Genomic DNA, 51,268 nt, shown 5'->3' with positions numbered 1-51,268 from the left:
GCTCCTGGAGCCCATCGGCAACATCCCGCCGGCCGAAGCCGAGCAACGCTACTACGCCATGCTGGAACAACCGGCCATGGCGGCATAACTTAAACCAAATGGCCTCCGGCAAACCCGGGGCAGTTCAGGTCCGCTGGAACAGAAAGCGTTTGCGGCCACCGGTTGAGGTGCATAGGCGTGCTTGGTGTGACAGGCTTCGCGTCGAGCCAAGCGCAGAGACTCTGATGTGACCTGAACCAAGCGGCAGGACCGCTCGCTCCTATGCATAGGTGAAGTTCGCTCAACCACAGCGACGACGAAGATTTGAGCGTTCCGTCGATGACGCGGAAGGTTATCGGCATGGTGTAGTCCGCACGTTACTGCAGGCGAAGGCGCAGACCGGATGAACAAGGCGGTCAGGCGAAGAACAGAGCGAATGCATGCAACCGCCGGCAACCGTCACGTTTGCGCCGGGATCCTTCTAGTTTGTCTGCTGCAAATCAACCTCTACAAACTTGCTCTCAGAGGCAGCATCATCAGATGAATGGCACCGCAATGCATAACGAACGACAACCCTCTTCCCGACACTGCCCATTCACAGTGTTCGCAAGCAAGTAAGCGACAGTCATAGGTCCGACACCTCCTAGCACCGGCGTTATGTAGCTCGCGCGCTCGCTTCGGCAAGCGCCACATCTCCGACGAGTTTGGCAGTGCTGGTCGAATCGATTGTACGATTGATGCCGACGCCGATGACAATCGGGCCTGGCTTGAGCCATTCTCCACGGACCAGCCCCGCGCAACTGGGCGCAGCGACTACAATGTCGGCGTCTCGACAGAGGTCCGGCAGGTCTCGCGTCTGAAGCTGCGCACCTGTCACGGTACATCGGGCATCGCCGAGCAGAAGTGCCACAGGTTTTCCGACGACGTTTGAAGGACCAATGTCAACAATGTCTGGCCCATTCAAGTCGCTCACAACAGTCTTGAGATGGCCCCCCAGCGGAGTACAAGGGGCAAGAGCTGGTCGACCAGCTGCCAATCTTCCAACATTGTAGGGGTGAAACCCGTCCACAATCCTTAGCCGGATTGATGGCCTCCAGCACACGCCAACGGTTGATGTGCCCGGGCAGCAGAAGGTGAACGAGGATTCCATCGATCGAATGGTCAATCTTAAGCTCCTCGATCAGCCTTAGCAACTCGGCTTGACTAACATTGTCCGGCAACAGGAATTGTCGAGATATGAATCCCACGGCCTGCGCATGTCTGGCTTTAGTCTTCACGTAAGACGAGCTGGCCGGATCCTCGCCGGCTAACACCATGGCTAGGCCAGGGGTAACATTGTATTTGGCTTGGAGCAGCGCCCCGTCGCGCGCGATGCGAGTGCGCAAAGCCTCGGCGATTGCTTCCCACCAATTCGAATAGCATTTATGATTAACTTTTCGGCGCGTCTTCATCTCGGTCGGGAGCACGGGCCCTCCACTGCGTCGCCTTGATGAGCTTGAGTGTCTGGCGCGAGAGCGAGTACAAGCACTATACCTAGGCACCCGCGTCGAATGCGTTGCTAAGACAAGGGCCGACCAGTTCGCGCTCTCGACCACTGCAAACTGCTTCCAGCTTTAAGAGATCGCCGATTCTTTCGCGAGTTCGTCCATTACTTGCTTGGTCGCGCGGTACGCCAGATCAATAATCTGATCTATCTCGGCTTCGGAGACAATGAGGGGCGGGGCAAAACCAAGAATGTCTCCATGCGGCATTGCTCGTACGATAAGTCCCCGATCACGGGCAGCTTTCGAGATGCGGGCGCCCACTTTGAGTTGCGATTCGAATCGTCGCTTCGTGTGGCGATCCGCAACGAACTCAATAGCGCCGAGTAACCCGACTCCTCGCACTTCGCCGACAATCTCCAGCTGCGCAAACTGTTCCTTAAGCCGTCGATTGAAGATCGAGCCGAGAATTCTGGCGCGCTCGCTTAATTGCTCCTGCTCGAAGATATCGAGAACTGCGTTGGCTGCAGCGGCTGCAATCGGGTGCCCGGAATAGGTATATCCGTGCGAAAATGCCCCGACTCGATCGGCTGCTTCTTCCATAACCGCGTAAACCCTCTCGCCGATGATGGCAGCCGATAGCGGCACGTAGCCTGACGTCAAGCCTTTGGCGACGGTCACCAGGTCAGGCTCAATCCCGTAAAGCATACTTCCGAAGTCAGCTCCGGTTCGACCGAATCCACAGATCACCTCATCGGCGATAAGAAGAACGTCGTACCGCCTGAGCACGGCTTGAATTTCACGCCAGTAGCCAGCAGGAGGGGGTGTAATACCCCCCGTACCCAACACCGGTTCAGCAATGAAGGCACCGATTGTCTCGGGCCCCTCTCGTACGATTAACTGTTCAAGTTCGGCCGCACGGCGGCAAGAAAAGGCCTCTTCCGTTTCACCTGGCTCAGCGCCCCAATAGTGATGTGGTGCACCTGTATGCAGAATGCCCGGGAAGGGAAGATCCATGTGATCGTGGTAAAACGACATACCGGTCATCGAACCGGAAACTACGGAACAGCCGTGATAGCCGCGCTCACGCGAGATAATCTTCTTCTTCTTAGGCTGGCCACGGAGATTGTTATAGTACCAGACGAGCTTTGCTTGGGTTTCGTTGGCGTCCGATCCGGACAGTCCGAAGAACACTTTGCTTGGCCTGCCGGGCGCCATCCGTATCAGACGATCCGAGAGGGTCGCCAGTTCCTCGGTCGTGTGGGCCGCATAAGTGTGGTAGTATGCGAGCTTGAAAGCCTGTCGCGCAATGGCCTCGGCCACCTCGGTGCGACCGTAGCCGATATTTACACAATAGAGACCAGCAAAGCCGTCGATGTAGCTGCGCCCCTCCGCGTCATTGATACAAATGCCTTTGCCTCCAGTAATGATTGTGGGATCACCGATCTTACCACTGGCAAAATCCTTGAGCTGAGTAAAGGGATGCAGAACGCTCGCGCGATCTCGTTCCGCGATAGCCTTGGTATTAATCATGCCTGTTCTCCTACGCCCCCAAATCGCCGAAGCAGACGTACTTCAATTCCATGTATTCCGCTAAGCCGTGTCGCGAGCCCTCGCGACCAAGGCCGGATTGCTTCCAGCCCCCGAATGGAATAGGGGGTCCTGTGAATGATGCTGTATTGATACCAAGCATGCCGCAGTCGATTTGCTCAGACAGTCGGAGCGCTCTACTTAGGTTCTCCGTGTAGATATATCCCGCTAGTCCCATCTCGTTAGCATTGGCTCTTGCGACAACTTCTTCTTCAGAATCAAACGGAAGGACGGCAGCCACCGGCCCAAACGTTTCCTCACGCGCAATTAGCATATCTTCAGTGACATCACTGAGCAGCGTCGGAGGAACGAAGTTTGGACAAAATCTGGCGGCGTGATTGGTACAAAAAGCTCGAGCTCCCTTTTTCAACGCATCATCGATGTGGGCCCTGCACTTGTTGGCGACGGACAACTTCGTCATTGGGCCAATATCCGTTTCAGGTTGCAGACCGTGACCAACCTTCAGTCGGGCCGTTGCCGCAGCAAATGCTTCGACAAAGGAGCTATAGACGCCTCTTTGCACGTAGATCCGGTTGGCGGCCAAGCAATCCTGGCCCGAGGTAGCAAACTTTGCGGCCATCGCCCCTTTCACTGCCTTACCAAGGTCCACATCATCAAAGACGAGGAAAGGGGCGTGTCCTCCGAGTTCGAGCGACACCTTCTTTACTGTGGCGGCCGCCCCTTCCAAAAGCAGACGCCCTACTTCGGTAGAACCGGTAAACGAAAGAGCTCGTACTTCTGAGTCGCGCAACATAGGCGCCGAAAGCTCGACAGAGTCCCCAACCACCACCTGAAACACGCCGCGCGGAATGCCAGCTTCTTCAGCCAATCTAGCCAAGGCAAGAGCAGAGAGTGGCGTCTCGGGAGCAGGCTTCACAATTATCGGGCAACCAGCTGCAAGAGCCGCTCCCGCCTTCCGCGTAATCATAGCGACAGGAAAATTCCAAGGAGTAATTGCAGCCGTGACACCAACTGGCTGCATTCGGACTTGAAGCAGACTACCAAGTCTGTGGCTGGGAATCGTCTCTCCGTACGCGCGCTCCCCCTCCGCAGCGAACCAATCGAGAAATGCTGCACCATACGCAATTTCATGCCGCGCCTCAGCGACCGGCTTGCCCTGCTCGCTGGTCACTAGGATGGCGAGCTCCTCCGAATGCTTGAGCATCAATGATGCCCAAGACCTAAGAATTGTGCCGCGCCTCGCCGGCAATAGTTCTCGCCATGCAGCAAACGATTGTTTAGCCGCTGAGATCGCTAGATCCATATGCGCAGCACGGCAACGCGCAACGTTGGCAATCTCTTCCCCAGTAGCTGGATCGACAACCGCGTCTCGTTCCTCGCTCGCAATCCACAGACCGTCGATGAATGCGCTCCCTTCCATAAAGTCGCGACGGCGCAGCTTTTGCAAATGCTTGACAGCAAGACCAGTCAAGGGCGGACTCTTGTGCCGTGTTTGAAGGGCCATTTGAAAGTCTCGAGCGCTCATTTGTTGAAATTCCTAAGCAACTACGATACTGACATTGCAAACATATTTGCGTCGCGTTTTTCGGCCTTCGGACGATTTCCTGCAAGCCACGGGTATTCTGCGACGAAATACGCCTCGAGGTTGGAGTTCGCTATGCAATACGACCGAATAGACGCGCGTATCCTTGAAATCGTGCAAAAGAACAACCGCCTGACTTCGGAGATGGTCGGCGAGTTGGCGGGGCTTTCTGCTACCGCGTGCCAACGGCGCCTAAAGAGGCTTCGTTCGAAAGGCATCGTCGAGGCCGATGTCTCGATCGTTTCGGCGAAGGCGGTAGGACGACCTATTCAAATGCTTGTGCTAGTGAGTCTCGAGCGGGAGCGCTCAGACATAATTGACAGGTTCAAAAAGGCGATCAAGGCGTCAGCCGAAATCGTCAATGGATTTTACGTCACGGGGGACGCCGACTTTGTCCTGTACATTACGGCGCGTACGATGGAAGATTATGAGCACTTCACCCGGCGCTTCTTCTATGAGAACTCTGTTATTAAGGGCTTTACGACGATGGTCATAATGGACCGCGTAAAGGCCGGCTTTGCCGTTCCAATCGAAGATCCCTCTGAGGATTGATCCGGGTCTCGCCCCCGGGGATCTATGCGTTTCTGGTATTTTCACGCTTACTCGCATTTGCCAAACCAACATCATAACTTCCTCTGTTCTTCGCTGCTTTCGACGTGCGTGGATTAATGACTTCGGTCTATAGCTGGACGTCCTAGATCGAGCACCGTAAACAAGCGGGCTCATTGCGGGCTGCGGACAGCACTTGTCTCGACCAAGATGTCGCCGTAGTCTAGAAATAGCCAACTGGGGCGAGCGGCCGACCGTCGATAAGGCGCATATGTCTGTACGCAACCGGATTGACTAGGGTTGCGTCGCCCGTCACGATGTCTGCTGCAAGCATGCCAGCAGCGGGACCAATGCCGAAGCCGTGGCCGCTGAAACCTGTCGCCAGAAAGAAGCCCGGCAGAGCGTCCACGGAAGAGATCACCGGAATAGTGTCGGGCGTGCAATCGATCGTACCGCCCCAGGCTTCCGCGATCTCGATGTCCTTCAACTCGGGATTCGATTTGATCAGGGAAGCGAGTGCCGATTTGACGAGCGACATGTCCGGCGCCGGGTCACGTATGCGTTCAGCTTCGAATGGCGAAGGTCGATCGAAGCTCCAGCTCGTTCCACGCATGGATTGAGCGAAGAACGACCGTCCGAACGACAGCTTCACCTCCTTCCGACGGCGCTGGTAGGTCGGCCAGAACGCCCACGCATAACGAAAGAGATCGGGTGACAGGTCTACCGTGCCGCGGTTGCGCAGCGCGAGTGTGAATCCGCCATCGAGGCGGCGGCGAATGCAATATGACTCCGTACCGAGGGCACCAGACGAGATTTCCGGTGCTGGTGTTGTGCGACATGCAGTTGCGTTGACGAGATCGATTGGCAGCTCGATGCCGTGGCGCCGACAGAACAGTGATGACCACATCCCCCCCGGCGAGCAGCACGGATTGCGCGTGAATGGTGCCCTTCTCGGTCACTACAGCACTCACCCGTCCTCCTTGGGTCTCGAGCCCGCGCGCGGCGCATCCTTGATGGATGGTCACGCCGTGCTTACGCGCAGCCGCTGCAAGCGCCGGCACGGCCATTGAAGGCTAGGCGTGTCCGTCGCTCGGCGTGTGCAGGCCGCCGACCCAGCCGCCAACGTTACCGGGCGCGCGCGTGGCGATCTCGGCGGGCGTCAAAACCGACAAGTGGACCTGCTGTTCGCGCGCAATCTCAGTCCATTTCTCCCAGCTAGCCAATTCGTCCGGATTCTTGGTCAGAAACAAGACTCCCGTACGTCGAAAGCCGGTGTCGACACCGGCGTCCACCTGCATGTCCTCCCAAAGGCGCAAAGCCTCGCGGGCAAGCGGAATTTGGTCGCGTGCGCGACCTTTTTGTCGGCACCAGCCCAGTTGCGGCTCGACTGCTCCGCTCCGACATGGCCTTTCTCGACCAGTGCGACAGAATGCCCCCTCTTTGCCAAATGATAGGCTGCCGAGATACCGCTGACGCCGCCGCCGATGATAGCAATATCAACCTGCACTGGCAGGCGCTCGTCGCTTGTATGCTGTTGAGCGGCGGGGACATGAGGCACTCCTGGCCAATAAAGTATCCGAGCGTCGCGCAGCACGTGGCCGAGGACGCTGTAAACGTCGGTTATTGCCTTAGTCGAGGATCAAGCGCGTCTCGAAGGCCGTCACCGATGAAATTGACCGACAAAACGGTCAGCGAGATCGCCAGACCCGGCCAGACCACCCGCGATGGGCTGATTGTCATGAAATTGGCGCCGTCGTAAAGCAGCCGTCCCCAGGTCGGGAAATCCGGCGGGAAGCCTAGACCGAGGAACGATAGCGCCGACTCCGTCATGATCGCCGAGGCGACGCCGAGCGTCGCCGAAACCATGATGGGCGAGAGCACATTAGGCAGGATATGGCGGAGCATGATGCGGTAATCGCGCGTCCCGAAGCTCTTGGCAGCCACGACGAACTCGCGCCCCTTGATCGCCAAGACCTCTCCACGGACCACGCGGGCGGTCTGCATCCAGCTGGTGATGCCGATGACGCAGACGATCAGAAGAAAGATACCCATCGAGGGGCCGAAGAGGCCGCGCAACGCGTCGCGAAACAGCATGATGGCGACGAGCAAGAGAGGCAGGAGCGGCAGGGCCAAAAACAGGTCGGTGAAGCGCATCAGCGGCCCGTCGAGACGACGAAAATAGCCGGCGAGCAAGCCGATCGTAGTGCCGAGCACGATTGAGATCAGCATGGCAACAACGCCGACTGACAGCGACACCCGTCCGCCCGCTATAACTTGGGCGAGCGTGTCGCGCCCGAGATTGTCGGTGCCGAGCGGATGCAAGAGGCTCATGGCTTTGTTGGCGTTACGGATATCGAGCAGCTGCGGACTTACGGTCCAGATATACGGCCCGACTAACACGATCACCACAAGCGCGGCAAGAACGCCGACACCGGCCAGCGCGCCCAGGTGGCGGCAGAACTGGTGCCAAACGTCTGCCCATAGAGATATGGGGGCGCGGTCGGCTTCTGCTGAGAGAGAATTCGTCAGCGGCTTAGTGGCGAAGTCTAGTTCAGTCATACCGAATCCGCGGATCGAGAAGGCCGTAAAGCAAGTCGGCGATCAGGTTGAAGAGAACGATCAGCACGGCGAAGATGAAGTTCAGGGTCTGCACCAGCGGCATGTCTGCGCTCTGAATACCGTTGATCAGCAATTGGCCGAGGCCGTTGACGCGAAAGATCTGCTCGGTGATGATCGCACCGGCAAAAATCTGGGGCACGCCAAGCGCGATCACTGTCACCACCGGAATGAGGCTGTTTCTGAAGACGTGGACGAACACGACGACGCTCTCCTTCATGCCCTTTGCCCTGGCGGTTCGCACGTAGTCCTGCTGCAGGTTGTCTAGCATCGAGGCGCGCATGAAGCGGCTGATCTGGGCGGCGTTGTAGAGGCCGAGCACCGCCACGGGCATGGCCATCTGCTTGAGCTGCTGGACGAAGCTGGCCCAATTCGTCACCTGCAGCGAAGTGTCATAGACTGATGGAAACCAATGCAGGTTTACGGAGAAGATTATGATAAACAGCAGGCCCGTGAAGAAGGTTGGCACAGAAAAACCAATCATCGAGATGAGTGTACCGATCTGATCGAACCAGGAGTATTTCTTGTAGGCAGAGATAATGCCGATGGGCAGCGCGATGACGACGCCGACAAGATAGGAGAAGCCGACGACCTTCAGAGTCTGCGGCAGCCGTTCGGCGATGAGGTCGACGATGGGGCTACGGGTTGACCACGAGGTGATCCGCAGACGGGTTGAAGGATCACCCACATCAATTCCGAATGACGCATGCAGGATGTTGAGCGGCTCGTTGACGAAGAATTGGAAAAGCCACTTCATGTAGCGGATTGGGAACGGCTCGCCGAGACCGAGTGACAGCTTGATTTGTTCGCGGACTTCGGGCGGGATGGTCAGCGGCAGTTGGCTGGTCGGATCGTTTGGCGCGAGCGTCAGAAGCGAGAAAATGACGAAGCTGATAACTAGCAGCGTCGGTATCGCGATCAGTATGCGCCGGATGGTGTAGTTAAACATGCTTGCGCCTTTGATAGTCCCGATCCGCAGGGTCCCCTCGGGGGCTCGTATGCCCCGAAGGGATGATACCGAAGCCCCTATTTGGTACGGTACCAATCGGCAATGTTCCACATTTCGGAATCCCAGGCGTTCATCTTGTCGCCACCGATGCTGTTGGCGATGCCTGAAGCCTTGCCGACGTGGACCAATGGGATGATGACGCCGTCTGCGATCAGCATGTCGTTCATCATTTTAGCTATGTTAGCGCGCTTGTCGGGTTCAGCGGCCTGACCGAGTTCTCCGGCGAGAGCGTCGTAGTTCTTGTTGCAGTATCGCGAGCCGTTGGGGCCGATCCAATTGTTGCTGGGCTGCGGAATTTTTCCACAAGTCCAGCTGGCCAAATAGACCTCTGGATCGATGCCACTCATGCTGTTGGCTAGCATCTCCAGGTCGGCCATGAACTTTTGATAAGTATCCGGACTCGACGGATCGCTGCCGAAGAACACCGACGCGTTAATATTGCGGAGTTCGACAGAGACGCCGATTTGCTGCCACATCTGCTTCAAAAGTGCTTGGGTACCCTGGCGCACCGAGTTGGTTGTGGTCTGGAAAAGAATTTGGGCCCTGACACCCTCCCTCACGCGTACGCCGTCAGCTCCTTTCATCCAACCCGCGTCGTCCAAGATTTTGTTGGCCTTGTCGATGTTCGGCGTTTTGCACCAGTCATTGGTAGTCGAGGCGATGGCTTCTGGTGCGGGAACCACATTGCAGGTCACCTTGCCTGTACTGCCGTAGCCGGCATCGACGATGACCTGACGATCGGTCGCCAACGACAGGGCCGTTCGCATCGCCGAGTCGGAAAGGACGGGGTTGGGATTCTTGCCGTCCATGTAGACCGAGCGCTTGTCGGCACCAAGCGACGGGTCGGCATTGGTGAAGTTGGTCTCAATGCGCTCGACGCCGGTGCCAAAAGCGACGTTGAGCTTACCCTTTCCCGCCGCTTGCATCTGCTTTAGGATATCGGGCTCGACCTGGAGGTTCCAGCCATAGTCGAATTCCCCGGTCTCAAGCACCGCACGCGCCGCTGAGGCTGCGTCGCCGCCGCCCTTGAAAAGGGCGCTGGCGAAGGCTGGCTTGTTGGGCTCGCGATAATAGCCGTTGGCGACGAACCGGATCCGGTCGTTGGCTTTAAAATCGACGACCTTGAACGGCCCGGTGCCAATAGGACCAAAATTCGCGGTCGTGCAATGTGGGGCTTTGGCGCCCGTGCAATCCTTGAACTGGGCCTTCTGAAGCACTGGCACCTGCGAGCCAACAAACGGCCCATAAGGCGAGGCCTTTGCAACCTTGAAGCTGATCTTCACGGTCAGGGGATCGAGGGCCTCGACCGTTGTGACGTCCTGAAAATTTTTCAAGAAGTTGCAGCCGCTAGCGAGGTTCATGCAGTAGTCGGCGGTGAAGACCACATCGTCGGCAGTAAACGGCGAACCGTCTGAAAACATGATGCCGGGCTTCAACTTCCAGGTGATCGACATCAGATCCTTCGAAATACCATTGTTGCCCAATGTCGGCACTTCGGCCGCTAGAGTCGGCACGATCTTGCCGTTCTCATCGTAGTGGGCCAGAGGCTCGATCACGAGGGAAGAGGCGTCGACATCCTTGATGCCGCCCGAAAGGTACGGGTTGAGGATCGAAGGGGCCTGCCAGTAAAGAAGCTTTAGTTCGCCATCGCTTCCGCGACCGGCAATTGCAGGCGATATGGTCAGCGCGACCAAAGTCGCGGCGCCCAATATGGCTTTTTGACTTAGCATGTCATTCTTAGTCAGCATTGTCATTTGCTCCCCTCGGTTGAACTTCCATCGCACTGGTTTTCCCCCTTTGCTTGCCTCCGGAACCGTCGCCGCGGAAAGCGCCCGCCGCCAATTTGGCCTGCCCCGCGGAGCATGACGACGACTGGTCCTGTGCCTCCCACGCTCCGCCCCGCGTTGCTCCTTAGCTGAAGCGTAGCGGATTGAACGGGTATCGCGCCCATTGAGCGTCATTCGATACGATGACAGGCGACATACCGGTCGCCGGCCACTTTGCGCCAATCGGGCGGCTCCACCGTGCAGCGCTCCATGGCGATCGGACAGCGCGTGCAGAAGCGGCAACCAGGAGGTGGATTGGCGGGACTCGGCACATCGCCAACTAGAATCACTCGCTCGCGCTGGCGCTCGATCTGTGGATTGGCAATGGGCACCGCGGAAAGAAGGGCTTGTGTATACGGGTGGAGCGGCTGCTGGTAGAGCGCTGGGCGCGGCGCCATCTCGACCATCTTGCCGAGGTACATCACAGCGACATGGTCCGCCAGATGAGCAACCATCGCCAAATCATGGCTAATGAAAAGATAGGTGAGGCCCAGCCGATCCTGGAGATCTTCGAGAAGGTTGACGACCTGAGCTTGGATCGAGACGTCGAGCGCAGCGATCGGTTCATCGCAGACGATGAAATCGGGATTGAGCGCGAGGGCGCGCGCGATGCCGATACGCTGGCGCTGGCCGCCGGAGAATTCGTGCGGATAGCGGTCGGCGAATCCCGGGTTGAGGCCAACGGCATTGAGCAGTTCCCGCACGCGTTCGTGCTTCTCCTTCCCCCTTATCGTGCCCTGTTCGTCCAGCGGCTCGGCGACTATTGCCCCCACCGTCATGCGAGGGTTGAGGCAAGCCTGCGGATCTTGGAAAATCATCTGCATGCGCGGCCGCATACGCCGCAGCTCCTCACCTTTCACGCGCGTGATGTCGATCCCGTCGAACACCACGCGCCCAGCCGTCGGCTCGCAAAGCCGGAGAATGGAGCGTCCAGCCGTCGACTTGCCGCAGCCCGATTCCCCGACCAGACCGAGCGTCTTGCCCCTCGCAACATCGAAGCTGAGATTGTCGACCGCCGAGATGGTGCCGACCTGGCGGCGCAGGATCCCCTTGAAGATCGGAAAACGCACCGAAAGAGCATCAACCTTCAGGAGCGTGTCCGTGCGCTTGGAGGGGACCGCGGCATCAGTAGCGGAAGCTTCACGCATCATGGCGCGGCTGCCCCTTCTCAATGTCCCACCAGCACGCGACGTCGTGCCCAGCTTCGATCGCGACCAAGGCAGGGTTTTCCGCATGGCAGCGGGGAAAAGCGTTGGGGCAGCGAGGCGCGAACGGGCAAGCGGACGGATAAGCAGTTAGGAGTGCCGGCTGACCACCAATGCTGCGCAGCCGCTCCTCGCCGTCACGGCCGAGCGCCGGCAGTGTGCCAAGGAGAGCCTTGCTGTAAGGGTGCAGAGGACGCTCGAACAGGACCTGGACCGGAGCATGCTCGACGACGAAGCCGCCGTACATCACCAGGACGCGGTCGGCGATGCCGGCGACAACGCCGAGGTCGTGGGTGATCCAGATGGTCGCCATGCCAATTTCGTTGCGCAGCCTGCGAATGAGATCGAGAATCTGAGCCTGGATGGTAACGTCGAGCGCTGTGGTCGGCTCGTCCGCTATCAGCACCTTGGGGTCGCAGCCGAGCGCCATGGCGATCATGACGCGCTGACGCATGCCGCCGGAAAACTGGTGCGGAAAGTCATTCATTCGCAGAGCCGGCGACGGGATGCCGACTATTCGCAAGAGCTCGACAGAGCGGTCGAACGCCTGCTTCTTTGATAGGCCGAGATGGGCGCGCAGCGGCTCGATGAGCTGGAACCCTATAGTAAATACCGGGTTCAGCGAGGTCATAGGATCCTGGAAGATGAAACCGACCTCGCGGCCGCGAACCTTGCGCATCTCGCCGTCGTCAAGCGTCAGGAGATTGCGACCGGCGAGACGGACCGTACCGGAAACAATTTCCGCGGGGGGACTCGGCATGAGCTTCATCAACGACATCATGGTGACACTCTTGCCAGAGCCGCTTTCGCCGACCACGCCGAGCAGTTCGCCGGGCCGAAGTTCGAAGCTAACACCGTTCACGGCGTGGACCGTCGCTCCGCGTGTCCTGAAAACAGTCCGCAGGTCGGACACCTGCAGGACCGGGCTGTCATTGGTTGCGCGCAATCTCGGCTCCACAAAAACTCTCCTTTCCGTCGGCCCGATCTGCAGGCTGTATGCGCCAAGCCCATCCGATTGCGCGATATTTGCGGCACATCAAGATCAACTGGCTGTAAAAAACGAATTTTCGGACTTACTCGGGTGGCATGGCCCGCTCGGCGATCTTCGCCCAGTAGGAGCAGCCGAAGGGGATTGCTTCATCGTTGAAATCGAATTCTGGATGGTGCGCGCCCGCCGTGTCGCCATTCCCGAGAAAGATGAAAGCGCCGGGTCGGGCGTTCAGCATGTATGAGAAGTCCTCGCTACCGAGCAGCTGCCGAAAGTTGCGATTAACGCGATCTGGGCCTACCACCTCGGCAGCAACATTCGCAGCGAATGAGGTCTCAGCTTCCGTGTTACGTGTGATCGGATAGCCACGCTGATAGTTGAGAACTGCCCTCGCGCCAAACGCCTTGGCCGTATGATCCACAATGCGGTTCATCTGCTCCTCGATCAAGTCCTGTACCCCAGCATCAAGCGTGCGTACGGTGCCCTTCATTTGGAGTGTCTGGGGGATGACGTTGAACGCATCGCCGTCGGTATGAAACGAGGTCACTGAGACGACAGCCGATTGGATTGGAGCGACGGCGCGCGACACGATTAACTGGAGCGCGTTAACTATTTGTGTTCCGATGAGCGTGGTGTCGATGCAAGTGTGGGGCAGCGCGGCATGCCCCCCGAGTCCTTCGATGTCGATAGTGAACGGGTCAGACGCCGCCATAAACGAACCGGGACGGATGACGAACTCGCCGATCGGCACGCCGGGATAGTTGTGCATGCCGTAGACCTGCTGGATGCCGAAGCGCTCCATCATGCCGTCGTTGACCATTTCGCGCCCGCCTCCGCCAAGCTCCTCAGCCGGCTGGAAGATGACGATCGCCGTGCCATTGAAGTTGCGCGTCTCAGACAAATATTTGGCAGCGCCAAGGAGCATTGCGGTATGGCCATCGTGGCCGCAGGCATGCATTCTTCCTTCGATCTTGGAAGCATACGGCAAGCCGGTCGCCTCCACTATGGGGAGCGCATCCATGTCGGCGCGCATGGCGACAACGCGCCCCGAGTGCGTCTGCCTGCCCTTGATGACGCCAACCACGCCTGTCTTGCCGATGCCGGTAACGACCTCGTCAACGCCGAACCGCCTCAGCTTCTCGGCCACTATCTCAGCGGTCCGGTGAACGTCGAATTCGAGCTCGGGATTAGCGTGGAAATCGCGGCGCCATTCTGTTATGTCGGCGTGGAGGTCTGCAAACCTATTCACGATGGGCATATTCGTCTTCTTCCCCTCTTTGCTTGCGGCAAGCCCTGATGCCGTCATCGTGCTTTAGCAAGGCGCTTTGTGATGGCTGAGGATGCGGCAGCGACAAACATCCTCACCAGTGTTGCGTTGGTAATTTTCAATCTGCCGCAACAATGTCCCTATTCCGAAAACTCACCTCGGTACAGCTAGAGGGTCAGCTGCCTTCGCGCATCGGCGCCGCGCACCAGGACTCTCACCTTGTCCGACCTGCTCGCGCCACACCACCAGCGGCGATAGATCCAACGCGCGATTAGGGTTGGGCGCGCACTTGCCTGCATAAGGCGTCTGCGGTTTACCGAATGGCTTATTGTTGCCCCCTGCGTTTTTGATGCGTTGCCTTGGTCAGCCGAAAGTTCGATCTCGGCAAACACTATCAGCTCCTACAGCTGAATTTCCCCAATCTATGCCCCCTTAGGGCCGCATTTCTGCGCGCGATTGGAGAACGTGAAGCTTTCATGTTGTTCGACTTCGAGACAGCAAGGCACGCGGCGATGTGAGCTTTGGAAACATTGAGTGGCGTGCAAAATGAACGTTTCGGCACGATTCCAGTTCTTCGCAAACGAGCAAGCATCGTTTTCACTTAGCAGACGGTGATCGGCGCTATTGGACCAGAGCGATCCCATCGGCTCCTCTGTCGGGCGCAACGACTCCGTTCTGCAATGGCTTTACCTACGAGATACTGGAGCCAATATGAGGGACGGTCCTCGAGTTTGAACAACGGGTCTCGTATCATGATGCACGCATCATGCGCCGTCCGGCGACGCGGCCGGCTACCAAACATTTGATAACTTCACGAACTGCTGCCGTTTCAACCGATGATTGTCGCGGTCGCGTCAGGATTGGTCACCAGCAGAAATTATTGGCAACGTGAAGCCTACCTTCACTCGATTCAAAACGACCATAGTTTCAAAGCGCTTTATGTCGGGATTTTCGTGTGCAAGGCGGCGGGTAAAGCGATCGTATTCTTCCATATTATTTGCTGTGACCAATAGGACGAAGTCGGTCTGGCCGGTAACATAAAATCCGCTCATCACCTCAGTCATTTTGCAAATTGCCCGCTTGAAGCGATCTACGACGTCAGCCCGATCGCTCTCGAAGGAAATGAGGATTAGCACGGTCACGTTTCGCCCGACCGATTTGGGACAAATGATTGAAACGTCTGCTTCTATCACTCCTTCCGATCGTAGGCGCTTCAATCGACGCTGCACTCCGGACGCAGACAAACCGACCTTCGCGCCGAGTTCCTCACTGCTTAGGCGATTGTTGCGTTGAACGAGATCAAGAAGGCGAACATCGATTCTGTCGAGTGCCATGGCTGCGCTGCCGTCAATAGGAGAGGTCAAGAATTCGATAATCGCATGAGTAGCCCACAATGGGCGCGTTCGCACGGTGCCCTTGTGAAAAACGTACGAAGCGGCGAGGACTGCAACCCGAATGAACCGCAAACCTGTCCTGCCGGGACCTTGATGACGGCGCGACTACCAAAATGCGCGAGCTGCGGCACACGAGAAACTGAGGTGCTCCTGCCTAGCATGCGATCGCGCCATAAGTGGACCTAGGATTTCCAAAATTCCTGCTGCTATCCTGAACGCAGGTACGGCTTCACCCAACAGGCATCGGCATGCACTCGGTTGTACCTGAACAAGGCCTAGATCTCAGCGGGTTCCCACCGACTCTTAAATGGACCCGATCGCACACCGCCCGAGAGATAGCTCAGTCGACGCTTTGTTGTGATGAGCTTAAGACGCCTGCTACCAAGCTTAGTCGATCCAGCCAGTATAGGTAGCAAGCCCTCGTTTCCTGATTTGGCTGCCGATCACCACTCGCTGGATTTCCGACGACCCCTCCCAAATCCTGTCAACGCGAACATCGCGATAGAGCCGCTCGACCGGGTTCTCTCGCATGTAACCGCGGCCGCCTAGGATTTGCAGCGCTTTATCGATGACGCGTCCTGCCATCTCGCTCGCCTGTAGCTTGACTGCGCTTGCGTGGGCGTGAGCTAGCTTTCGGTCAGACCGTTGCGATGCCTGCCATGCTACGCGATAGACCAACGATTTTGCTGACATGATTTCTACCGCCATGTCCGCGAGCATGAACTCGATCGCCTGAAAGTCGCGAATCAATCTACCAAATTGGACGCGTTCCGCCGCATAGGCGTTCGCGATCTCGGTAGCTCTTGTTGCCGCGCCGACACAATGGGCTGCGATCTTGAGACGGGTCTCGACAAACCAATCCTTCGTTAGGTCGAGACCGCCGCCGATAGTACCAAGAATGTCCTCATCCCCCAGCTCCACCTCCTCAAACACGAACTCAGGATGCTCTGAAATGTAGGTATGCATGAACTTCGGCACGCGTTTGATACGAACTCCCGGCCGATCCTTGTCGACAAGAAACACTGTGGGCTTTGCAGGATCTCCATCGACATGGGCGTGCACCATGATGAAGTCGGCGATATCCCCGTGAGTAACGAACCATTTCTCGCCGGAAAGATAGTACCGGTTTCCACGTCGGACCGCCGTCGTTTTCACCTGCCGAGGGTCGGATCCCGCGTTTGCCTCTGAAATTGCAAAGCAATAGGTGCGCTCGCCGCGGCAACATGGCTCCAGGTAGCGCCGACGCTGCTCGGCGTTACCTTCCTTCAGAGGGATTGCGGGTTGGTATGCCACGCCCCAGATTCCGCCCGTTGCCATCCCGAACTGTTCGTTAACGAGCGCCTGCTCGAACAACGACAAGCCTTGGCCCCCGTGCTCGGACGTATGGTTGATCGCATTGAAGCCCGCCGCGAGCACCTCCCCCTTGAGCCGCGAGAAAATGTCGCTCGGCAACGTGTTATGCTCCTCGATCGACATTTCGTTGGGAAAAAGGTGCTCCCTAGCAAAACAGCCGGCTCTTTCCTGCAGATCGCGCTCGCGAGGTGAAAGTGTCAGATCCATGGTCTCAATCCTCTCCTAGTTTTGCCGTGCGCGAGCTCAAATTGCTGCGCGCCAGATGCTTACCGCCATCAACAAAGAGCACCGTGCCTGTGATGTAATCTCCCGCGGGGGATGCGAGATAAGCGACCGCCTCGGCCACCTCTTCCGGTTCGCCCATGCGCCGAATGGGCAGGCCGTCAATGCCGGCTTCGATCTGCGTCGGATCGTATTGCGCGAGACCGTTGGTCCGGACCGTACCTGGTGCAATTGCATTGACGGTTATGTTGTACGGCGCCCACTCGCGAGCGAGCGTCTCGGTGAGGCTGATGACTCCAGCTCTCGCGGCGGCGCTATGTGCGTAGCCCGGCAAGCCGCCTGAGATAGAAAGCACAATGTTGATAATTCGACCGCGACCACCCACAGCGATAATGTGCCCCGCGAATGCCCGCGAGACGTGCCATGTTCCTGTGAGATTGAGATCGACGACCGCTCGAAATCCGTTCGCCGATATGCGCAGTGCGGCGGCTTCGAACTGCCCGCCAGCGTTGTTCACGAGAATGTCGGGCATGAGCCCGCGCTCAGATAAGCTGTCGAAAGCCGCCTCGACTTTATGCTCCTTGCGGATGTCGACCGTTTGCACATCAACAGCAATCCCTTTCGCGCGGAGACGGTGTGCTGCCGCAGCAAGGCGCTCGGCGCTTCGGGAGAGAATGACCACGGTGGCGCCGAGCTCGCCCAGCTGTTCTGCAATCGCGAATCCAATGCCGCTGCCACCTCCGGTTACTAGGGCAACTCGGCCGGCGAAAAGTTTTGACGCAAATATCTGTCTCATGCTGTATGTCCCCGGCAAACAACGAGAGGACAATCGAAATGATGAACGTGCAAACACGGCGCAACGGTGCTGTTTTTGAGATCGTATTGGATCGACCGAGCGCAAACACGATCGACGGAGCAACTAGCCGAGCGCTTAGCGAAGCGTTCGTTATATTGCGCGACGATCCTTCGTTGCGTGTGGGCATAGTTACCGGTGCCGGCGAGCGCTTCTTCTCGGCTGGCTGGGATCTCAAGTCCGGCGCTGAGGAATCGCCGGACCGCGATTGGGGTCAGGGGGGCTTCGCTGGGCTTACGGAGCTGTTCGATATTGCCAAGCCAGTGATCGCCGCGGTGAATGGCCTCGCCGCCGGCGGCGGTTTCGAACTCATGCTCGCTTGCGATCTCGTCGTAGCAGCTGAGCATGCCGAGTTTCTTCTCCCGGAGGCACGCGTCGGAGTCATCGCCGATGCGGGTGGCGTACTCCGCTTGCCGCGCCGCTTGCCACACGCAATCGCGATGGAGATGTTTCTCACCGGTCGGCGCATGAGCGCGGATGAAGCGCTCGAACGTGGGCTGGTCAACGCCGTCACGCCCGGAGCCGAGGTTCTCACGCATGCCCGTCAACTTGCGGGCATCATCTGCACCTCGGCGCCTCTTGCGATTGCAGCCTACAAGGAGGTGATGCTGAAGACTGAGAACCTGCCTGTGCCCGAAGCGTACCGCGTTATGCGGAGCGACGCGTGCCCGGCCTACCATAGGCTGCGTGCTTCCGAGGATTTCAGGGAGGGACCACGCGCTTTCGCCGAAAAACGGCCGCCGCGCTGGCGGGGACGTTGAGTGACTATGCAAGTTCACCAAGGGGGGCGGCACCGCGCTGCAATGGGCGAAGAGATCCAAGGGAATGGAATACAATGGAATGCAGCCGCGCACGCGTACACGCCTCTCGAACGGCCGGAGAACGCGACTGTGTTCCTTGCACATCATCGCTCTCAATCTGCCATGGCGAGGCCGCCGGCCCCCAACAACCGCTTCCGCCTGGCCACAGCGCCTTCAAGCCAGCCGGCCTGAAGTTGCGGGACCGAGGCGACCAGAATTTTCGTGTAGGCATGCTGGGGCCGGTTCAGCACCTCGTCTGTTGGGCCGCGCTCGACAATTTCGCCACGATGCATAACGGCAATCTCATCCGCGAAACTCGCGGCCGTAGAGATGTCATGCGTAATGAACATGAACGCCAATCCGCGCTCAGTTCTTAAGCGACGTAACAATTCGATGATCGAGGCAGCGACTATCGTATCCAAAGCTGACGTGATCTCATCGCAAAGGATAAGTTCGGGGTCTGCGGCAAGCGCTCGAGCGAGATTGACTCGTTGCTTCTGGCCACCAGAGAGTTGGTCAGGCTTGCGCCGCTCAAATTCGGGCGGCAACTGCACCATTTCCAAGAGATCTCTCACTAGCTCGCCGCGCTCGCGGGCAGCCTTGCCTCGGAAGAGGGTCAGCGGTCGACCCAGAATTTGCCCAACGGTATGCGCAGGATTGAGAGCGACATCGGGGGACTGGAAGACCATTTGGATGCGGCGCAACGCGTCTTTTGATCGTTTCTGGACAGAATCCGGCAGCCGCTCTCCGGCAAGTTGAATGGTTCCGCGGGCAGGAGGAAGCAGGCCGGCGACAACCCGCGCCAAGGTGCTTTTACCCGACCCGGATTCACCGATTATGGCGAGTACCGAAGATCGGCGCACAACAAGATCGACTGACTTCACGGCTACTACGACGGGATTTTGGTCTCTATTTCTTCCGTAACCAGCGGTGACGTTCGAAATGTTAAGGAGCGGCGGCCCGGCGATTGCGGTGGGCGCAGCAACGGCACCCGGCGTCCATTTTTTGCAAGCCGCAAGCAGAGTACGAGTGTACGGCGCCTTGGGTGCAGTAATGACCGCTTCGGAGCTGCCCTCCTCTTGGACGACCCCGTTATGAATCACCAATATCCTGTCAGCGATCTGGGACACGAGCGCGAGATCATGGCTGATGTAGAGCGCCGCTGCCCCTTGATGCCGGATCGCGCGTTTGAATGCCTCAAGAACCCCGATTTGGGTTGTGACGTCCAGGGCGGTTGTCGGTTCATCCAAAATGAGAAGCTTCGGCCCGCAACAAATCGCCATGGCGGCCATGAGGCGTTGCAGTTGGCCACCTGAGACTTGATGAGGGTAGCGTGCTCCGATGTGAACGGGATCGGGCAGAGCCAACTCGCCATAGAGTTCAAGTGATCGGGCGCGGGCCTGATTGGCGGGCATAATTCGGTGAACTAACGCCGGCTCGATGACCTGTTCTCCAATCATGAGCGACGGATTAAAGCTGGCTGCGGCACTCTGCGCGACGTACGCGACGTGGCTACCGCGGATTTTACAAAGCATGGCAGGGTCAAGCGTAAGGACATCAGCTCCATCAAGCAGCACGCGTCCTGAGGTAGCCTTCAATCCCGGCCGGATATGCCCGAGTGCGGTAAGACCAAGAGTAGTCTTTCCCGAACCGGACTCGCCAATGATGGCAAGCACTTCCCCAGGCGCGATAGCAAGATTGACGCCGCGCACAACAGGCGCTCGCGTCGCGACGCTTTCGATAGTGAGGTTTTCAACCTCAAGGACGCGGCGGTTCATTCGCGCGCCCCGCTGTAGTCTCGGCCGGAACGCAATGACAGTTCATCGACAAGAAGATTCAAGGCAACGGTGATGCTCGCGATTGCCGCTGCCGGAATGATGGGCGCCAGCGAACCCGATCCCAATCCCTCGATATTTTCCCGGACCATGCTGCCCCAATCGGCCACCGGCGGTTGCACGCCCAATCCGAGAAAGCTCAGACTGCTCATGAACAAGATGATGAAAGAAAGTCGCAACGCAAAATCGGTGAGCAGCGGCAACGCAGCGTTCGGCAACATCTCCCGATAGAGCACCCACCAGACGCCCTCGCCTCGCGCACGCGCGGCCTCGATAAACTCCATCTCTCGTAACTCCATGGCAAGCGCTCGCGCGATCCTGAACACCGCCGAGGCGTAAATGAATCCGCTCGTGGCGATGAGCACCGGGATCGATGAGCCAAGTGCCGCAATGACGACCAGGCCCATCATAATGTGCGGGAACGAAAGGAGTGCATCATTTAGCCGGCTCATCAGGGTGTCGACTAAGCCGCCGCGAATCGCAGCGAACAAACCCAGATACACTCCAACGAACTCGGCGATCAGGGTTGCGGTTAGCCCCATTCCGAGCGTCGTCCGGGCTCCAGCCATCAAGCGAGAGAGAATGTCACGCCCGATATAGTCCGTGCCCAGGAAGAATGCGGCAGCAGGTCGGGCCAAGTTGTGATCGGAGATGATGTCTGCCTCGTTATACGGCGCAAGCAATGGACCGAACACAGCTACGAAGGACCAAAAAAGGAGAATCGCTACGGCGATTAGCGCGCCAATGCTCAGCTGAACTCGTCGAGGCGTCAGCGACGTGGCGGTCGAATTATTTGTGAAGGCGTTCATTTTTTCACCGCCGCGTGTCGTAGCCGTGGGTTGCCGAGGATTGCCGCGATGTCGGCAACCAGCATCAAACCGATATAGGCCACACAAAAAATAAGCACACAGGCCTGGATCACCGGATAGTCGCGTGAGGAAACAGCATCGACGAGCAGGCGCGCCAAACCTGGGTATGCGAAGATCGTCTCAACAACCACGACTCCGCTCACCAAGTACGCAAGATTGAGCGCGACGACGTTGGCGATTGGGCCGATTGCGTTACGTAGGGCGTGTACCAGGATCACACGGCGGTACGGCACGCCTTTAAGTACCGCCATCTCGATATAGGGCAACGAGAGAACGTTCACTACTGTTGCACGAATCATACGAACCATCTGTGAGATGATGACGGCGGCGAGGGTCGCGACCGGCATCGCCAGCGAGGTTACAAACTGATTGATCGACCGGTATTCAGTGACGTACGCGATCGCCGGCAACCAGCGGAGATTCACCGCGAAGATGAGCACCAAGACAGTTGCAAGGAAGAACTCCGGTAAGGCAGCAACGCACAGAACCGCGATAGAGCTGACACGGTCGAACTTGCTGGCCGGCCGGGTCGCGGCGGTCAGTCCGATGGCGAATGACAACGGAACCGCCACGGCCGCGGACAGAGCCGCCAAGACGAGCGTGTGTCCGAGCCTGTCACCAATGAGCACACTCACCGGTGTCTGATTTGCGAGTGACATACCGAAATCGAGATGCAGGATGCCAAAAAGCCAGCTGAGGTACCGCAGAGGCGCTGGCCGATCCAAACCCATTTGAGCTCGCAACTCCGAAACGCTTTCGGGAGTGGCGCTCTGCCCAAGCACAGCTTGCGCTACGTCGCCAGGCAGCAGCTCAGTTCCGACGAAGACTAGAAGAGAAACCAGGAGCAACGTCAGCCCCCCCTGCAGCACACGACGAGCGATCAATTGGACCATAGGCAAACTCTCGAAGAGGGAGATGATCTTCACACCGTCCAAGCAAGTGATCAGTTAGTTCTCGAGCCAAACGCTGTCGGCGAAGTTGAAGCCGCCAAGGTTGCCCGTTGGGATCGGACTCAGCCCCTTCACCTTGCTCGAGATAGCATCGATATAGCTGACGAAAGCTGGGATCGCGTTCCCGCCCTGCTCGTAGATGATCTTCTCGATTTCCCAAAAGAGCTCCTTGCGCTTGGCTAGGTCGACGGTACCGCGCGCAGTATCGATGAGCTGATCTAGGCGCGTATCCTTGAATTGAGTGTCATTCCATTTGGCGCCTGACTTCCAAACCAGCGTCGCCATGATACTTTCCGTCGGCCGCGGATTCCATTGAACAGCGTGGAAGGGGCGCTTGATCCAAATGTTCGACCAGTAGCCATCGGATGGCTCGCGCTTCAGGTTGATCGTAAGTCCGGCACGAGCAGCCTCGCGCTGCAGCACAAGCCCCATTTCAATACTGTTCTGAACGGCTTCCGAGACGTGGAGCTCAACATTGGCGTTCTCCATGCCCGCTTTTTTCAAGTGGAACTTTGCCTTGTCGATGTCGACCCCGCGCTGCGGCAGAGAGCTGTTGTAGACCGGGCTCTGCGGCATCACGAAGTGATCATTCGCGACGACGCCGTAGCCCTTCAAGATTTGATTCACAATCCGTTCGCGATCGAGCAGGTTTTTGACCGCGAGGCGGAAATCCGGATTGTTCGTTGGCGCCCGATCACACATCATTGCGAACTCAACGAAGCGCGGGCACCGCGTCGAGAACACCTCAATTCCCGACGCTCTTTTTGCTTCGTCGATCGCATTCGGTCGCAGATCCGACATCATGTGAATATCGCCGGCGATGAGGGCATTCAGCCGCGCGACTGGATCTGCGATACCGAAATACTCGATCTCGTCGAGATAGGGTCGCCCCGACTTGAAATAGTTCTCGTTGCGGGTGACAACGGTGCGGACGCCCGGCTTGAACTCTTTGAGCCGGAAGGGGCCAGTCCCGACCGGCGTCGAGAAGTCAGTCGTCCCATTCTTTACGATCAGAAAGCCGAACGTACCGAGCAGGACAGGGATGTCGGCATTCGGCGCGCTGAGCTTGATCCGAAGGCCGTCCTTTCCATCTGCCGTCACGTCGACAATGTCTTCGACCAGGCCCTTGGAAGCAGAGGCAACCTTCGGGTCCTTATGACGCATGATCGAGTACACGGCGTCCTCAGCATCGAACGTCTTCCCATCCTGGAACGTCACGCCCTTCCGGAGCTTGAAGTACCACTCGGTTAAGTCGCCATTTGACTCGAATGACTCCGCAAGCTCAGGCACAGCTTCCCCAGCCTCATCAATACGGGTGAGCCCGTTGTAGAGCATGAAGCCGCGCGCATATTCCGAAGTTTGCGCGAATTTCGCAGGATCGAGCGTGTCCTGCGCACTTTGCACGTGAAGCGCGACGCGCAGCCGCCCGCCACGGGCAGGTCGCGCGAAGGCTTCACGTAGCGGGGACGCGCCGGCTGCGAGTGTCGCGCCTGTAGCGAGCAGCGATTTGTTGAAATCGCGACGATTCGGAATTTGGTTGGCCATCTTGGTCGCTCTCCCGGGATCGTTACTGTTCATCTTCATGTACCGCGTGACATGGCGGTACCGGCGTCTTTATTGACATTTCGTCAAACGCTGCCATTCTGTCAACAGAAATCATTCAGGCCGCGACGCCGCGAGAAAGGCAGTTCGTTCGACATGCTGACGCGGAATGCCCATATCCAACTTCAGTGCGGCGTCATCTGGCGGCCGATCGGGGCAATGGCCGAAGATATGACTTTCGGAATTGCCAGCCGGGTTATCGGCCACGCCGTTCACGAGCAGTGGTTCGTGCCCCGTGCAATAAAATGCCTTACCTGCGAACGCGCACGGGACGACAAAACGTAACTTAATGACCGCTGGCAACGCTAGTCAGTAAGCGCTGGCCCCGCTTGGGCCCCAGATCGCACGCAGCATATAGTAGAAATTACGAGGCAGTTGGTGCACGAGAGTCACCGCCGCCCAAGGCTCAGGAGAAAAAGAGCAATGCCACTGTCCAATGATCCGCTCGTCCAATTCGTCGCAGTTCGCACCTCGCCGGCGAAATCAAGAAGATGGGGAGCGGACCTCGCGCCCATGCCCGGGATCACGTGGCTTAGACCCTCTATCGATATGAGCGCGGATCACGTTGATGAAGTCTATTGTGCCAGAAGCGGTCAAACGCCGCGCGCTCTCAAGACCCTCGTCGCGCGAAATACCGTTCTTCAGACGCTCCCTAATTTAAAATGCCAAAAGAAAGCGTCCCGTTCTTCAGAGGCCTGTGAATTTCGGTGGGCGCGAACCGGCCGAGAATGTCTCGGCAGCCTTGCTACCCCTCACGAAACGAGCGAGTCGGCGGCACGCCTCGGCGAGCTGCTCGTCACTCAACGTGAAGGAGAGCCGCACATGTCCTTCGGCACTCTTACCGAAAGCCGATGCGTCGAGCACCGATACTCCCTCCTCTCGAAACAGGCTCCAGGAGAAGTCGTGCGCTGACAGTCCGGTAGCTCTCACGTCGACGAGCATGAACATACCGGCTTCGGGCTTGGCGCACCGCAGACCCGGCACGTCGCTTAGTAGATCGAAGACCAAGTCGCGACGTCGGCGATAAACGGCGCGCATCTCCGCCGTGACCGTGTCGCTCTCGGCGATCGCTTTGAGCGCACCCTGCATCACGAAACCAGGCAGGCCATAAAGCATGCAAAGCGAGAGATTGCTCATGTGTTCGATCAGGGCAGTGGGCGCTATGGTCCAGCCCATGCGCCATCCCGTCATCGCATGCGACTTCGACAGAGAGCCGATCGTGACGCAACGCTCCGCCATGCCCGGTAGGGCCCCGATCGAGACATGGGGCGCCTCAAAGGTGAGCTCGGCATAGACCTCATCAGCAACGATCCAAAGATCGTGCCGCCGAGCGAGATCGGCGATAGCCTCGAGTTCTTCGTGCGTCATCACGACGCCCGTCGGGTTGTTAGGATTGGCGAAGTAAAAGGCTCGCGTCTTCGGCGTTATAGCCGCGGCCAGCGATTGCGTGTCGAGACGCATTCCTTTTTCGACGGATAGCGGCACCGGGATGAGAGTGGCACCGCTCGCGCCGACGCTCGCATGATAGGTAAGGTAGGTCGGCTCTAGAGTGACGACCTCGTCGTCTTTCTCGAAAAGGCACTGCGCGACGGAGAAGAGGCTGTTCTGCGCGCCACCAAGGACGATGACGTTTTCGGCCGACACCTCCTGGCCAGACAAGCGTGAATGACGCTCGGCGATCGACGTCCGTAACTCGTACCGGCCGAGAATCTCCGTGTAATGCGTATCGCCGGCGCGCAAAGCCGAGACCGCAGCCTCGACGATGGGTGCAGGCGTCGAAAAATCCGCATCGCCGACAGACAGCAGAATCACGTTGTCGCCCCGCAACTTGGCTTTTCGTGCGGCGATATGAATGTCCCAGGCACTGACGCTGCTGCCGCTGATCCGGTCCACTCGGGACGAATAACGCATTTAGATCCCCCAGGCTCTTGCCCTTGGGCGGCCATTTTCGTTGGTCGCCGCCTGATTTCAACTAACCGAGTGCTCCCTCCCGGCCGCTTTGACAAAATGCCATATGTTGACATAGTGTCAAGACTTTGTTCCCCTGATTGGGCACGGCACGGAAAGGTCAATAAGAAAACATCGGCAAGCGGAAGTGACGTGGGCGACCTCGTCGAAGAAAATATGGTGAGAGATTGGTTGGGCGGGAACCTTACCGCGACCAGTTCGCGTGGCTTTAGGCGTTGAAATAGCGGGAAAGCCCCATGGGGGTGGGCTCAGGTGGAATCGCCACGGTCAACCGCTGGCCCCATCGCTTCGGCCAAGGCGCGGTCGGAATACCCCCAGCCGTCGCTGCCCATCTTCGGACCGCAAGGCCCTCCTGGCAGCCCTTCGATCTGCCCATCGTTGTACTGACCAAATGATGCCGGCGCGGCGTTCTCAGCTTGAGGAGACGCGAAACCGATTCCATGGTCCAAAGATACAGGTGTCGCTCAGCTGTTGGCTGATCTGTTCGCTGCGGATCGGGATTCCGGGCGAGTGCGGATTTGCAGCGTCTTGAGTTGCTGCACCGAGCGAGCCCGATCGCGCGAATGTCAATCATCGAATGATCAAAGATCAACCGTCAGCCTATACGCCTCTAGTATTGCGGCATGAATGCTGCGTGAGGTTACGGCATCACCGAGCCGGTGCAGAACGAACCCGAGCCCGGGCCATGTCGGCTGGGGCGCCCATTGCCCCATTGCGTCAATGTCAGCTACTCCTTCATTGCTTGATTGCTTCCGCAGAGCGTCGAACAAATCTGCCGCGGGCTCCGTTCCTGCCTCCAAAACAACCTGGTGGGTCGTAACTTCGGTCCGAGCCTTTGATAGCTGATGGATCAGCGTTGCGACGAGCCGGTTGCCATCGCGCCTGATTGCGGCCAGCTTATGATAGGGCAGCGTTTTTACACGCTGCTCTGCAAGTCGTTTGTGAAAAATGACACGGTCGGCGTAACCCATCTCTTGCGCGGCATACGCGTCCGTGGTGACCAAGGTGACATCATGCCCAATGCGCGACAAATGATCCGCTGTTGCAACCGCTTCGTGGCGGCCGATCTGATCGCAGATGAGTATATCCTTTTCGGCACGCAAGTCCCCTGACAGCAAGTCCCAGCTTGAGGCAGCAAGTTCCGCCCCCGGAAAATCGCGTCCCGTGGGGATACCGCCAGTCGCGATGAAAACATAGTCGGGCTCTTCAGCCAGAACGTCGGCGCTTTCTACGTAGGAATTCAAACGAACATCCACCCCAAGCCGGTCCAATTCGCTGGAGCGCCAGTCGACGATTGCGATAAGATCCTTTCTCCAGGATGTCTTCGCTGCCAGCTGGACCTGCCCGCCTAAGCGTGTTGCAGCCTCGAAAAGTATGACCTTGTGGCCGCGCTCCGCAGCTACCCGCGCAGCCTCCAGTCCTGCCGGCCCTCCCCCTACCACGACCACTTTTTTCCCCGGCCTCGGGCTAGTTGCAACGGTCATGGGAAGTACCGTTTCGCGGCCGGATGCCGGGTTGTGAATGCAATGGGGCTTCTTATAAAGGCAATGCGATGCTCCGATGCATGGACGGATCCGATCCTCTTGGCCCCGTGCAAGCTTGTTGACGATCTCAGGGTCAGCGATATGGGCGCGGGTCATCCCGACCATGTCGAGCATCCCCTCGCGGACCGCAAAGCGTGCAGTCGCCAAGTCTGTAATACGAGCGGCGTGAAAAAGCGGTAAGCCGATCTCCCGTCGAAAGCGCCCAGCGTGGTCCAGATGAGGGGCTAGCGGGCGGCTCATTCCCGGCATGTTTTCTTCAACCAAAGTCAGCTCGGTATCCATGCGACCCGCCATGCAATTGAAGAAATCTACCGCCCCTTCGCGTTTGAGGATGTGGGCTATCTGCAGGACATCTTCAAAACGCAGACCGCCCTCCCCTTCGTCGAGCGAGAGGCGCATACCAACGATGAAATCGTCCCCGACTTGGCGGCGTATCTCCTCATGCACCATGAGCGCAAACCGAACGCGATTCTCGATGTGACCACCAAAATGATCCGTTCTTCGGTTCGTAAGTGGCGAGAGAAATTGGCCGATCAGGTGTCCGCCCGCCAATGTTTCCAGGCCGTCGAGCCCGCCCTCCCGGCATCGCCGAGCCGCCTGGCCGAATGCCCTAACAACACGGTCGATGTCCTGGCGAACCATCTCGCGAGGAAAATTCCTGTGCAGCTCTTCACGCACCGCCGACGGTGCGATCGTAGGCAGCCACGCAGCCGCTTGCGCGTCGCCTCGTCGGCCCAGGTGTGTGATCTGGCACATGAGCGCAGCGCCATGCTGGTGAATCCTGTTGGAAAATTGCTGGAAGTAAGGAATGATCCTGTCGCTTCCGACGTCCAGTTGCCGAAACACGGAAGGTGAATCCGGTGCGATATTGGAGCTACCTCCGAACATTGTGAGCGCCAGCCCACCCTTGGCTTTTTCTTCGTGATACCGCTGATAGCGCAGGGCTGGCATGTTGTCGTCGTCCATGCCCGAGGCATGCGAGGTGCTCATCACACGATTCTTGAGGCGCAACCTCCGTATTGTAATCGGCTGCAGGAGAGGGTCTTTCGTAGCTTTCCGAGTTTCTTCCATCACATCACTCCTAACCGCTGGGCAGACGCAGCGGGCGTTACTCAATGAAACCCGCGAGAGCTTCGTCGAGCGTCGCTCTATCTGGGGGGATTTACATATTCGCGAAGCGTCTGACGCGTGCCTGCCCTGAAGGTGCACCGAACGTCACGAGACCTTGGCAGACGCCTCGATCAATCTGTCTCTCTTCCTACACTTGACTCGGTGTCCCTCAACAGCCTGAGACTGGCCAGTTGCGAACAACAATTCCGAGTTCATGAAAAATACTTTCATTTACTTTCCTGTAGACGCGACCTGTTATTCATTCAGGATAGGTCGGCACGACCGGCGTCGGATAGGCTGTCTGCTCTCGGCCTTGAAAGGCAAGGCCCTATTTGGATAACAGCACTGGCGGCGCTCTGACATGTCGTTTCTTAATTGGAAGCGTGACAACCTCATTAGGGAAACAGACCATAAGAATTGGCTTCTATGAATGCACATCCGCTTCATAAGGGTATAACTCAGCATTATGAGCTTGCGAACCAAACTACCCTCTGCCTCCGCACTCTTCACCTTCGAAGCAGCTGCCAAAACAATGAGCTTCTCCGAGGCCGGCAGACTTCTGAATGTCACGCAGCCGGCGGTCAGCAAAGGCATTGCGGCCCTAGAAGATCATCTCGGAGTGAAGCTGTTTAAAAGAGAGAAAGCAAAGCTGGCTCTTACGGCGGAAGGCGAGTCCCTGCACCAGGCGATTCAGCTAACCTTTATGGCTCTGGAAACGGCGATCGATCGAATTTCATCCAAACCCAGGCGGCCTGACGCGCTGACACTGTCGCTGTCAACTGCCTTTGCAGCTCACTGGCTAATTCCTCAAATGGACGAGTTCCGTCACGCGTTCCCCGATACAACTCTCAACTTCCAACTGACCTGCGGGGAGGCTATGGGGCCGATGGGTTCATGTGACCTGGGCCTGCGCCTCGACAGCAAGGTTGCCACCGGGGATCGCGCTATATCCTTCGCGCCCGAGTGGCTAATTGCAGTTGCGTCACCGGATTACATCGCACGAAATGGAATGTTAGACCGCCCAGCAAACGCGGGCGCTCACACCCTTGTCACGCTTGTGACACCTCGCATAGCCTGGCAGGAGTTTCTTGAGCTGACCAACCAGGCCATTGATGCGCCCACGCGGGAAATCAGGGTACCGGATTATTCCGTCGTTATCCAAACAGCCTTGAATGGCCGCGGCGTCGCGTTGGGATACGTGACATCCTGCGGTTATCTGATTCGTGAGGGCCTACTTGTACCCGCGCTGCCACGGACGCTTAGGACAGGCAGAAGCTATTGTCTGGTTTATCCCGGCTACGGTCCTTCACGACGCCTCGCCGAAGATGTTGGAGATTGGATCATCTCGACATCACAAGCCATTTTGGCCTCTATTTCAGGGCGCATGGCCTGAAGCGCGACCATCATCGTAGCCTGAGCAGCGTCCAGTGCTGCCGCTGACACGGGCGCGCGGGAGCATTGGCACCGAGCTGTAAACGCCCTAACCACACGGCCTTCCTCCACTGACCGAGGGGCGGTTTTGGAGCGATAGCAAGCAAGACGGAGCTACGTGCTCCGACACCTGGAAGCACGCGCCGGCCAGACTCTCTATCTTTATCCATGTTGAAAGATTGCCAGGAATGGACGAAGGTAAGCGTAGCTCTGAGGCCCATTTGATTGGCGCTTGACGTCTATTTTTGAGCGCGTGGTGCGCCGGCGCGGCTTCCATATGTCGGACAACGCATTGACAGCGGCCTCAAGCGCCTTCCGGTCGACGACGTTGGGATCGAACTGCTCCGGGCCCCAGAGGCGCATATGTTCGTGCTCCGGATGGGTGGGGTCGCTGATGGCGTCGAGGTATTCGGCATAGCCTGGCGCACCGCCGACATCTTCCGGAGGACAACGGCCGGCGGCCTCGAGCAAGAACGGAAGTCCCTCCGTTGTCGTGTTGTCGAACCACTTTTCAAGCTTGATCAGATGGTCCCAGCTGTCGCCGAAGTCGTAGAGATAATGGATCGTCTTGGCGCCACTCTCTTGAACGATATCGCAGAGCCGCGCCTTGCGGGCATCGATGGGCTGGGGGCCAAAATCACCATCGGGATCAGGGATACCCCAACGTCCTTCGCCGGCCAGGAACTCGAAGAGATGGCTGTTCGTCCAGCCAAACGCCGCCTGAAGCGTCAGATGCAGCCGATCAAGGCGCAGCGTGAGCGGCACGACAAGGCATCGCATCACCTCCGGTTTCACGTCCTTGAGGGTCACCTTGATCCGGACCGCGGTCGTGTTCAGGCTCATGCCGCCAGCCTCGGATCGTGTGCATGCATCGTGTAGATCGACGCCCAAGGGAGCAGTTCGTCCAGTCGCGCCGCAGGCCAACCATTGACGAGCTTCGCGAGAACATCAGCGAGCCAGTGCTCGGCACTGACGCCATTGAGCTTACAGGTCTCGATTAACGATGCCAGAACTGCCCAATTCTCGGCGCCCTCGTCGCAACCGGCAAAAAGGGAGTTCTTGGCGTTGAGCTTGATGGGCCGCATCGCACGCTCGACAGCATTCGTGTCCATCTCGATGCGCCCGTCATCAAGGTAGAGCGTGAGGCCGTCCCAATGACGCAACGCGTAACGCAAGGCCTTCGCCGTGTCGCTCTTTTGTGCAAGGTAATCAAGCTTGGCCTCAAACCACTGCTTCAAGGCTGTAGCCAGAGGTCGGGCATGCGCCTGCCTGCCAGCACGGCGCTCGGCATCCGATCGGCCGCGGAGCGCTTCTCGACCGCGTAAAGTTGGGCGATGCGCTCAAGAGCCTCGCGGGCAACCGGAGCTGGCGCCGGAGCAGCCTCGCGCTCGATCTTCACAAACTGGCGCCTCAGATGCGACCAGCAGAAGGCGAGCGTTCCGGACAAGGCGTCCGCACGCGTCTCTCGGGTCATGGTCTTGTAAGCCTGATAGCCGTCGCAGTGGATGATGCCGCGATAGCCCTCGAGCAGCCTCAAGCCATGAACGGCCCCACGGCCCGGTGCATAGGCGTAAACCACGCCAGGTGGGTCAGGTCCGGCCCAGGGCCTGTCATCGCGTGACAGCGCCCAGAAGTAGCCGGTTTTGGTCCTGCCGCGCCCCGGATCCAGCACCGGCGCCGGGGTCTCATCGACACAGAGCTTCGAAGAGGCGAGCAGAAGCTGGCGCAGACGATGCCACAAGGGCTTCAATTCCTGGGCGGCGTAGCCGACCCAGAAGGCGAGCGTGGAACGGTCGATGGCGATACCGTGGGTCGCCAGCATCTGCGCCTGACGATAGAGCGGCAAATGCCAATGATACTTGGCGTCAATTACATGCGCGACGAGACGCTCGGTGGGCAGTCCCCCCTTGATCAATCGCTCGGGCGCAGCGTGCTGGAGGACGACGCCATGACAGGCGCGGCAGGCCAGCTTGGGCCGGCGGGTGACGATCACCCTGTATTGCACCGGAACGACGTCGAGCCTCTGGCTCTCATCGTGACCAATCTCAACGAGATCGCCTTTGCAGCACGGGCAGCAGGTTGCAGCCGGCATCAGGGTTTCGACGATGCGCGGCAAATGCTCCGGAAGCTGACCACGGTTGGCTCTGCGCTTGGTAGCTCTCCTCTCACATGTTTTGTGATTGGCGCGATCCTCAGCTGCTTCGAGAGCCGCGACGGCCTCTTCGATGTCCTCCAGAACAAGCTGTAGCTGATCAGCGTCCAGCTTTTCCGAGGATCGACCGAACTGCGCATCTTTCGCAAGCTTGAGCAACCGCTCGAGCCCGGCGCAACGATCCAGCAGAGCCGCGGCAAAGACACGCAGCTCGGTTGGATCGCTCGGCAGCTCATCAGGCAAATCACTCATTGGCCCGAGTCTGCCATGCTTCGCGCCCCGATGCAGCGAAGACTTTATCTCCTACGCAAGTGCTTTCGGCTGCGGGATTCGAGGCGCGTGCATCCGCGTCCAATCCATGCCGGCCAGAAGCGCGGACAGCTGGGCGGCATTCATCCGCATCACGCCGGCCACGATGGGAGGCCATTTGAAGCCGCTGCCATCGAGCCGCTTCCAATACATCACAAGCCCGCTGCCATCCCAGACGACAATCTTCACCCGATCGGCGCGCTTCGCACGGAACACCACCGCCACGCCCTTCATCGGGTCATGGCCCAGCGTCTCCTTCGCCAACAGCGCCAAGCCCTCCGCACCTTTTCTGAAGTCCACAGGTTGCGTCGCCACGTAAATCATGAGGCTCGCGGGCGCCGTCAGCATGAACGTGTCCGTCGAAGCGCCAAGAACACATCACTCAACACAGCAAGGCCAGGCGTCCCTCGCACCTCCACGCGTGCCCCCTGGAGTTCAACCGTTACAACGGCTGCTTCCGGCGACCCGGTGGGCTCTGCGGCCGCCGGTCGCGCCGATTCCGATACCACCGGCACGAACGACAGCGTGTCCGCCGAAGCCGGCAGCACCAACTGGCCCAAACGCGCCCGGCGCCGCCAGTCGTGCACCTGCTGGGGCCGGCACCCATGGCGACCCGCGACATCTGTGACAATCGCCCCCGGCTCAAGGCTTTCCGCGGCAATGTGTGCCTTCAAATCGTCCGGCCAGCGCTTTCGACCTGCGCCTGCGTACACTTCGATACGCGGTGACAACGGTCGTCTTATGTCGTCCGAATGGTCGTCCATTATGAGCACCCTTGCAGAAGATGACTCTTCTAGCGGTGCTCTCAGGATTGAGTACAACAATTCTCAAGGGCCTCAACGCCACGCTTACGGACGAAGTGTCACCTCTGAAACCGGCCCTGGCTTCTGCAGCGCGCTTGCATCTCTCAGGACGACGCTGGCCGCATACAGAACGGTTGGTTTTACTGGCGGCATGAGAGCCGTGTCCTTCGGAGAGGAGTAACTGGCAACGCAACCAGGTAGCCGAGCGCTGACGAGCCGCGCTTGGCGCCACGAAAGCTCGCACGGCAGCCAGCAAGACATGCTGGGTTCGGTGCATTGGAAATGAATGCACCTCACCAGTTCAATGCGCCGAGAGCTATCGCCAAATTTCGGTGACGGCCGGGTCGGTCAGGCGGCGGCGGTTTCGGGCTGACGGTCGGTCGGCTTGGCGATGACCTCGATCCCGTTGTTGAATGTCACACCGAGAATGAGTTTTGGCAACTGCTTATGACCGTCGAGACGGCGCCAGCTTCTCAGCGCGCCCTCGACCAGTTTGAAGACCATCGCGAGCGCGGTCTTGTTGGATAGGCAGCCCTTCGATCGGATCGTGCGGTGGCGCACGGTAGCGAAGGTGCTTTCGATGGGGCTGGCCGTGCGCAGGTGTTTCCAATGCTCGGTCGGGAAGTCGTAGAAAGCCAGCAGCGTGTCTCGATCCTAGCGCAGGCAGTCGGCGGCCTTCTCGTATTTCAGCGTGTAGCTCTCGATGAAGGCATCGAACGCCAGCTTGGCTGTGGCCTTGGTCTCGGCCATCCAGATCTCCTGCAACGCGCGTTTGGCTCTCGGGTGCTGGCTCTTCGGCAGCTTGGCAAGTACGTTGGCGGTCTTGTGCACCCAGCAGCGCTGCTCGCGCGTTTTCGGCCAGACCTCACCGGCCGCCTTCCAGAACCCGAGTGCGCCATCGGCGATGACGAGCTGCGGGGCCACGTCGAGCCCGCGCCGCTTCATATCGAGCAGCAGATCGCGCCAATCGTGCGCGCTCTCGCGAGCGCCATCGATGAAGCCGACCAGTTCCTTGCGGCCTTCCGGCGTCGCGCCGATCAGCACGAGGATGCATTGCTTTTGGGCTTCGAGGCGGGCTTCGAGATGGATGCCATCAGCCCAGATGTAGACGTAGCGCTTGGCCGACAGATCGCGCTTCTGCCACGCGGCATGCTCGTCCAGCCAGCCGTCCTTCAAGCGGCCGATCGCGGAGGCCGACAACCCGGCAGCATGCTTGCCAAGCAGCGCCGCCAGCGCCTCGGAGAAGTCGCCGGTCGAAATCCCCTTCAGATAAAGGACCGGCAGCAGCGACTCGATCGACTTCGAGCGGCGCATGTAGGGCGGCAGGATCGACGGCGAGAACCGGATGCGGCCAGGATCGGCAGCGGCGGCCTCGCGATCGCGTACACGCGGCTGGCGGACGGCGACCGGACCGATACCGGTCATCACGTCGCGCTCCGGCAGGTGGCCATGGCGGACGACGCGCTGGTGGCCGTCCGCGGTCTTCAAATCGGCATGCTGGCCGAGAAAGTCTGCAACCTCGGCTTCGACCGCCTTGCCCCGTCGCGCAAGACTTCTGTGAGTTGATCGTCGAAGATTCCTGGCTGAATCAGCTGGATGACGTTATCGTTGGACACGGCATATCGCTCCTTCGGTGGAGAAGTGGAGGCGTCAAGCACCCCCACGATATGCCGCCTTCCCGATTCCCGCCGTCACCAACTTTGGGCGATAGCTCGCATGTGCACGCCACACGCCTCGCAGGCATGACGTTGGATCAAAGCCGACGGGTCCACGATGGCAAGCTTTGTCTGCATTTTCCGTAACCTCGATGCTCTCACTCGACGGCGACAACGGAGAAGACCGCGCCGGCGGGCTTCCAACATTTCGTGCAGCCGCACGTGTGATTATGCGCAATGTCGCTCTTGACCTTGACCTTCACAGGAGCAGTTACGCATTCACAGACGAGCGTGCCTCCGGAGAACGTCCGCCCCTGTAGGTATTCAGCCTTGGTCGACCGACGGATGAATGGCGATAGTTTCCATGGTCCTTCTCGCTGGTTCAGCCGGCGACCGCTTGGCCATGTTAAGTCCGGGTTACTTCTTCAGCTTCTCCGCGTGATCGTCTATCAAAGGAAAGATGAAGAAGTAAGAATGGCGATGGCCATCATGGATTTTAGTCTGAGTGGACCGTCATGGGCCGCATAAATCCGTCTGAGCTCATTCGGTCGCCGCCAATTTGATCGACTCCGCACTTCGTCGTGTTGACGAGATGGGGAACGTTGCAGGCTCTCGCTGCGATGAATCACAGAACAAATCGCAGCTTAGGCGGCGGAACAACGAATCAAATGTCCTTGGCGAGGCGAAGCGCATCGTAGATCGCCGCGTGCGTGTTTCGGGCCGCGACGGCATCGCCGATGCGGAAAAGCTGGAACCTGCCCTCGGGATTGCGGATGACCGACTGCGGCACGCCGGCGATGAGCTGCTCGTGGGAGAGTTCGCCGTGATTGCGCGAGGCCGGCTTCAATTCGAAATAGAGATCGTCGAGCGGGATTGTCCCATGATTGATCACCACCTGATCGACGAAGCGCTGCTTTGCGACACCGCCATAGTCGCTGCCGATATGCGCGATGAGCTGGTTGTCCTGCTTCTCCACCCCAGCGAGCCTGAGGGTAACGGTGAAGGTCACGTCGAGCTTCTGGAGTGAGCGCATATAGGGTACGAGGTTCATGGCCATCACCTCGGGTGCAAAGGAGCGATCGGGCGTCATGATCTCGACCTTGGCGCCCGCATTCGCCAGGAACTCGGCTGCCTGCAGGCCGGCATGATCGCCGGCATCGTCAAACAGCAGCACGTTGCCGCCCGGCTTCACGTCGCCTGAAATAATATCCCAGGCTGACACGACGAGTTCGTTGCCCTTCGACAACACTTCTGTATGCGGAAGGCCTCCTGTCGCAATGATCGCGACGTCGGGATTTTCGGCGAGGACGGTGTCTGCTTCCGCCCATGTGTTGAAATTGAATCGTACGCCGAGCTTCTCGCATTGCGCCATGCGCCAATCGATGATGCTAATCATTTCGCGGCGGCGGGGGCTCTGGGCAGTCAGGCGAATCTGTCCGCCGGGTTGGCCAGCCGCCTCGAACACTACGACGTCGTGGCCCCGCTCGCCAGCGACCCGGGCAGCTTCGAGCCCGGCCGGGCCAGCGCCGACGACCACGATCTTCTTGGGTTGATCGGTCTTGGCTATCTGGTGCGGCATGGTCAGCTCGCGGCCCGTGGCCGCATTGTGAATGCAGTATGCCGCGCCGCCCTGGTAAATGCGATCAAGACAGTAATTTGCTCCGACGCAGGGGCGGATGTCATCCTCGCGCTTCTCGATGATTTTTCGGACGATGTGCGGATCGGTCATGTGTGCGCGCGTCATGCCGATCATGTCAACCTTGCCAGAGACGATGGCGTGCCGGGCGGTGGCAACATCCGGGATTTTCGCGGCATGAAACGTCGGGAAGTCTGTCGCGGCACGGATCTCACCTGCAAAATCGAGATGCGGTGAATTTGCCATGCCCTGAATCGGGATGACGTCCGTCAGGCCGGCATCCGTATCGATATGGCCGCGGATCACATTCAAATAGTCGATGAGCCCGCTCTCTTTGAGACGCTTGGAGATTTCGATACCCTCGGCCTTTCCGTTGCCGGCGGGGAGGCACTCGTCGGCCGTGTATCGCACGCCAAGGATGAAGTTTTCGCCGACGCGCGAACGGATAGCCTTCAGCACATCCATGCAAAAGCGTAGGCGGTTTTCGAGCGGACCGCCGTAGGGGCCGTCGAGCTCATTAGTGAGAGGAGAGGCGAACTGGTCGAGCAAGTGCCCGTAAGCTTCGAGTTCGACGCCGTCCATGCCGCCCGCCTTCATGCGCTCTGCAGCGTCGGCGAAGTCCTTGATGATGCGCTCGATGTCCCAGTCTTCGATTTTCTTGGGAAAGGCGCGATGTGAGGCTTCACGATGATGGGACGGAGCGACCACGGGAAACCAGTCGCCTTTATCCCAGCGCGTACGCCGGCCGAGATGGGTCAATTGGATCATGATGGCTGCACCGTTTTCATGCACGGCATCCGTCATCTGCCTGATCCACGGCACGATTTCATCTTTGTAGGCAAGCAGGTTGTTGAAGACCGGAGGGCTGTCTTTGGATACCGCCGCGGAGCCGGCCGTCATCGTGAGGGCCACGCCGCCCTTCGCCCGTTCCACCGTATAGGCCCGATAGCGCTCCTTCGGCATACCGTCCTCCGGATAGGCCGGCTCGTGAGAGGTCACGATGATGCGGTTGCGCATGGTGAGGTGTTTCAGGCGATAGGGCTGAAGGAGGGGGTCGTTGGACATGCGCGGGGCTCCGGCTTAGTCAATTATCGGTGACGCTAACGGATTATGGACACTTGTGTCAATCTGCATGACTCTTATGTCCTCTTCATGAACATTGATGTACAGTTTCAAGCCTCGCGGTCTACGAACCTTTATGAGGACGGTGATGGATCAAACACTAAGTGACGGCGGCTGGCGCGGATCAGAGGAACTCTGGGTTGAAGCGGCCTATGATTCCTTGCTGGATTCCGGCATAGACGCGGTCAAAATCCTGCCGCTTGCCAAGAAACTCCACCTATCGCGGACCAGCTTCTATTGGTTCTTCAAGGATCGCGAGGAACTTCTCGCAGCCCTGGTCTCGCGCTGGCGCGACAAGAACACAGGAAATCTGGTCAAGCAGTCGGAGGCCTATGCGGAGACGATCGCCGAGGCAATGCTGAACGTCTTCGACTGCTGGCTGGACCAGAAGTTATTCGACTCGCAGTTTGAGAACGCGATCCGAGGTTGGGCACTGCAGTCGCCCGACATACTCGCGGAAGTCCAAAAGGCTGACGTGCTTCGCCTTGACGCCCTAAAGCGGATGCTCCTACGTTTCGGCCACGATGAGATGCTGGCGGAAGTCCACTCCCGTACGGTTTATCTTGTTCAGATCGGATATATTTCTATGCAGACGCGCGAGGATATTACCGTTCGCATGAAGCGAATTCCCGAATATGTGAAGACCTTCACCGGCCAGGCACCGGAGCAAAAGGAGCTCGATCGCTTCTTTGCCCGGCATGGCTATGCCGGTTGAGCGGGGCGAGCGTGAATGGCCGGGACGTTGCGGATTGGCGCGATGAGGCAGCGACTGGCATGGCGGAGCCATCGCTGAGTCGATCCTAGCCGCAGGCGGAATGTACTCGACCCATGTCCTGCTCGATCGCGCGGATTAGCGTCGGAACAAATCGCCGACGAAGCGCTGCTTCGCGCTTTCAAAAGCCGAGCTCGCGGCCAACTGCGTACGGACTTTCAACTTGCCGCTGTCGCCGGTGATGTTCGCGGCCTGCTTCACCGCCTCGAGTTGCGAAGGCGCCTGCATAAGCGTCGAAAATGCGAGTCTCCTCCGGTGACCTAGTGCTCGACCAGCTTTTATTCGACTCCATCACAGGAAAGCAGGCGCGCTTTTTTTCGGGCATACGACTCGGAGGTCGCGGTCAAGCGCCTCCATTGCCACGACTCCGCCATTCCTCAACCGCCTAAATTAAACTTGGCTCGGCTGAAGGGGGCGAATCCCGCCGCCAGGCGGCCCTTGGCCGATAACCATACGCGAGATTGTGGACGGTCGTCGCACCGGTCATGGAGACGATATTCTCCGAGACGATCAGCTAGATCTGCTTCTGCTGGCGGCCAAGGTCGCGGCCGATGGCGGCTGCACGGCCTGGTCGGAGAGGTATCGAGCATGGCGATTCCTCCAATTTTCAAAGGCCGACGGCGAGTTCGCGGGCGGCAATGTCGAGAAGGGTGCGAAGTTGGGGCGTGAAAGAGCGCCAGACCGTCAGGTGGAAGCGGTCCTCGGCCTCGCGGGTCAGCACCACCTGAACGGTGTCGAAAATCGTGCGGCAGCCGGAGCCGACCGCGAGCTTCGCGATCTCGCGCGGGCAGCCGGTGTTGAGCAGGTCGCGGACGGCAGGGCCGGCGAGCGCGACGGTGATCTCGCGGTCGGAAACTTCGACGGCGCTGAGCGGCAACCGCGCCGTTAGCTCGGCGAGGGGCGCGGTGAGCGCGGCGGCCTCTGCCTCGGGCGCCTCGAGGAGCCACTCGTCGGGACCGAGGCACAGGGCGGTGCGGGCGCCGGCAACTGCGCGGGTGCCGACACTCGCCGAGAGCTCGAGGCCGAGGCTGGCGCCGGTGGCGGCCGGGTCGGCGGTGCGCAGCGAGATCCGGGTGGTCGGCGGCAGCTCGGTGATCGTCACTGGGACGAACGAGGCGGTCATTACGTTCATGGCGTTTCCTCTCGGGCGCTGAGGCGTGCGCCTTCGGGATCGTAGAAGACCGTGCTCTTGACCACGCGGGCCGTCAGCGTCCGGTCCGGCATCGGGATGTGCAGCGTCTGCCCGTCGCGGGCGCGGCCGTCCGCGATGAGCGCCATGGCGATCGACCGGCCGAGCGCCTCGCTCCAGTAGGAGGACGTCACATGGCCGAGCATGGTCATCGGCTTCGGCTGGTTCGGGTCGGCGACGATCTGGGCGCCCTCCTGCAGCACGATACTAGGGTCGTCGGTCAGTAAGCCGACGAGCTGCTTGCGGCCCGTCGCCACCATGTCGGGGCGTACGAGCGAGCGCTTGCCAACGAAGTCGGGCTTGGCCTTGCCGATCGCCCAGGTGAGGCTGGCATCGTCCGGGGTCAGCGTGCCGTCGGTGTCCTGGCCGATGATGATGTAGCCTTTTTCGGCCCGCAGCACGTGCATGGTCTCGGTGCCATAGGGCGTGATGCCGTAGGACTGGCCGGCCTGCCATAGCTTCTCCCAGAGGACTCGGCCGTGGCGGGCGGGAACGTTGACCTCGAAGCCGAGCTCGCCGGTGAAGGAGATGCGGAACAGCCGCGCCGGGAAGCCGGCGACGGTGCAGGTCGCGACCGACATGTGCGGGAAAGCGGCTTCGGAGATGTCGAGGTCCTCGACGAAGGGCTGGAGCAGCTTGCGCGCGTTTGGGCCCTGCAGGGCGATGACGGCCCATTGTTCGGTGGTGGAGGTGAGCCAGACCTTGAGGTCTGGCCATTCGGTCTGGAGGTAGTCCTCCATCGTGTTGAGGACGCGGGCGGCGCCGCCGGTGGTCGTGGTGATGTGGAAGCGGTCCTGCGCCAGGCGGCCGATGACGCCGTCGTCGCGGATGAAGCCGTCCTCGCCGAGCAGCAGGCCGTAGCGGCAGCGCCCGACCCCGAGCTTCGCCCAGGGGTTGGTATACATCCGCTCCATGAAGGTGACGGCGTCCGGCCCGACGACCTCGATCTTGCCGAGCGTCGAGGCGTCGAAGATGCCGATGGAGGCGCGCACCGCGCGACACTCGCGGGCGACGGCGGCGTGCATGTCTTCGCCCACCTTCGGAAAGTACCAGGCGCGGCGCCAGAGGGCGACGGGCTCGAAGGCAGCGCCCTGCGCTTCGGCCCATGGGTCGATCGGCGTCTTGCGCGTGACCTCGAAGGTGGCGTCCTGGTGGTAGCCGGCGAAGATGCCGAAGGTGGTCGGCGTGTAAGGCGGGCGGAAGGTTGTGAGGCCGACCTGCGGCGGCTCCTTGCCCAGCGCATCGGCGGCGATCAACAGGCCGTTGATGTTCGACATCTTGCCCTGGTCCGTTGCCATGCCGTTGGTGGTGTAGCGCTTGACGTGCTCGATCGAACGCATGCCCTCGCGGACCGCGAGGCGGATGTCCTTGGCGGTGACGTCGTTCTGGAAATCGATGAACGCCTTGGCGCTTCCCGGGTCGCGGTCAGTCGCCAGCTCCGTGAGCGTGACGCCCGAGCCGGTGCGGTCGGTGTTTACGGCGTAGCTCTGTGCCGCCGCGTCCCGGCCGGCGGCACGGGCGGCCTCGGTCCCCGCAGCGGCGCCGTCGTCGAGGACGGCGGCGATGCCCCAAAGGCCTCGGCAGGCGCCGGCCATGTGGACAGCCTCGGTCTTCTCGCCCGGCAGGAAGGCCTGAAGCCCGCCGTCCCAGGTCAGGCTGCCCTTGGTGTGGCTGAAGAGATGCAGGCTGGGGGTCCAGCCGCCGCACATCAGGACCGCGTCGCAGGCGACCGTGCGGGCGGCGCCGGCCTCGCCGTTCTCGATCCGGTTGACGCGCAGCGACTTCACTCGCAGGCGTCCCGAGGTTCCGGTAACAGTATGGCCGAGCAGGGTCTCGATGCCGAGGGCGCGAGCACGAGCCGCAAGGGACGGGTCGACACTCGCACGGATATCGGCGATCGCGGTGGGCTTGGCGCCGGCCTCCGCGAGGTCGAAGGCCGCGAACCAGGCCGAGTCATGAGTGGTGATGATGGCCGGGCGGTCGCCGACCCTGACGCCGTAGCGGTGAAGATAAGTCTGCGCGGCGCTGGCCAGCATCACGCCGGGGCGATCATTGCCGTCGAAGACGAGGGGTTTCTCCAGCGCTCCTTGCGCGAGGACCACTTCGCGCGCCCGAACACGCCAGAGGCGTTCGCGAGGTGCGCCTTCGGGCGGGGTGGCGAGGTGGTCGGTCAGGCGCTGCGCGAGGCCGATGAAGTTCTGGTGGTAGTAACCGATCGCCGTCGTCCTCGGCATGACGGTGACATTCGGGAGCGCAGCCAGCTCGGCGAGGACCGCGGCGAGCCAATCCCAAGCAGGTTTGCCGTCGATCGTCACCGATGGCTCGGAGAGAAGACTGCCTCCGGGCTCGGCGGTCTCGTCGACGAGGATGACGGAGGCGCCGGACCGGCCGGCGGCGAGCGCCGCGGCAAGGCCAGCAGGGCCTGCGCCGATCACGAGCGCGTCGGTGTGGGCGAAGCGGCTGGCATAGCGATCGGCGTCGGGCTCGGTGGGAGAGACACCAAGGCCCGCGGCTTTGCGGATGATGGGCTCGTAGACGCGGTCCCAGAAGGCGCGGGGCCACATGAAGGTCTTGTAGTAGAAGCCGGCGGAGAAGAGCGAGCCCAGGCGGTCGTTGACCGCTCCGAGGTCGAAGGCGAGGCTCGGCCAGCGGTTCTGGCTGGTCACCTCGAGACCATCGCGGAGCTCCTGGATCGTCGCGCGGGTGTTCGGCTCGAAGCGGCCGCGGCCGCGGCTTGTGCCCATGAGCGCGTTCGGCTCGTCGGAGCCGGCAGACACCACGCCGCGGGGGCGGTGGTACTTGAAGGACCGGCCCATCAGGTGGACGCCGTTGGCGAGCAGCGCCGAGGCGAGGGTGTCGCCGGCTAACCCCTGATAGCTCCTGCCGTCGAAGGTGAAGCGGACGGGCTTGCGGTGATCGACGCGGCCGCGGCCGGGAAGGCGGTGGCTGGTCATTCGGCGCCTCCCGTCAGGCCGGAGATGTCGGGGCGGGCCTCACCCGCCTTGTAAGTGTGAAGGAAGCGGTCAGAGACGGTCTCTCGCGCCGCGTTGAAGAAGCGGGCGCAGCCGTTGACGTGGCGCCAGCGCTCGAAATGAACACCGCGCGGGTTCGAGCGGATGAAGAGGAAGTCGCGCCATTCCTCGTCGCTGAGCTTCGACGGGTCCTGCGGTCGGGCGATATGGGCCTCGCCGGCATAGGCGAACTCGAGCTCGGGCAGGTCCTGCTCGCAATAGGGGCAACGGATCAGCAGCATGGCGGGTCCTCAGAGCATCGGACCGAAAAGTGGAATCCACTTTTCGGAAGAATCCGATGGAAAATCAAAAATCTAGTGCGCGACGGCGGCAGCGGCCGCCTCGTCGATCAGCCGGCCGGTGGTGAAACGCTCGAGCGTGAACGGGGCATTGATCGGGTGCGGCTGATCGCGGGCGATGGTATGGGCGAAGACATGCGCCGAGCCCGGCGTCGCCTTGAAGCCGCCGGTGCCCCAGCCGCAGTTGACATAGAGGCCCGGGACCGGCGTCAATCCGATAATCGGCGAGCGGTCGGGCGTCACGTCGACGATGCCGCCCCACTTCCGCAGCATCCGCATGCGCCGGAAGATCGGGAAGATCTCGCAGATCGCCGCCAGCGTGTGCTCGATCAGAGGCAGGCCGCCGCGCTGGGAGTAGCTCACATACTGGTCGGTGCCGGAGCCGATGACGAGCTCACCCTTGTCGGACTGGCTGATATAGGCATGCACCGAGTTCGACATGACGACGCAGGGTAAGATCGGCTTGATCGGCTCGGAGACGAGCGCCTGCAGCGGATAGGATTCGAGCGGCAGGCGCACGCCGGCGGTCTCCATCACGACCGAGGTATGGCCGGCGGCGGAGACCGCGACCTTCTTTGCGCCGATGAAGCCCTTCGGCGTCTCGACGCCGACCACCCGCCCGTCCGGGCCGCGGCGGATCGCCGTGACCGGGCAGTTCTGGATGATGTCGACGCCGCGCGCGGCTGCGCCGCGGGCATAGCCCCAGGCGACGGCGTCGTGCCTGGCGGTGCCGGCTCGCCGCTGCAAGGCCGCGCCGACGACCGGATAGCGTGCCGAGGGCGAGATATCGAGCGGCGGGCAGAAGAGCTTCGCCTCCTTCGCCGTCAGCCATTGATTGTCGACGCCGTTCAGGCGGTTGGAGTGGATATGGCGCTGGAAGGATTGAACGTCATGGACGTGGTGCGCGAGCATCATCACGCCTCGCTTGGAATACATGACGTTGTAATTCAGGTCCTGGGAGAGCGTCTCCCAGAGATCGAGCGCGTGATCATAGAGGCGCGCGCTCTCGTCGTAGAGATAGTTCGAGCGGATGATCGTGGTGTTGCGGCCGGTATTGCCGCCGCCAAGCCAGCCCTTGTCGATCACCGCGACATTGATGATCCCGTGCTCCTTCGCCAGGTAATAGGCCGCGCCGAGGCCGTGCCCGCCGGCGCCGACGATGATCACGTCATAGGCGGCTTTCGGCTGAGCGTCCGGCCACTGGGGCGTCCAGTTCTTCTGGCCGCCCAGCGCGCCCTTGATGACCTGAGCAAAAGAGAAGTGTGTCATGCCGACCTTCCGAATTCTCCCTGAACTACATAACGGGATGGCGCGAATTCGGGCTGTATAAACCCGTCAGATGTGTTGGATGCTGGCGGCATGGAGGGCGAATGGCGGCACTGACGGTCGGATTCATCCTAACTTGCCGGTTCACGCTCTGAGACTTTGCGAACTTCGTTACAAGGCGACCGGTTACCGGCTCATTCCCTGCGCCTGGCGCATCTTGTCGCCAACGATGCAGGCCATCGCCTCGAGCTGCGGCATCGTCGTCCAGCCGGAGGAACGACTGGGCGACCGGGCGCGATCCGACCATCTCGTGGTCGCTGGCGGCCTGGTTGGTGAGATCGAGAATCTGCATCCCAACACGGTGAGCTTCCTGAGGCGTGCGGCGGCGGTCGGGGTCTGTACCGGTACCTTCATCCTGTACCGGGCCGGATTGATGCAGGGCTATCGCGCCTGCGGGAGCTGGTTCCACCATATCGCTCGATGAGAGCGAGGCAATGAAGTGCGCCTGGATCTGGGGGTCTGCTGTGCCGCGCGCGATTGTGCTCTGTAGGGCTCGCACGACCGCCGGCGCAGCGGCGGTGCAGAGGGCGGCCCCATCGGCAGCGCGAGTTCCTGGCCCTGCCAGCTCATACAGAAATCCGATTCGCAGCATCGATCGTGCATCACTCCTTCCAGCGGTCGGCATTAGCCACTAGGCTGCATATACGCCCGTTGTTGCTCGACACATCTGCGTAGCGCCCTTTGCGATTGACAAAATGACGTAGATTGACAAAATGTCAACTCTCGCCGCCAAGCTATGATGAGCGACGATCAATTTGGCGCAGAGGGGCGCGCAATGGAGAATTTATGCAAACGCTCCTATTGGCAGGAATGGCTCTGGCGGCCGGAGCTCGTTGAGCAACAGATTGAGGCGCGCGGTATCAACGGTGTTGGCCACGCTCATGCGGCACCTCCGGTCTCGGCGGTACCAATGAGGCATTCGTAGGTGGCAAGCGGCGCGAACTGCACCACGACGTTCGGCAGGTGGACGGGGGCAGGAGCGAAGTGAGCGCGCAGCCGGTTGAGTTCGGGAAGTCGGCCGGCGTCAAGGTCGGCCGTGAGCTGATCGGCGAGCTCGGCCTCGCAGCCGCGCTCATGAGCGAGCGCGAGGAGATCGACCATGATCCGGCAGGCCTTCTTGTCCGGTAAGCGCTCGCGCAATCGGTCGAAGGTTCGCCGATAGCCCTCGCGCGGGAACAGCCTGTCCCGATAGACCAGATTGAGAAGCGCCATTGGCTTGCGCCGCAGGGAATGGATCACGTGCCGATAATCGACGACCTGGTCGTACTTGCCGTTGGGATGCGGCCGCCCGCGCGGCAAGGTCAGGAGATGCGTGCCACCGACGAACACGTCGAGGTGATCGTCGTAGAGTTGTGCCCGCAGCCGGTGACCGATCAGGCGCGATGGGACCGTGTAGAACACCTTGCGCAGGGTGAAGCCGCCCGAAGACGTCACGCGGACGATCACCTCTTCGTAGTCGGAGGTGCGGAGATCGGGCAGCTCCTGCAATACCACGCGCTCGCTATCGATCCGCTTGGCGTTGCGGGCATTGCGGCGGCTGACGATCTCATCGATGAAGCCGCGATAGGTGGCAAGATCGTCGAAGTCGACAGTTCCGCGCAGCAGCAAGGCGTCCGCGATTGCTCGCTTAAGATGACCGTGGGGCCCTTCGATCGAGCCATTCTCGTGGGCCACGGCTCGATTGTTGCGGGAAGGCCGCATGCCGTAATGGGCACAAAGGGCCTCGTATCGCTGCGTCAGATCATCCCGTGCATCGCGATCGAGATTGCAGAATGCGGCCGACAGGCTGTCGGTCCGATGCTCCCGCGGCGCCCCACCGAGCGACCAGAGGGCATTCTGCAGGCCTTCGGCCAGGGCAACGAAGCTCTCGCCGCCAAGCACGACATGAGCGTGCTCGAAGCCGCAATAGGCCAAACGGAAGTGATAGAGACGATGATCCAGCGGTGCGCCCGCGATCGTAACACCCAACTCGCCCATGTCTGTGAAGTCGGAGAGGCCGAGCTGGCCAGGCTCATGGATCTGGCGGAAGATGACCTCCTGCTCCTCGCCATGGATCGCCCGCCAGGCACGGATACGACGTTCCAGGGTACGACGGATACCGGTGCCGAGATCAGGATGACGTCGGAGCATCTCCTCGAAGACCGCGACCGGGCGTAAGCCAGGTGCCGACTTCAGGATCGGGACGATCTCGGTCTCGAACACCTCGCTCAACGGGTCCGGTCGTCGCCGGCCGCGGGGAGCCTTCTTTTGCGACGGAAGTCGGGGATCTCTCTCGATCCGATAAGCGGTCGCCGCACTGAATGATGCCTTGGCCGCCGCCACTGGCGGGCTGTCGGTCTGACGGTTCTTCATGTAGAGCCTCATTTGGTGATCTGTGATGTGTCGGCCGGGCAAGCGAGTGATTCCTCTTGGCGGAAGAACCACTTGCATAACCTGCCGGCCGCGATCACCAGTCGGCGCGGTCCCTAGCGGATCGCGCCGACGCCGGGCTCGTAACTCCGGTCGGGCTACGCCCTCCCTTCGTCACGAGCCCGGCGAAACTCTCTCACCTTGATTGACGCGCTCTTCCATCCTGATCGCCGCGCGACGTTCGAGCCGTCGGACAGCCAAGCCACCGCTACAAGGAACCTCACCGGGCAATGCCCGGCCATGTCTTCACGGGTAGATGATCATCAACGAAACATTCGACGGCAACCCAGGTGCCGCCATACCGGGATTGAAACAGGGGCACCGCCAACCTCGTCATCAGTATCGGCACGCCCGCTCGGTAGCCCAACTGAGCTGATTCCACGAAAGTGTGCGCCGTCACGCCCGGCAGTCACTCCTGTCATGGCGGAGCGCAGGTCCTCGCTCGCGGCGACTGATACCTGTATCGCTTTCGCGCGCATGCGGCCGCACCATCGTCACGTCCACCACCTCATTCGCGCCCGGGCCGCCGCGCTTGTTGTGATGGGCACGGCGCCCATAGCGCCACCTGACGGCCATTCGCGCCGAACGGCCGCCCCGATCGACCAAAGTCGAGCGGTCTTGCTCCACGCCATCGCGGAAGTAAACCCCGCGTGCGTGGTGGTACAAAGGCGGTGGTCGCCGTACTTGGCCACGCGAAGCCGAGCTGCCGGTGCGCCCAGCCTTGACCGGCGCGGCTTTCACCGGCATTCCACTGTTGACAAAATGACATATTTTGACAAACAGTCAAATCAAGCTTAACGAGGAGCAGTTTGAAATGAACGGTGCGGAAAGCCTGGTCAGAACCTTAGTGAACGGCGGAGTTGAGGTCTGCTTCGCTAACCCAGGCACATCCGAGATGCATTTCGTAGCCGCTCTCGACCGGGTCGAGGGCATGCGCTGCGTCCTCGGCCTCTTCGAGGGCGTAGTGACGGGAGCGGCGGATGGCTACTTTCGCATGAAGGGCACCCCGGCCTCAACCCTGCTGCACCTTGGCCCCGGCTTGGCCAATGGGCTCGCCAATCTTCACAACGCTAAGAAGGCTCATTCCGGCGTCATTAACATCGTTGGTCAGCATGCGACTCATCACATCGCACATAACGCACCGCTAACATCGGATATCGAAGGCCTGGCACGGCCGATGTCAGACTGGGTCCGAACCTCACCGAGCGCCAGGTCGGTCGCGGCGGATGGGGCTGCGGCTATCGCCGCCGCCAGAGGCGCGCCACCGCAGATAGCGACCCTGATCCTGCCGGCCGATACGGCTTGGAACGAGGCTGAGGGCTCGGCTAAGGTACCCGAGGACAAGCCGCGCAGCTTCGATCCCCAAGCCGTCGAAGCGGCCGCACGCATCCTCCACCGGGAGGGGAGCTCCACTCTCCTGCTCGTCGCTGGCAGCTCGCTCGGCGAACGGGGGCTGGCGCTCGCGGAGCGTATTGCCGGCAAGAGCGGCTGTGCAGTGTTGGGGGAGACCTGTCACCAACGGATGGCGCGCGGCCGCAACCGCTTTTACGTTGGCAGGGTTCCATACGCGGTCGACCATGCGATCGAAACCTTGAAGGATTTCAAGCACATCATCCTGGTAGAGTCCAACAATCCCGTCGCGTTCTTCGCCTATCCGAACAAGCCGAGCTATCTCAAAGCCGAGGACTGCGAGGTGCATCGCTTGACCAACTGGGGCGAGCAATCCGTTGAGGCTCTCGAAGCTCTCGCATTGGCCATCGGGGCGACCCCCAAGGACGTCAAGTTGCAGCGGCTTGACGAGTTGGTCAAACCTACCGGCCCCTTAACGCTGGCAGCCATCGCTCAGGCCATCGCGTGTGCGATCCCGGAAAACGCCATCGTTGCAGATGAGTCGATCACCACCGGTCGGGGCTTCTTCCCTCCGACGGCGGCCGCCCCTCCGCATGACTGGCTGCAAGACATGGGTGGGGCAATCGGCTATTCGACCCCGGTCGCTACTGGTGCCGCGGTGGCCTGTCCTAATCGGAAGGTCTTTTGCATGGTCGGCGACGGCAGCGCGATGTACACGTTTCAGTCGCTATGGACGCAAGCGCGCGAGGGGCTCGACGTCGTTACGATCGTGTTCGCCAACAGGAATTATAATATCTTGCGTGGTGAATTCGACAACGTAGGCGCCGGTGAGCCTGGCAAGCGTGCCCGCGATATGCTTGGCATCGACCGACCCACAATCGATTTCGTGGCGCTCGCGAAAGGTTTGGGTGTGCCCGGTTGCGCGGTTCAAACAGCGGACGAATTCAACAAAGCCCTCGCGGAAGCTGTGCAATCGTCTGGACCTTGCCTGATCGAAGTCCTGATTTAGGGCATCGCCGATGCTCCGGTCGGCACCTCTGTTTTCATCACGTAGGCCCTCGACCGCCAGTGTCCCTAAGGAATGAGCGATGGCCTTCGGAAAGCCAAGCTCACAAGAACCGCCGGGTATCTAATCGCAGTCGGATCGTGGTTCCGCTGGGATGGCCAACAATGGGGGGAGCTTCGCTGGACCCCGCCTGAAGCGAGTACGACATCAGACGCATGAATCCGGGGGACCGATTGTGATATTCACAGGCTAAGACGTCTGAACGGCGAAGATCGCGGCGCGATCGGCTCGGGGGTGAGCGCTCGACGAGGGATCAAGTAGTTGAACGATCCTTATCGACATGAGATCGTGACGGCGAAGTGAAGGCACAAACGAATATTCGACTGGGCAGAATGATATAGTATAGGCTTGGGTTGTGACGCTAAAGCGGGCACTTCTGCAAGTATCTCCGGTTTGCGCTTTCTTAGATTCCCGCCACTGAACTCTTGGCTCTGACGAGTTTCACTGACGTCTTCAGTCACGGGGCACCGTTAAGCCGCACCTGGAGGAGATCGATATTCCCCCGGCTGTACATCTGGCGTTTGACTAGCTTGAGCCGAGTGGGATTCGGCCTGACGTTGACCAGGTCCAGAGGGTCGCTACTCCCACAGCGGCTTCGTCCGGGCGGACGCCCTTCGCAAGGAAGCGACCATGCATTGGAGGCGCGATCGCGCCATAGTCGGCGACGACCGCACACCGTTCTCGATCGCCGCGATCGTGACAGTTTCAGCCTTCGCGAGATCTCTCGCGACCGGTGGTCATCGACCGGGCGATGGTCCGGGCCGACGGGACTCGCGCCAGGCTGCTCTCATCCGCCCTTTTGGCAGGTCGGCGTCGCGCCTATTCCGAGATCACCTTCAGGCCGCAGTGCGTTGCGGCTAGGAGACGCGCCCGACGACTAGGCGCGTGTTCATCGAAAGCCATTCGCCTTCATCGTGCGCCACAGAGCGGCTGCGTTTCTCGCTCCCGCGTCCCATTGTTGAGCATCTGGTTTGTCATATGGTCATCCCTTCCGAAATTGACACGGCTCGTTTCTCACGCCGCGACGCAGTGCGCTTGTTGAAGTCTAAGCTGCTGAGTCAGCACCCACGCTTCAGCCATTCTTGCTTGACCATCAGGTCGCGTAGTCTGGGCTTATGCGGTCGAGCCGACGCTTGAGCGCCGCCCACGGCCGCTGGCCCTTGGTGCTGGGACTACGATTGGACTGCGTTGCCGTATGAGTGGCGACTTCGCTGGATGGTAGAGCGATCTTTTGTCCGCCCTGCGTTGCTGCGAGCTGGATGCGGCAAGATTGCTCCATATAGTACATGTTAAAGAAGGCTTCAGCGATGGTACGCCCGACTGTAAGCAAACCGTGGTGCTTCAGGATCATTACGTCGTTGCCGCCGAGATCGCGTACCAGCCGTTCGCGCTCGTCGAGATCGAGCGCGATGCCCTCATAGCCGTGATACGCAACGCCGTCGTAGAAGCCCATTGAAATTTGATTCAACGGTAATAGACCCTGCTCCTGCGCAGCCACTGCCATGCCCGCCACAGTATGCGTGTGCATGACACATTGGGCATCTTCCCGATTCATGTGCACAGCGGAATGGATTGTGAAGCCTGCGCTGTTGATCTTGGACTCTTTGTGCTCCTCAATCGCGTGCCCCTCGGTGTCAACGACGACGAGGCTAGACGCCGTGATCTCGTCGAACATCAGTCCGTAGGGATTGAGGAGAAAACGGTGCTCCTTGCCGGGAAGTCTTGCGGAAAGGTGAGTATAGATTAGGTCGTCCATACCGAAATGTGCGATCAAACGGTACGCTGCGGCCAGATCGCAGCGGATCTCCCATTCCTGGACATCAATATTACGCACTCGCTTTTCTCCTCTTATCAGGCCAAGACCGAGCAAAAACCGACGATCGTGCTATGTGGACCCGAGCCTTGGCGCTTTGGCTCATCGCGGAAACAACCTTTTCGGCACACGAGCATCAGCTCAATCTGGCGTATGTCCGCGTTCGTTTCGAGCGACACAATAGAGATCGCATTCGGCCGGCAGCCCATCTTCTCGATCTTGTCTCCGCGCGACATAGCTGCAAGGTAAGCGCTAATTTCTCCGCACCTTTTGCTTTTGAGTGCCCTGATGCATGAGGTGTCCACCAAAATAGGTGGACACCTTGTGATGAGCGACGATGATCAGAAACTGCGGGTCAGGCTTGTCGGCCGG

Annotated in this window: 35 protein-coding genes and 6 pseudogenes; 6 read left to right on the top strand and 35 right to left on the bottom strand. The window is 59.9% G+C overall.

The genetic code is table 11. The features are described from left to right. Positions 1–515 precede the first annotated feature (515 nt). The 3 genes and pseudogenes from QCM77_RS36365 to QCM77_RS36355 form a co-directional block, all read right to left on the bottom strand. A pseudogene (locus QCM77_RS36365) lies at positions 516–1,430 on the bottom strand (bifunctional 5,10-methylenetetrahydrofolate dehydrogenase/5,10-methenyltetrahydrofolate cyclohydrolase). A 162-nt stretch (positions 1,431–1,592) separates the two neighbouring features. Further along, positions 1,593–2,993: an aminotransferase gene (locus QCM77_RS36360; RefSeq protein ID WP_280096182.1), complete on the bottom strand. Its 1,401-nt coding sequence runs from the start codon at positions 2,991–2,993 to the stop codon at positions 1,593–1,595. Between the two features lie 10 nt (positions 2,994–3,003). Further along, complete coding sequence (locus QCM77_RS36355) at positions 3,004–4,482, bottom strand: NAD-dependent succinate-semialdehyde dehydrogenase (protein WP_280096181.1); 1,479 nt, start codon at positions 4,480–4,482, stop codon at positions 3,004–3,006. 186 nt (positions 4,483–4,668) lie between these two features. Between QCM77_RS36355 and QCM77_RS36350 the strand changes: the two genes are divergently transcribed. Continuing rightward, entirely contained in the window at positions 4,669–5,145 is a 477-nt protein-coding gene (locus tag QCM77_RS36350; protein WP_280096180.1) for an Lrp/AsnC family transcriptional regulator, read from the top strand. 220 nt (positions 5,146–5,365) lie between these two features. Here the strand turns inward: QCM77_RS36350 and QCM77_RS36345 are convergent, their stop codons facing one another. The 12 genes and pseudogenes from QCM77_RS36345 to QCM77_RS36290 form a co-directional block, all read right to left on the bottom strand. Then, positions 5,366–6,049 (bottom strand): NAD(P)/FAD-dependent oxidoreductase, encoded by a 684-nt coding sequence (locus QCM77_RS36345; protein ID WP_280096179.1) that lies wholly within the window; start codon positions 6,047–6,049, stop codon positions 5,366–5,368. A 64-nt stretch (positions 6,050–6,113) separates the two neighbouring features. Then, a pseudogene (locus QCM77_RS36340) lies at positions 6,114–6,209 on the bottom strand (hypothetical protein); the annotation flags it as partial. A 6-nt stretch (positions 6,210–6,215) separates the two neighbouring features. Next, positions 6,216–6,649 (bottom strand): annotated as a pseudogene (locus QCM77_RS36335) (NAD(P)/FAD-dependent oxidoreductase). 113 nt (positions 6,650–6,762) lie between these two features. Beyond that, on the bottom strand, positions 6,763–7,701 hold the full coding sequence (locus tag QCM77_RS36330) for an ABC transporter permease (protein WP_462804377.1): 939 nt from the start codon (positions 7,699–7,701) through the stop codon (positions 6,763–6,765). Beyond that, positions 7,694–8,707, bottom strand: coding sequence for an ABC transporter permease (locus QCM77_RS36325; RefSeq protein ID WP_280096178.1), 1,014 nt, complete (start codon positions 8,705–8,707; stop codon positions 7,694–7,696). Before QCM77_RS36325 ends, QCM77_RS36330 begins: the two co-directional genes overlap by 8 nt. Before the next feature lie 77 nt (positions 8,708–8,784). Continuing rightward, positions 8,785–10,515: a peptide ABC transporter substrate-binding protein gene (locus QCM77_RS36320; protein WP_280096177.1), complete on the bottom strand. Its 1,731-nt coding sequence runs from the start codon at positions 10,513–10,515 to the stop codon at positions 8,785–8,787. A 209-nt stretch (positions 10,516–10,724) separates the two neighbouring features. Further along, positions 10,725–11,741: an ABC transporter ATP-binding protein gene (locus tag QCM77_RS36315; RefSeq protein WP_462804378.1), complete on the bottom strand. Its 1,017-nt coding sequence runs from the start codon at positions 11,739–11,741 to the stop codon at positions 10,725–10,727. Continuing rightward, on the bottom strand, positions 11,734–12,744 hold the full coding sequence (locus QCM77_RS36310) for an ABC transporter ATP-binding protein (protein WP_280096175.1): 1,011 nt from the start codon (positions 12,742–12,744) through the stop codon (positions 11,734–11,736). The genes QCM77_RS36315 and QCM77_RS36310 overlap by 8 nt, the downstream gene beginning before the upstream one ends. 127 nt (positions 12,745–12,871) lie before the next feature. Next, complete coding sequence (locus QCM77_RS36305; RefSeq protein ID WP_280096174.1) at positions 12,872–14,044, bottom strand: M20 aminoacylase family protein; 1,173 nt, start codon at positions 14,042–14,044, stop codon at positions 12,872–12,874. A gap of 863 nt (positions 14,045–14,907) precedes the next feature. Beyond that, on the bottom strand, positions 14,908–15,387 hold the full coding sequence (locus tag QCM77_RS36300) for an Lrp/AsnC family transcriptional regulator (protein WP_280096173.1): 480 nt from the start codon (positions 15,385–15,387) through the stop codon (positions 14,908–14,910). A 447-nt stretch (positions 15,388–15,834) separates the two neighbouring features. Further along, on the bottom strand, positions 15,835–17,007 hold the full coding sequence (locus tag QCM77_RS36295; RefSeq protein WP_280096172.1) for an acyl-CoA dehydrogenase family protein: 1,173 nt from the start codon (positions 17,005–17,007) through the stop codon (positions 15,835–15,837). Positions 17,008–17,011: 4 nt separating this feature from the next. Further along, positions 17,012–17,818 carry an SDR family oxidoreductase gene (locus QCM77_RS36290; protein WP_280096171.1) on the bottom strand — a complete coding sequence of 269 codons (807 nt, stop codon included), beginning with the start codon at positions 17,816–17,818 and terminating at the stop codon, positions 17,012–17,014. A 38-nt stretch (positions 17,819–17,856) separates the two neighbouring features. On the opposite strand from QCM77_RS36290, the gene QCM77_RS36285 reads away from it, so the two are divergent. Next, positions 17,857–18,636: an enoyl-CoA hydratase-related protein gene (locus QCM77_RS36285; RefSeq protein WP_280096170.1), complete on the top strand. Its 780-nt coding sequence runs from the start codon at positions 17,857–17,859 to the stop codon at positions 18,634–18,636. Between the two features lie 152 nt (positions 18,637–18,788). On the opposite strand, the gene QCM77_RS36280 is transcribed toward QCM77_RS36285, so the two are convergent. From QCM77_RS36280 to QCM77_RS36255, 6 genes are all read right to left on the bottom strand, one after another. Continuing rightward, positions 18,789–20,453 carry an ABC transporter ATP-binding protein gene (locus tag QCM77_RS36280; RefSeq protein WP_280096169.1) on the bottom strand — a complete coding sequence of 555 codons (1,665 nt, stop codon included), beginning with the start codon at positions 20,451–20,453 and terminating at the stop codon, positions 18,789–18,791. Continuing rightward, positions 20,450–21,319 carry an ABC transporter permease gene (locus QCM77_RS36275; RefSeq protein ID WP_280096168.1) on the bottom strand — a complete coding sequence of 290 codons (870 nt, stop codon included), beginning with the start codon at positions 21,317–21,319 and terminating at the stop codon, positions 20,450–20,452. The genes QCM77_RS36280 and QCM77_RS36275 overlap by 4 nt, the downstream gene beginning before the upstream one ends. Then, the gene (locus tag QCM77_RS36270; protein ID WP_347882416.1) at positions 21,316–22,305 is read right to left on the bottom strand and encodes an ABC transporter permease; all 990 of its coding nucleotides are present in this window, start codon (positions 22,303–22,305) and stop codon (positions 21,316–21,318) included. The genes QCM77_RS36275 and QCM77_RS36270 overlap by 4 nt, the downstream gene beginning before the upstream one ends. Before the next feature lie 21 nt (positions 22,306–22,326). Then, on the bottom strand, positions 22,327–23,874 hold the full coding sequence (locus QCM77_RS36265; protein ID WP_280096167.1) for an ABC transporter substrate-binding protein: 1,548 nt from the start codon (positions 23,872–23,874) through the stop codon (positions 22,327–22,329). A 744-nt stretch (positions 23,875–24,618) separates the two neighbouring features. After that, positions 24,619–25,842 (bottom strand): pyridoxal phosphate-dependent aminotransferase, encoded by a 1,224-nt coding sequence (locus tag QCM77_RS36260; protein WP_280096166.1) that lies wholly within the window; start codon positions 25,840–25,842, stop codon positions 24,619–24,621. A gap of 638 nt (positions 25,843–26,480) precedes the next feature. Further along, positions 26,481–28,514, bottom strand: a complete 2,034-nt coding sequence (locus QCM77_RS36255) for an FAD-dependent oxidoreductase (protein ID WP_280096165.1) — start codon at positions 28,512–28,514, stop codon at positions 26,481–26,483. 511 nt (positions 28,515–29,025) lie between these two features. Between QCM77_RS36255 and QCM77_RS36250 the strand changes: the two genes are divergently transcribed. After that, the gene (locus QCM77_RS36250; RefSeq protein WP_280096164.1) at positions 29,026–29,946 is read left to right on the top strand and encodes a LysR substrate-binding domain-containing protein; all 921 of its coding nucleotides are present in this window, start codon (positions 29,026–29,028) and stop codon (positions 29,944–29,946) included. Positions 29,947–30,146: 200 nt separating this feature from the next. Here the strand turns inward: QCM77_RS36250 and QCM77_RS36245 are convergent, their stop codons facing one another. The 7 genes and pseudogenes from QCM77_RS36245 to QCM77_RS36215 all read right to left on the bottom strand — a co-directional run bounded on the left by QCM77_RS36245 (position 30,147) and on the right by QCM77_RS36215 (position 37,604). After that, positions 30,147–30,827, bottom strand: coding sequence for a plasmid pRiA4b ORF-3 family protein (locus QCM77_RS36245; protein WP_462804376.1), 681 nt, complete (start codon positions 30,825–30,827; stop codon positions 30,147–30,149). Next, a pseudogene (gene tnpC / locus QCM77_RS36240) lies at positions 30,824–32,388 on the bottom strand (IS66 family transposase). Before tnpC ends, QCM77_RS36245 begins: the two are co-directional and overlap by 4 nt. Positions 32,389–32,439: 51 nt before the next feature. Continuing rightward, positions 32,440–32,793 carry an IS66 family insertion sequence element accessory protein TnpB gene (gene tnpB / locus QCM77_RS36235; RefSeq protein ID WP_280096162.1) on the bottom strand — a complete coding sequence of 118 codons (354 nt, stop codon included), beginning with the start codon at positions 32,791–32,793 and terminating at the stop codon, positions 32,440–32,442. Further along, entirely contained in the window at positions 32,787–33,209 is a 423-nt protein-coding gene (gene tnpA, locus QCM77_RS36230) for an IS66-like element accessory protein TnpA (RefSeq protein ID WP_280096161.1), read from the bottom strand. Before tnpA ends, tnpB begins: the two co-directional genes overlap by 7 nt. 387 nt (positions 33,210–33,596) lie before the next feature. Continuing rightward, positions 33,597–34,864, bottom strand: a pseudogene (locus tag QCM77_RS36225) (IS256 family transposase). Positions 34,865–34,963: 99 nt separating this feature from the next. Further along, a pseudogene (locus QCM77_RS36220) lies at positions 34,964–35,269 on the bottom strand (GFA family protein); the annotation flags it as partial. A 298-nt stretch (positions 35,270–35,567) separates the two neighbouring features. Beyond that, on the bottom strand, positions 35,568–37,604 hold the full coding sequence (locus QCM77_RS36215; protein WP_280096160.1) for an oxidoreductase: 2,037 nt from the start codon (positions 37,602–37,604) through the stop codon (positions 35,568–35,570). Between the two features lie 145 nt (positions 37,605–37,749). Between QCM77_RS36215 and QCM77_RS36210 the strand changes: the two genes are divergently transcribed. Next, positions 37,750–38,376, top strand: coding sequence for a TetR/AcrR family transcriptional regulator (locus QCM77_RS36210; protein WP_280096159.1), 627 nt, complete (start codon positions 37,750–37,752; stop codon positions 38,374–38,376). A gap of 135 nt (positions 38,377–38,511) precedes the next feature. Here QCM77_RS36210 and QCM77_RS36205 read toward each other — a convergent pair whose 3' ends face one another. From QCM77_RS36205 to QCM77_RS36185, 5 genes are all read right to left on the bottom strand, one after another. Next, on the bottom strand, positions 38,512–38,634 hold the full coding sequence (locus tag QCM77_RS36205; protein ID WP_511337224.1) for a hypothetical protein: 123 nt from the start codon (positions 38,632–38,634) through the stop codon (positions 38,512–38,514). A gap of 406 nt (positions 38,635–39,040) precedes the next feature. Further along, complete coding sequence (locus QCM77_RS36200) at positions 39,041–39,565, bottom strand: sarcosine oxidase subunit gamma (RefSeq protein WP_280096158.1); 525 nt, start codon at positions 39,563–39,565, stop codon at positions 39,041–39,043. Next, positions 39,562–42,576 (bottom strand): sarcosine oxidase subunit alpha, encoded by a 3,015-nt coding sequence (locus tag QCM77_RS36195; protein WP_280096157.1) that lies wholly within the window; start codon positions 42,574–42,576, stop codon positions 39,562–39,564. Before QCM77_RS36195 ends, QCM77_RS36200 begins: the two co-directional genes overlap by 4 nt. After that, positions 42,573–42,875 (bottom strand): sarcosine oxidase subunit delta, encoded by a 303-nt coding sequence (locus QCM77_RS36190; RefSeq protein ID WP_280096156.1) that lies wholly within the window; start codon positions 42,873–42,875, stop codon positions 42,573–42,575. The genes QCM77_RS36195 and QCM77_RS36190 overlap by 4 nt, the downstream gene beginning before the upstream one ends. Before the next feature lie 72 nt (positions 42,876–42,947). Then, on the bottom strand, positions 42,948–44,201 hold the full coding sequence (locus tag QCM77_RS36185) for a sarcosine oxidase subunit beta family protein (protein ID WP_280096155.1): 1,254 nt from the start codon (positions 44,199–44,201) through the stop codon (positions 42,948–42,950). Positions 44,202–44,334: 133 nt separating this feature from the next. On the opposite strand from QCM77_RS36185, the gene QCM77_RS36180 reads away from it, so the two are divergent. After that, positions 44,335–44,682: a helix-turn-helix domain-containing protein gene (locus QCM77_RS36180; RefSeq protein ID WP_280096154.1), complete on the top strand. Its 348-nt coding sequence runs from the start codon at positions 44,335–44,337 to the stop codon at positions 44,680–44,682. A gap of 455 nt (positions 44,683–45,137) precedes the next feature. Here the strand turns inward: QCM77_RS36180 and istA are convergent, their stop codons facing one another. After that, positions 45,138–46,652 (bottom strand): IS21 family transposase, encoded by a 1,515-nt coding sequence (gene istA, locus QCM77_RS36175; RefSeq protein ID WP_462804375.1) that lies wholly within the window; start codon positions 46,650–46,652, stop codon positions 45,138–45,140. Between the two features lie 829 nt (positions 46,653–47,481). Between istA and QCM77_RS36170 the strand changes: the two genes are divergently transcribed. Then, on the top strand, positions 47,482–49,026 hold the full coding sequence (locus QCM77_RS36170; protein WP_280096152.1) for an acetolactate synthase large subunit: 1,545 nt from the start codon (positions 47,482–47,484) through the stop codon (positions 49,024–49,026). A 1,150-nt stretch (positions 49,027–50,176) separates the two neighbouring features. On the opposite strand, the gene QCM77_RS36165 is transcribed toward QCM77_RS36170, so the two are convergent. Further along, complete coding sequence (locus tag QCM77_RS36165; RefSeq protein ID WP_280096151.1) at positions 50,177–50,917, bottom strand: class II aldolase/adducin family protein; 741 nt, start codon at positions 50,915–50,917, stop codon at positions 50,177–50,179. Positions 50,918–51,268 lie beyond the last annotated feature (351 nt).

Source organism: Bradyrhizobium nivariense (genome assembly GCF_029846695.2).
Taxonomy (GTDB): Bacteria; Pseudomonadota; Alphaproteobacteria; order Rhizobiales; family Xanthobacteraceae; genus Bradyrhizobium.
Note: the sequence above shows the minus strand (reverse complement) of the source record. Positions and strands in the feature narration are given on the sequence as shown.

What these genes read in the sequence shown, in the direction of transcription:
- QCM77_RS36360 (WP_280096182.1), bottom strand. Translation starts at nt 2,993, where the DNA reads ATGATTAATACCAAGGCTATCGCGGAACGAGATCGCGCGAGCGTTCTG.
- QCM77_RS36350 (WP_280096180.1), top strand. Translation starts at nt 4,669, where the DNA reads ATGCAATACGACCGAATAGACGCGCGTATCCTTGAAATCGTGCAAAAG.
- QCM77_RS36345 (WP_280096179.1), bottom strand. Translation starts at nt 6,049, where the DNA reads ATGTGGTCATCACTGTTCTGTCGGCGCCACGGCATCGAGCTGCCAATC.
- QCM77_RS36330 (WP_462804377.1), bottom strand. Translation starts at nt 7,701, where the DNA reads ATGACTGAACTAGACTTCGCCACTAAGCCGCTGACGAATTCTCTCTCA.
- QCM77_RS36325 (WP_280096178.1), bottom strand. Translation starts at nt 8,707, where the DNA reads ATGTTTAACTACACCATCCGGCGCATACTGATCGCGATACCGACGCTG.
- QCM77_RS36320 (WP_280096177.1), bottom strand. Translation starts at nt 10,515, where the DNA reads ATGCTGACTAAGAATGACATGCTAAGTCAAAAAGCCATATTGGGCGCC.
- QCM77_RS36315 (WP_462804378.1), bottom strand. Translation starts at nt 11,741, where the DNA reads ATGCGTGAAGCTTCCGCTACTGATGCCGCGGTCCCCTCCAAGCGCACG.
- QCM77_RS36305 (WP_280096174.1), bottom strand. Translation starts at nt 14,044, where the DNA reads ATGCCCATCGTGAATAGGTTTGCAGACCTCCACGCCGACATAACAGAA.
- QCM77_RS36300 (WP_280096173.1), bottom strand. Translation starts at nt 15,387, where the DNA reads ATGGCACTCGACAGAATCGATGTTCGCCTTCTTGATCTCGTTCAACGC.
- QCM77_RS36295 (WP_280096172.1), bottom strand. Translation starts at nt 17,007, where the DNA reads ATGGATCTGACACTTTCACCTCGCGAGCGCGATCTGCAGGAAAGAGCC.
- QCM77_RS36290 (WP_280096171.1), bottom strand. Translation starts at nt 17,818, where the DNA reads ATGAGACAGATATTTGCGTCAAAACTTTTCGCCGGCCGAGTTGCCCTA.
- QCM77_RS36285 (WP_280096170.1), top strand. Translation starts at nt 17,857, where the DNA reads ATGATGAACGTGCAAACACGGCGCAACGGTGCTGTTTTTGAGATCGTA.
- QCM77_RS36280 (WP_280096169.1), bottom strand. Translation starts at nt 20,453, where the DNA reads ATGAACCGCCGCGTCCTTGAGGTTGAAAACCTCACTATCGAAAGCGTC.
- QCM77_RS36275 (WP_280096168.1), bottom strand. Translation starts at nt 21,319, where the DNA reads ATGAACGCCTTCACAAATAATTCGACCGCCACGTCGCTGACGCCTCGA.
- QCM77_RS36265 (WP_280096167.1), bottom strand. Translation starts at nt 23,874, where the DNA reads ATGGCCAACCAAATTCCGAATCGTCGCGATTTCAACAAATCGCTGCTC.
- QCM77_RS36260 (WP_280096166.1), bottom strand. Translation starts at nt 25,842, where the DNA reads ATGCGTTATTCGTCCCGAGTGGACCGGATCAGCGGCAGCAGCGTCAGT.
- QCM77_RS36255 (WP_280096165.1), bottom strand. Translation starts at nt 28,514, where the DNA reads ATGGAAGAAACTCGGAAAGCTACGAAAGACCCTCTCCTGCAGCCGATT.
- QCM77_RS36245 (WP_462804376.1), bottom strand. Translation starts at nt 30,827, where the DNA reads ATGAGCCTGAACACGACCGCGGTCCGGATCAAGGTGACCCTCAAGGAC.
- tnpB (WP_280096162.1), bottom strand. Translation starts at nt 32,793, where the DNA reads ATGCTGACGGCGCCCGCGAGCCTCATGATTTACGTGGCGACGCAACCT.
- tnpA (WP_280096161.1), bottom strand. Translation starts at nt 33,209, where the DNA reads ATGGACGACCATTCGGACGACATAAGACGACCGTTGTCACCGCGTATC.
- QCM77_RS36215 (WP_280096160.1), bottom strand. Translation starts at nt 37,604, where the DNA reads ATGTCCAACGACCCCCTCCTTCAGCCCTATCGCCTGAAACACCTCACC.
- QCM77_RS36210 (WP_280096159.1), top strand. Translation starts at nt 37,750, where the DNA reads ATGGATCAAACACTAAGTGACGGCGGCTGGCGCGGATCAGAGGAACTC.
- QCM77_RS36200 (WP_280096158.1), bottom strand. Translation starts at nt 39,565, where the DNA reads ATGAACGTAATGACCGCCTCGTTCGTCCCAGTGACGATCACCGAGCTG.
- QCM77_RS36195 (WP_280096157.1), bottom strand. Translation starts at nt 42,576, where the DNA reads ATGACCAGCCACCGCCTTCCCGGCCGCGGCCGCGTCGATCACCGCAAG.
- QCM77_RS36190 (WP_280096156.1), bottom strand. Translation starts at nt 42,875, where the DNA reads ATGCTGCTGATCCGTTGCCCCTATTGCGAGCAGGACCTGCCCGAGCTC.
- QCM77_RS36185 (WP_280096155.1), bottom strand. Translation starts at nt 44,201, where the DNA reads ATGACACACTTCTCTTTTGCTCAGGTCATCAAGGGCGCGCTGGGCGGC.
- QCM77_RS36170 (WP_280096152.1), top strand. Translation starts at nt 47,482, where the DNA reads ATGAACGGTGCGGAAAGCCTGGTCAGAACCTTAGTGAACGGCGGAGTT.